The sequence below is a fragment of the Maridesulfovibrio sp. genome (assembly GCF_965230075.1).
Lineage (GTDB): Bacteria > Desulfobacterota > Desulfovibrionia > Desulfovibrionales > Desulfovibrionaceae > Maridesulfovibrio.
Genome location: NZ_OZ245945.1, coordinates 4,527,501 through 4,585,171 on the forward strand (window position 1 = coordinate 4,527,501; position 57,671 = coordinate 4,585,171).

At 49.3% G+C, this 57,671-nt stretch carries 52 protein-coding genes and 2 rRNA genes (2 of these 54 cut by a window edge); 20 read left to right on the top strand and 34 right to left on the bottom strand.

Going from position 1 to position 57,671, the window contains the following annotated elements; all coding sequences use genetic code 11:
* Positions 1-2,303 (top strand): 23S ribosomal RNA (locus tag ACO05Z_RS20450) (it extends 631 nt beyond the left edge of the window).
* Between the two features lie 97 nt (positions 2,304-2,400).
* Positions 2,401-2,515 (top strand): 5S ribosomal RNA (gene rrf / locus ACO05Z_RS20455).
* A 394-nt stretch (positions 2,516-2,909) separates the two neighbouring features.
* Here the strand turns inward: rrf and ACO05Z_RS20460 are convergent.
* Entirely contained in the window at positions 2,910-3,392 is a 483-nt protein-coding gene (locus ACO05Z_RS20460; RefSeq protein WP_421904036.1) for a YchJ family protein, read from the bottom strand.
* Between the two features lie 42 nt (positions 3,393-3,434).
* The gene (locus ACO05Z_RS20465) at positions 3,435-3,794 is read right to left on the bottom strand and encodes a NifB/NifX family molybdenum-iron cluster-binding protein (protein WP_421904037.1); all 360 of its coding nucleotides are present in this window, start codon (positions 3,792-3,794) and stop codon (positions 3,435-3,437) included.
* Positions 3,795-3,905: 111 nt separating this feature from the next.
* On the opposite strand from ACO05Z_RS20465, the gene arfB reads away from it, so the two are divergent.
* The 5 genes from arfB (at position 3,906) to ACO05Z_RS20490 (ending at position 9,782) form a co-directional block, all read left to right on the top strand.
* Positions 3,906-4,322: an alternative ribosome rescue aminoacyl-tRNA hydrolase ArfB gene (gene arfB, locus ACO05Z_RS20470; RefSeq protein ID WP_421904038.1), complete on the top strand. Its 417-nt coding sequence runs from the start codon at positions 3,906-3,908 to the stop codon at positions 4,320-4,322.
* Positions 4,323-4,407: 85 nt separating this feature from the next.
* The gene (locus ACO05Z_RS20475; RefSeq protein WP_421904039.1) at positions 4,408-4,926 is read left to right on the top strand and encodes an OmpA family protein; all 519 of its coding nucleotides are present in this window, start codon (positions 4,408-4,410) and stop codon (positions 4,924-4,926) included.
* A gap of 68 nt (positions 4,927-4,994) precedes the next feature.
* A complete protein-coding gene (locus ACO05Z_RS20480) occupies positions 4,995-5,576 on the top strand; it encodes a TetR family transcriptional regulator (protein WP_421904203.1) in 582 nt (193 codons plus the stop codon).
* Positions 5,577-5,646: 70 nt separating this feature from the next.
* Positions 5,647-6,753, top strand: coding sequence for an efflux RND transporter periplasmic adaptor subunit (locus ACO05Z_RS20485; protein ID WP_421904040.1), 1,107 nt, complete (start codon positions 5,647-5,649; stop codon positions 6,751-6,753).
* Positions 6,750-9,782, top strand: coding sequence for an efflux RND transporter permease subunit (locus tag ACO05Z_RS20490; protein ID WP_421904041.1), 3,033 nt, complete (start codon positions 6,750-6,752; stop codon positions 9,780-9,782). Before ACO05Z_RS20485 ends, ACO05Z_RS20490 begins: the two co-directional genes overlap by 4 nt.
* A 79-nt stretch (positions 9,783-9,861) precedes the next feature.
* Here ACO05Z_RS20490 and ACO05Z_RS20495 read toward each other — a convergent pair whose 3' ends face one another.
* The 6 genes from ACO05Z_RS20495 to ACO05Z_RS20520 form a co-directional block, all read right to left on the bottom strand.
* Positions 9,862-10,473, bottom strand: coding sequence for an FmdE family protein (locus tag ACO05Z_RS20495; protein WP_421904043.1), 612 nt, complete (start codon positions 10,471-10,473; stop codon positions 9,862-9,864).
* 3 nt (positions 10,474-10,476) lie between these two features.
* Positions 10,477-11,295: an ABC transporter ATP-binding protein gene (locus tag ACO05Z_RS20500; protein ID WP_421904044.1), complete on the bottom strand. Its 819-nt coding sequence runs from the start codon at positions 11,293-11,295 to the stop codon at positions 10,477-10,479.
* Positions 11,292-12,359: a FecCD family ABC transporter permease gene (locus ACO05Z_RS20505; RefSeq protein ID WP_421904045.1), complete on the bottom strand. Its 1,068-nt coding sequence runs from the start codon at positions 12,357-12,359 to the stop codon at positions 11,292-11,294. Before ACO05Z_RS20505 ends, ACO05Z_RS20500 begins: the two co-directional genes overlap by 4 nt.
* Before the next feature lie 3 nt (positions 12,360-12,362).
* Positions 12,363-13,472, bottom strand: a complete 1,110-nt coding sequence (locus ACO05Z_RS20510) for an iron ABC transporter substrate-binding protein (RefSeq protein ID WP_421904046.1) — start codon at positions 13,470-13,472, stop codon at positions 12,363-12,365.
* Between the two features lie 160 nt (positions 13,473-13,632).
* Positions 13,633-13,914 (bottom strand): ribbon-helix-helix domain-containing protein, encoded by a 282-nt coding sequence (locus ACO05Z_RS20515; RefSeq protein ID WP_421904047.1) that lies wholly within the window; start codon positions 13,912-13,914, stop codon positions 13,633-13,635.
* Positions 13,915-13,939: 25 nt separating this feature from the next.
* Positions 13,940-14,497 (bottom strand): DJ-1/PfpI family protein, encoded by a 558-nt coding sequence (locus tag ACO05Z_RS20520; RefSeq protein WP_421904048.1) that lies wholly within the window; start codon positions 14,495-14,497, stop codon positions 13,940-13,942.
* A 249-nt stretch (positions 14,498-14,746) separates the two neighbouring features.
* Here ACO05Z_RS20520 and ACO05Z_RS20525 point away from each other — a divergent pair, with 249 nt between their 5' ends.
* The 3 genes from ACO05Z_RS20525 (at position 14,747) to ACO05Z_RS20535 (ending at position 23,858) form a co-directional block, all read left to right on the top strand.
* Positions 14,747-15,526: a hypothetical protein gene (locus tag ACO05Z_RS20525; protein ID WP_421904049.1), complete on the top strand. Its 780-nt coding sequence runs from the start codon at positions 14,747-14,749 to the stop codon at positions 15,524-15,526.
* A 247-nt stretch (positions 15,527-15,773) separates the two neighbouring features.
* On the top strand, positions 15,774-21,659 hold the full coding sequence (locus ACO05Z_RS20530) for a hypothetical protein (RefSeq protein ID WP_421904050.1): 5,886 nt from the start codon (positions 15,774-15,776) through the stop codon (positions 21,657-21,659).
* Positions 21,660-21,929: 270 nt separating this feature from the next.
* On the top strand, positions 21,930-23,858 hold the full coding sequence (locus tag ACO05Z_RS20535) for a hypothetical protein (protein ID WP_421904051.1): 1,929 nt from the start codon (positions 21,930-21,932) through the stop codon (positions 23,856-23,858).
* A gap of 52 nt (positions 23,859-23,910) precedes the next feature.
* On the opposite strand, the gene ACO05Z_RS20540 is transcribed toward ACO05Z_RS20535, so the two are convergent.
* The 12 genes from ACO05Z_RS20540 to ACO05Z_RS20595 form a co-directional block, all read right to left on the bottom strand.
* Positions 23,911-25,473, bottom strand: coding sequence for a 7TM diverse intracellular signaling domain-containing protein (locus ACO05Z_RS20540; protein WP_421904052.1), 1,563 nt, complete (start codon positions 25,471-25,473; stop codon positions 23,911-23,913).
* 71 nt (positions 25,474-25,544) lie between these two features.
* Complete coding sequence (locus ACO05Z_RS20545; protein WP_421904053.1) at positions 25,545-25,682, bottom strand: hypothetical protein; 138 nt, start codon at positions 25,680-25,682, stop codon at positions 25,545-25,547.
* A 328-nt stretch (positions 25,683-26,010) separates the two neighbouring features.
* The gene (locus ACO05Z_RS20550) at positions 26,011-26,517 is read right to left on the bottom strand and encodes a ferritin (RefSeq protein WP_421904054.1); all 507 of its coding nucleotides are present in this window, start codon (positions 26,515-26,517) and stop codon (positions 26,011-26,013) included.
* A gap of 32 nt (positions 26,518-26,549) precedes the next feature.
* Entirely contained in the window at positions 26,550-27,563 is a 1,014-nt protein-coding gene (cydB, locus tag ACO05Z_RS20555) for a cytochrome d ubiquinol oxidase subunit II (RefSeq protein ID WP_421904055.1), read from the bottom strand.
* Between the two features lie 26 nt (positions 27,564-27,589).
* Entirely contained in the window at positions 27,590-28,903 is a 1,314-nt protein-coding gene (locus tag ACO05Z_RS20560) for a cytochrome ubiquinol oxidase subunit I (RefSeq protein ID WP_421904056.1), read from the bottom strand.
* A 28-nt stretch (positions 28,904-28,931) separates the two neighbouring features.
* Positions 28,932-29,627: a DVU0298 family protein gene (locus ACO05Z_RS20565; RefSeq protein ID WP_421904057.1), complete on the bottom strand. Its 696-nt coding sequence runs from the start codon at positions 29,625-29,627 to the stop codon at positions 28,932-28,934.
* 176 nt (positions 29,628-29,803) lie between these two features.
* A complete protein-coding gene (locus tag ACO05Z_RS20570) occupies positions 29,804-31,009 on the bottom strand; it encodes an FprA family A-type flavoprotein (protein ID WP_421904058.1) in 1,206 nt (401 codons plus the stop codon).
* Between the two features lie 126 nt (positions 31,010-31,135).
* Positions 31,136-31,294 (bottom strand): rubredoxin, encoded by a 159-nt coding sequence (rd, locus tag ACO05Z_RS20575; RefSeq protein ID WP_421904059.1) that lies wholly within the window; start codon positions 31,292-31,294, stop codon positions 31,136-31,138.
* A gap of 25 nt (positions 31,295-31,319) precedes the next feature.
* The gene (locus tag ACO05Z_RS20580) at positions 31,320-31,499 is read right to left on the bottom strand and encodes a rubredoxin (RefSeq protein WP_421904060.1); all 180 of its coding nucleotides are present in this window, start codon (positions 31,497-31,499) and stop codon (positions 31,320-31,322) included.
* 14 nt (positions 31,500-31,513) lie between these two features.
* Positions 31,514-31,897: a desulfoferrodoxin gene (locus tag ACO05Z_RS20585; protein WP_421904061.1), complete on the bottom strand. Its 384-nt coding sequence runs from the start codon at positions 31,895-31,897 to the stop codon at positions 31,514-31,516.
* A 30-nt stretch (positions 31,898-31,927) separates the two neighbouring features.
* Positions 31,928-32,503: a rubrerythrin gene (rbr, locus tag ACO05Z_RS20590; protein WP_421904062.1), complete on the bottom strand. Its 576-nt coding sequence runs from the start codon at positions 32,501-32,503 to the stop codon at positions 31,928-31,930.
* A gap of 160 nt (positions 32,504-32,663) precedes the next feature.
* Entirely contained in the window at positions 32,664-33,053 is a 390-nt protein-coding gene (locus ACO05Z_RS20595; protein WP_421904064.1) for a Fur family transcriptional regulator, read from the bottom strand.
* Between the two features lie 192 nt (positions 33,054-33,245).
* On the opposite strand from ACO05Z_RS20595, the gene ACO05Z_RS20600 reads away from it, so the two are divergent.
* The 3 genes from ACO05Z_RS20600 to ACO05Z_RS20610 all read left to right on the top strand — a co-directional run bounded on the left by ACO05Z_RS20600 (position 33,246) and on the right by ACO05Z_RS20610 (position 36,666).
* A complete protein-coding gene (locus ACO05Z_RS20600) occupies positions 33,246-34,112 on the top strand; it encodes a LytR/AlgR family response regulator transcription factor (protein ID WP_421904065.1) in 867 nt (288 codons plus the stop codon).
* Between the two features lie 156 nt (positions 34,113-34,268).
* On the top strand, positions 34,269-36,137 hold the full coding sequence (gene acs, locus ACO05Z_RS20605; RefSeq protein WP_421904066.1) for an acetate--CoA ligase: 1,869 nt from the start codon (positions 34,269-34,271) through the stop codon (positions 36,135-36,137).
* A 196-nt stretch (positions 36,138-36,333) separates the two neighbouring features.
* Positions 36,334-36,666: a DMT family transporter gene (locus tag ACO05Z_RS20610; protein ID WP_421904067.1), complete on the top strand. Its 333-nt coding sequence runs from the start codon at positions 36,334-36,336 to the stop codon at positions 36,664-36,666.
* Positions 36,667-36,723: 57 nt separating this feature from the next.
* Here ACO05Z_RS20610 and ACO05Z_RS20615 read toward each other — a convergent pair whose 3' ends face one another.
* Positions 36,724-37,605 (bottom strand): LysR family transcriptional regulator, encoded by an 882-nt coding sequence (locus ACO05Z_RS20615; protein WP_421904068.1) that lies wholly within the window; start codon positions 37,603-37,605, stop codon positions 36,724-36,726.
* A 97-nt stretch (positions 37,606-37,702) separates the two neighbouring features.
* Here ACO05Z_RS20615 and ACO05Z_RS20620 point away from each other — a divergent pair, with 97 nt between their 5' ends.
* Both ACO05Z_RS20620 and ACO05Z_RS20625 read left to right on the top strand, forming a co-directional pair.
* Positions 37,703-37,969 carry a hypothetical protein gene (locus ACO05Z_RS20620; protein ID WP_421904069.1) on the top strand — a complete coding sequence of 89 codons (267 nt, stop codon included), beginning with the start codon at positions 37,703-37,705 and terminating at the stop codon, positions 37,967-37,969.
* Positions 37,970-37,999: 30 nt separating this feature from the next.
* Positions 38,000-38,332, top strand: coding sequence for a DMT family transporter (locus tag ACO05Z_RS20625; protein ID WP_421904070.1), 333 nt, complete (start codon positions 38,000-38,002; stop codon positions 38,330-38,332).
* A 223-nt stretch (positions 38,333-38,555) separates the two neighbouring features.
* On the opposite strand, the gene ACO05Z_RS20630 is transcribed toward ACO05Z_RS20625, so the two are convergent.
* The 3 genes from ACO05Z_RS20630 to ACO05Z_RS20640 are packed head-to-tail and all read right to left on the bottom strand — an operon-like array spanning position 38,556 to position 42,308.
* Positions 38,556-39,233, bottom strand: coding sequence for a DUF47 domain-containing protein (locus ACO05Z_RS20630; protein ID WP_421904071.1), 678 nt, complete (start codon positions 39,231-39,233; stop codon positions 38,556-38,558).
* Positions 39,234-39,252: 19 nt separating this feature from the next.
* Positions 39,253-40,488, bottom strand: a complete 1,236-nt coding sequence (locus tag ACO05Z_RS20635) for an inorganic phosphate transporter (RefSeq protein WP_421904072.1) — start codon at positions 40,486-40,488, stop codon at positions 39,253-39,255.
* Positions 40,488-42,308 (bottom strand): HAMP domain-containing sensor histidine kinase, encoded by a 1,821-nt coding sequence (locus tag ACO05Z_RS20640; protein ID WP_421904073.1) that lies wholly within the window; start codon positions 42,306-42,308, stop codon positions 40,488-40,490. The genes ACO05Z_RS20635 and ACO05Z_RS20640 overlap by 1 nt, the downstream gene beginning before the upstream one ends.
* A 352-nt stretch (positions 42,309-42,660) precedes the next feature.
* On the opposite strand from ACO05Z_RS20640, the gene ACO05Z_RS20645 reads away from it, so the two are divergent.
* On the top strand, positions 42,661-42,903 hold the full coding sequence (locus ACO05Z_RS20645; protein ID WP_421904074.1) for a phage regulatory CII family protein: 243 nt from the start codon (positions 42,661-42,663) through the stop codon (positions 42,901-42,903).
* Positions 42,904-42,919: 16 nt separating this feature from the next.
* On the opposite strand, the gene ACO05Z_RS20650 is transcribed toward ACO05Z_RS20645, so the two are convergent.
* Positions 42,920-45,595, bottom strand: a complete 2,676-nt coding sequence (locus ACO05Z_RS20650) for a cyclic nucleotide-binding protein (protein ID WP_421904075.1) — start codon at positions 45,593-45,595, stop codon at positions 42,920-42,922.
* Positions 45,596-45,765: 170 nt separating this feature from the next.
* Here ACO05Z_RS20650 and ACO05Z_RS20655 point away from each other — a divergent pair, with 170 nt between their 5' ends.
* Complete coding sequence (locus ACO05Z_RS20655; RefSeq protein ID WP_421904076.1) at positions 45,766-47,700, top strand: ArnT family glycosyltransferase; 1,935 nt, start codon at positions 45,766-45,768, stop codon at positions 47,698-47,700.
* A gap of 17 nt (positions 47,701-47,717) precedes the next feature.
* Positions 47,718-48,752 carry a 23S rRNA (adenine(2503)-C(2))-methyltransferase RlmN gene (rlmN, locus tag ACO05Z_RS20660; RefSeq protein ID WP_421904077.1) on the top strand — a complete coding sequence of 345 codons (1,035 nt, stop codon included), beginning with the start codon at positions 47,718-47,720 and terminating at the stop codon, positions 48,750-48,752.
* Positions 48,753-48,791: 39 nt separating this feature from the next.
* Here the strand turns inward: rlmN and ACO05Z_RS20665 are convergent, their stop codons facing one another.
* The 8 genes from ACO05Z_RS20665 to ACO05Z_RS20700 form a co-directional block, all read right to left on the bottom strand.
* Positions 48,792-49,505, bottom strand: coding sequence for a FeoA domain-containing protein (locus ACO05Z_RS20665; RefSeq protein ID WP_421904078.1), 714 nt, complete (start codon positions 49,503-49,505; stop codon positions 48,792-48,794).
* Between the two features lie 2 nt (positions 49,506-49,507).
* Complete coding sequence (locus ACO05Z_RS20670) at positions 49,508-51,625, bottom strand: heavy metal translocating P-type ATPase (protein WP_421904079.1); 2,118 nt, start codon at positions 51,623-51,625, stop codon at positions 49,508-49,510.
* Entirely contained in the window at positions 51,622-51,888 is a 267-nt protein-coding gene (locus ACO05Z_RS20675) for a hypothetical protein (protein ID WP_421904080.1), read from the bottom strand. The genes ACO05Z_RS20670 and ACO05Z_RS20675 overlap by 4 nt, the downstream gene beginning before the upstream one ends.
* 49 nt (positions 51,889-51,937) lie before the next feature.
* Positions 51,938-52,255, bottom strand: a complete 318-nt coding sequence (locus ACO05Z_RS20680) for a YtxH domain-containing protein (protein ID WP_421904081.1) — start codon at positions 52,253-52,255, stop codon at positions 51,938-51,940.
* Positions 52,256-52,258: 3 nt separating this feature from the next.
* A complete protein-coding gene (locus tag ACO05Z_RS20685) occupies positions 52,259-52,969 on the bottom strand; it encodes a hypothetical protein (RefSeq protein WP_421904082.1) in 711 nt (236 codons plus the stop codon).
* Between the two features lie 28 nt (positions 52,970-52,997).
* Positions 52,998-53,312 carry an HMA2 domain-containing protein gene (locus tag ACO05Z_RS20690; RefSeq protein ID WP_421904083.1) on the bottom strand — a complete coding sequence of 105 codons (315 nt, stop codon included), beginning with the start codon at positions 53,310-53,312 and terminating at the stop codon, positions 52,998-53,000.
* Positions 53,290-55,497, bottom strand: coding sequence for a heavy metal translocating P-type ATPase (locus ACO05Z_RS20695; protein ID WP_421904084.1), 2,208 nt, complete (start codon positions 55,495-55,497; stop codon positions 53,290-53,292). Before ACO05Z_RS20695 ends, ACO05Z_RS20690 begins: the two co-directional genes overlap by 23 nt.
* 208 nt (positions 55,498-55,705) lie before the next feature.
* Positions 55,706-56,053 (bottom strand): hypothetical protein, encoded by a 348-nt coding sequence (locus ACO05Z_RS20700; protein ID WP_421904085.1) that lies wholly within the window; start codon positions 56,051-56,053, stop codon positions 55,706-55,708.
* Positions 56,054-56,262: 209 nt separating this feature from the next.
* Between ACO05Z_RS20700 and ACO05Z_RS20705 the strand changes: the two genes are divergently transcribed.
* Positions 56,263-56,694, top strand: coding sequence for a Fur family transcriptional regulator (locus ACO05Z_RS20705; protein WP_421904086.1), 432 nt, complete (start codon positions 56,263-56,265; stop codon positions 56,692-56,694).
* Between the two features lie 107 nt (positions 56,695-56,801).
* Entirely contained in the window at positions 56,802-57,023 is a 222-nt protein-coding gene (locus ACO05Z_RS20710; RefSeq protein WP_421904087.1) for a hypothetical protein, read from the top strand.
* Between the two features lie 35 nt (positions 57,024-57,058).
* On the opposite strand, the gene ACO05Z_RS20715 is transcribed toward ACO05Z_RS20710, so the two are convergent.
* On the bottom strand, positions 57,059-57,671 hold the 3' portion of the coding sequence (locus ACO05Z_RS20715) for a GGDEF domain-containing protein (protein WP_421904088.1). It continues 245 nt past the right edge of the window; the window shows 613 of its 858 coding nt (coding positions 246-858); its start codon lies beyond the right edge, outside the window — the gene reads right to left on this strand; it ends in the stop codon at positions 57,059-57,061.

Genomic DNA, 57,671 nt, shown 5'->3' on the forward strand with positions numbered 1-57,671 from the left:
CTGTAATGCAAGGTTAAGCAGTGATGTGTAGCCGTAGCGAAAGCGAGTCTGAACAGGGCGACAAGTATTGCGGATTAGACCCGAAACCAGGTGATCTATCCATGGGCAGGCTGAAGCTTGAGTAAAATCAAGTGGAGGGCCGAACCGTTGTAAGTTGAAAATTACTCGGATGACCTGTGGATAGGGGTGAAAGGCCAATCAAACTTGGTGATAGCTGGTTCTCTCCGAAATATATTGAGGTATAGCCTCAGGAGTTTTCTTGCGGAGGTAGAGCACTGACAAGGCTAGGGGTCCCACCAGATTACCAAACCTTATCAAACTCCGAATGCCGTAAGATATATCCTGGGAGTCAGACTGCGGGTGCGAAGGTCCGTAGTCGAAAGGGAAACAGCCCAGACCGTCAGCTAAGGTCCCCAAATCCATACTCAGTGGAAAAGGTGGTGGAGTTGTATAGACAGCCAGGAGGTTGGCTTAGAAGCAGCCATCCTTTAAAGAAAGCGTAATAGCTCACTGGTCTAACGATTCTGCGCCGAAAATGTAACGGGGCTAAGTATGGTACCGAAGCTACGGGATGCGTCTTTGACGCATCGGTAGGAGAGCGTTCTCAGATGGGATGAAGGTGAATCGGAAGGTTTGCTGGACTAATGAGAAGTGATTATGCTGGCATGAGTAACGATAAAACAAGTGAGAAACTTGTTCGCCGTAAGACTAAGGTTTCCTGGGTAAAGCTAATCTTCCCAGGGTTAGTCGGTCCCTAAGGCGAGGCCGAAAGGCGTAGTCGATGGAAAACGGGTTAATATTCCCGTACCAGCAAATGTGTGCGATGGAGGGACGCAGTAGGATAGCTCAGCCGGCTGTTGGATATGCCGGTGTAAGTGCGTAGGCTTGGAAAATAGGCAAATCCGTTTTCCTTTAAGGCCGAGACACGATGCCGTAACTTTACGTTTGAAGTGAGTAATTCCAGACTGCCTAGAAAATCTTCTAAGTTTAGCATTTGTTGACCGTACCGCAAACCAACACAGGTAGTCGGGTCGAGTAGACCAAGGCGCTTGAGAGAACTCTGGTTAAGGAACTCGGCAAAATGATCCCGTAAGTTAGCGAGAAGGGATGCTCCAGACGGTGACTTGATTCACTTAATGAGCTGTTTGGAGCCGCAGAGAATCGGGGGGGGCGACTGTTTACTAAAAACATAGGTCTATGCTAAGTCGTAAGACGATGTATATGGACTGACGCCTGCCCGGTGCTGGAAGGTTAAAAGGAGGTGTTAGCTTCGGCGAAGCTCCGAATTGAAGCCCCAGTAAACGGCGGCCGTAACTATAACGGTCCTAAGGTAGCGAAATTCCTTGTCGGGTAAGTTCCGACCTGCACGAATGGCGTAACGATCTCCCCACTGTCTCAACCAGAGACTCAGTGAAATTGAATTACCGGTGAAAATGCCGGTTACCCGCGGTAAGACGGAAAGACCCTGTGCACCTTTACTATAGCTTGACATTGGGTTTAGGGCTATCATGTGTAGGATAGGTGGGAGGCTTTGAAGTCGGCACGCTAGTGTCGGTGGAGCCAACCTTGAAATACCACCCTTGATAGTCTTGAATTCTAATCTAGTGCCGTTATCCGGCCTAGAGACAGTGTCTGGTGGGTAGTTTGACTGGGGCGGTCGCCTCCCAAAAAGTAACGGAGGCTTGCAAAGGTTCCCTCAGGCTGATTGGAAACCAGCCGTCGAGTGCAAAGGCATAAGGGAGCTTGACTGTAAGACAGACATGTCGAGCAGGAACGAAAGTTGGTCTTAGTGATCCGGTGGTTCCGCATGGAAGGGCCATCGCTCATAGGATAAAAGGTACGCCGGGGATAACAGGCTGATCGCGCCCAAGAGTTCACATCGACGGCGCGGTTTGGCACCTCGATGTCGGCTCATCACATCCTGGGGCTGAAGCAGGTCCCAAGGGTTCGGCTGTTCGCCGATTAAAGTGGTACGCGAGCTGGGTTTAAAACGTCGTGAGACAGTTTGGTCCCTATCTACCGTGGGCGTAGGATAATTGAAGAGGGTCTGCCCCTAGTACGAGAGGACCGGGGTGGACGAACCTATGGTGTTCCTGTTGTCGCGCCAGCGGCATTGCAGGGTAGCTAAGTTCGGAAGGGATAACCGCTGAAAGCATCTAAGCGGGAAGCCTGCCTCAAGATTAGTTATCCCTATGCTTTAGCATCTAAAGATTCCAGGTAGACCACCTGGTTGATAGGCTGGAGGTGTAAGTGCAGCGATGCATTCAGCTGACCAGTACTAATAAATCGTGCGACTTATTTTTCTTCTCTTCCCTTAACTTTAACTTCTACTAGTTAAAGTAAGGGGTAAATTCTTCTCTATTAAACAATATATTTTGCTCAAAAAGAGCAAGCAAATTTGCTTGCGGCCATTGAGGAGAGGTCACACCCGACCCCATTCCGAACTCGGAAGTTAAGCTCTCCATCGCCGATGATACTGCTGGGTAGCCAGTGGGAAAGTAGGTCGCCGCAAGCTTTTTATTTCAAAGCCTCCTTGTTAATTCAAGGGGGCTTTATTGCGTTTGGGGAAGATGAGTTTTTTAGCCCCGGACTCTTGATGAGTGCGGGGTGTGTTTGTGGAGGAGACGTGGGATGACGATCCCAAATAATTTTCGTTGTGAGGGATTTTAAGTCCGTCTTACAGTTAAGACTCGATTTTAGCGATGAAAGCGTGGAGAGATAGTATTCTAGGCTATATTCGGGGGTATGAACCAAAGTGCTTAAGTCTGATTTGTGGTTGGCTGTGTTTAGTCATAAATGTTAGATAACTTTGCTTCGATCAACACGAACAAGTTCCTTAATAGAATAGAAAAACCCCCGCTCGGATGAACGGGGGTTTTTATCATTTTCAGACTTGTGGAAAGTTGCGGTTAGCCGCAGCACTTCTTGTATTTCTTACCGCTGCCGCAGGGACAGGGTTCGTTGCGTCCTACTTTCTTGTCTTTCTTAATCGGCATGGGGGGCACGATATCACCATCAAGGTAGAGCCAGTTGCCGTCTCTTTTTTCAAAGCGACTGGCCTCGTGATGGGTGTGGATCGCTCCTGACTGCCTGAATTTGGCGATGAATTCCACTTCTCCGGTTTCATCGTCGGTAAGGCCTTTGGAGGTAGAAACAATTTCAAGGCCGAGCCATGTGGATGTTTCCGCCCAGTTCTTGACCTGATTCTCATCGTAATCGTGTTTGCTTTCCGGGGCGAGGGTATCGCCGAGGTAGTCGACATTTTTTACAACGAATGCACTGTAGCGGGAACGCATAAGTGCTTCAGCAGTGGGTGCAGGCTCTTTTCCTGTGATGTAGGGTTCGCAGCAGCTTTCGTAAGCATTACCGGAACCGCAGGGACATTCATTCATGTTCTATCTCCAATTATTTATTTGCGGCCTTGGGAATATAACCTAGTGGTTGCCGCAGGAACCGTGGTCGTCGCAGACGGTTGCGGAGTCGGTCAGGCTTCCTGCCGCCCACTGAGCAACCGCTTCTTTGAGTTCACCACCACATCCGCGGATAACCTGAATGCCGCTGTTCTGCAAGAGGTTCACTGCGCCCTGACCCATGTTGCCGGCCAGCAGTACGGTTACACCCATTTCTGCGAGAGTGGGCACGATGTTGGATTTGCATCCGCAGCCCGGGGGAGGGGTGAGTTTTTCTTCTTCGATGATATTTTTGGACTCATCCAGAGTGTAGATGGTGAAAGCTTCACAATGTCCGAAGTGACCGTCAACCATTCCATCTCTGGAGGGAAGTGCGATTTTCATAATAAATTCTCCTTGAAAAAAAGTAAGAACGATGCAAGACCCGAAGCACCGTACTTAAAGACTGCGTACGCCACATACGCATACAAAAGACAGAATATCCAGCCGATAGCTATGATAAGTATCACTCCAGCATTGTCCATACCTGACAATGAAATTAGTTTTCTGACCAGCCGTAGTTCCGGCCCTGGCGGCCAGCACGTGAATAAAACATCTTCAAAGGTTACGTTGGTGTTCAACGTTCTGGATTCGCCCAGCCTGAGTGACAATCAGAAGAGGATAATCATGACCCGGTTGTCCGGGCGTATTAATTCCAAGGGGGAGTTCCTGCTTTCTTGTGAGGAACACCGCAGTCAGTTTCGTAATAAGGAAGAAGTTGTCTTCCGTTTTGCCAAGTTGCTTGCTGAAGCTTTGAAGCCCGTACGCAAACGACGCAAAACCAAAGTGCCCTATTCCGCAAAGCGTAAGCGGCTTGATAATAAGAAGAAAAGGTCTGAAGTAAAAAAAGGACGTTCTAAGCCCAGCTATTAGCTTTGTTCTGTTCGGGAAATCCTTGCTCCAAAGCTTGGGAGAGGGTAATTTAAAGCTATCCTGTAAATTCTGACCGGAGGTCTCCATGAAAAAAGTAATTTTCCTGATCATATTTGTTTTCAGCTGCCTACCTTGCGCTCAAGCCGGACAGGATGGTTTTGCAGCCAATTCTGATGATATTTTGCGGATGATCACCGATCCCGGTGGGCGGGCATTTTTGAAGATTGAATTCAAGGTAAATTCATCCAAGATCAGCAAGAAGGCTTATCCGGTGGTTGATTCTCTCGGTGCAGCGTTAACCTCTGGTCCGGGGGCAGCCATGCAGGTCAGGTTGGTCGGGCATACCGATTCTGCGGGTAAAAGCGAATACAATCGTTCTTTGAGCTTAAAACGTGCAGAATCGGTTAGAAATTATCTTGCTGTTCATTTTAATATTGATCCCGCTCGTATTGAAATTCAGGGAATGGGTGAGGATCAGCCCATAGCTTCCAATGAAAGCGCGCAGGGTAGGGCCCAGAACCGTCGTGTGGAAGTTATTAATATTAGCAAAAAATCCGAGACACCCAAGGTTTACCAAGAGCTGGATACGAAGACTCTTTGGTAGAATGTTTGTTCGCTAAAAAAATTAATCAATCGATTGACATTTGTTAATCGGATGATTAATTGGGTCTCATGACAAAACGCGAGAAAATACTTCATGCCGGGGCCAAGCTCTTTGCTGAACGCTCTTACAACTCAGTTGGAATCAGGGATATCGCCCGCGAAGCTGACGTGAACAGCGCCATGATATCTTATTATTTCGGTGGTAAGTCTGGATTATTGCGTGAGATTTTTACCAGCTTTATGGAGCGGATGACTGATGTGATAAAAGAGTCCATGTCCGAGGCTTCAAATCATTATGAGCTTGTAGAATTAAATGTTGCTGCACTCCTTGCTGATGCGCGGCAGAATCGTAATGTTTATCTTGTCGGGCTACGGGAACTTAATCATGACAGTCCTGAACTGGAAGATTTAAGGAAGAGCTTGTACAACTCAGGATGGAATTTGTTCAGTGAATTTCTGGCTCGTACCGGAGTCAGCCCTAATCATTCCGAAGATATCAAGGATATTACCTTCACAGCGGTATTGGGGACTATTTTCTCAGACTACCTGCTGGGCGGTGGGCATTACATTGATGATGATTCGAAAATTGATGCCTACAGGGAAGTTGTGACAAGCCTGTTGAAGTCAGGAAGTCCTGCTATCTGGTCATAATTTTTTTTAACCTGCAATTAATCAACTGATTGATTAAAGAGATTTAAACTAACCGCAGGGGGGGAGAACCATGCGCAACAAATTGTTTTTTTTGATAATGGCAATGATGCTTTTACCCGGATGCAAGGAAGAAGTTCACGTGGAACAGCCTGTGCGTCCGGTTAGGGTAATGAAAATTATGGACGGCAGTGCGCCGGAGCTGAGAAAATTTCCCGGTAAGGTCAAAGCCACCCGTGAAGCAACTTTGGCCTTCCGTGTTTCCGGACAGATTGAGCATTTCAGCGTTAAGGAAGGTGATTACGTTAAAAAAGGGCAGGTTATTGCCGTTCTGGACCAACGTGATTTTCAGGCCGCAGTGGCTGACCTTGAAGCCAAGCTCATCGGTGCCCGTTCAGTCATGAAAGAGGCCAAACTGAACTATGAACGAAATGCCAAGCTGCTAGAGTCTGATACTGTTGCCCAGTCTGCTTTTGACTCAGCCCAAAGTACTTTTGAGAGCAGTCGGGCCACGGTAAATTCCCTGATTCAGGAATTGCGTCGTTCTAAGCTCAATCTGCAGTATACTCGGTTGGTGGCTCCATTTAGCGGGACTATTGCCGTAAAATCAGTAGACAATCATGAATTCGTGCAGGCCAAGGAACCTATTGTCCAGCTTGAAGATACTTCAGCCCTTGATGTGGTTGTGGACGTGCCGGAAAACATCTGGGTTCGTGGATTCATCAGCAAGGACAGCCATGACTTTAAAGGGATAGCCAAATTTGAGACCTATCCCGGCCGTGATTTTAAACTGGCTATCAAAGAATTCCAGACCAAGGCCAATGCGGAGACCCAGACTTATGAAGTGACTCTGAAAATGGAGAATCCGCAAGGTTTGTCCATTCATCCGGGTATGACAGCCGAAGTTGTGGCCAGTATGCCTGAAAATAAAGATGCAAGATCTGTTTCAGTACCTATCTCAGCTGTCGTCGGCTATCCGGATCAGGATAAATATGTCTGGGTATATGAAAAAGGTGCAGTGAAAAAACGTACTGTTCAGGTTGGTCGGATTGTAAACGACAACTTTGAAATTCATGAGGGCATTAATCCCGGTGAACAGGTTGTGGTGTCCGGGGCGCATTATCTGCGTGACGGACAGGAAGTGAAAATTCTCAAAGGTAGAATCGGGGGCCGCGGATGAGTCTTGCTAGGCTGACCATTGAAAAGAAAACCGTTTCATTGGTCCTGACAATTGTATTTTTCCTCGGCGGGGTTAAGGCCTTTCTGGATATGCCCCGTCTTGAGGACCCTGAATTTACCATTAAGGAAGCGTTGGTTGTTACCAACTATCCAGGGGCAACTCCTGCGGAAGTGGCGGACGAAGTTACGGACGTAATTGAAGGGGCAGCCCAGCAACTTAAACAGCTTGATAAAGTAACCTCCATTTCCAACCGGGGGCAATCCATTGTCACCGTGGAAGTGCAGGACCAATATGACAAGGACACCCTGCCCCAAGTCTGGGACGAACTCCGCCGTAAAGTAGGCGACGCCCAGTCCTCCCTCCCCCCCGGGGCAGGGCCTTCCCTTGTAATCGATGACTTCAGTGATGTTTACGGCATCCTGCTTTCGGTAACCGGGGACGGCTATTCACAGCAGGATTTGCAGGATTACGTGACCTTCCTGCGTAAGCAGCTTCTGCTGGTGGAAAATGTTGCCAAGATTACCGTCTGGGGGGAACAGCAGGAGACGGTCTTTGTTGAAATATCACGGGCCAGAATGGCTCAGCTGGGTGTATCACTGGACTCAGTTTATGACACCCTCTCCAACCGTAACCTTGTAGTTCAGTCCGGTAACGTTAAAGTCGGCCGGGAATACATTGAGATAGCGCCTTCAGGCGGGGTGGAGTCTGTTGAGGATCTTGGAGACCTGTTTATCCGTGACGGTTCCGGCAGGCTTGTTCCCCTGCGCGATGTTGCTGAAATCCATCGTGGTTACCAGAGTCCTCCTACCCAGATCATGGGCTTTAACGGTCATAATGCCGTAGCCATCGGTATCTCCATGAACCCTGCAGCCAACGTTGTTGAACTGGGGCAGGCCATTAATGCAAAATTACAGCAATTGCAGGCCCAGACTCCGGTGGGCATTAACGTGGAGGAAGTATACTTCCAGCCCAGCAGGGTCGATAACGCGGTTAACTCATTTGTCATCAACCTCGCCGAGGCTGTGGCAATCGTAATCATTGTCCTGTTGCTTTTCATGGGTATGCAGTCCGGCCTGCTCATCGGGGCCATCCTGCTGATTACCATTTGCGGATCATTTATATTCATTCAGATGGCCGGTGTCGCATTGGAGCGTATCTCGCTGGGGGCGTTGATTATTGCCCTTGGTATGCTGGTGGATAATGCCATTGTGGTCATCGAAGGGGTACTGATCCGTTACCAAAAGGGCATGGATCGCATTCAGGCTGCAATTGATGTTGTGGAACAAAGTAAATGGCCCCTTTTGGGCGGTACTATCATTGCTATTATGGCTTTTGCCGGAATCGGCTTAAGTCCGGACAGTGTTGGTGAATTCTGTCGTTCCCTGTTTATTGTCCTGTTTATTTCGCTGATGATGAGCTGGATTACCGCTGTTACTGTGACCCCGTTGCTGTGTGAAATGTTCTTGCACCCCAAGATCAGCGAAGATGGTGATCCTTACGGAGGATTAATCTTCCGCGTCTACCGGGGGATTCTTGAATTCTGTTTGCGTCGCAGGGTGCTTACCATGGCAACTCTGGCGGTCATGTTGGCCGGAGCTATTTACGGTTTCGGGTTTGTTAAGCAGAGCTTCTTCCCGGATTCCACCCAGCCCCGCTTCTATATCCATTACTGGCTGCCGCAGGGAACCGACATCCGGGCCACAGCAGAAGATGTGCAGGAACTGGCCGAGGTCATCCTCAAGGATGAACAGATTAAGAATGTATCTACATTTACCGGACAGGGCGCGCCACGTTTTATCCTGACCTATTCACCTGAGAAGACAGCTGAATCCTACGGACTGTTGTTGGTGGAAGTGAAGGATTACGAAAAAACCGGCGAAGTCATGGCCCGCTACAAAAAGTATTTATACGAAAATTATCCTCAGGCCGAAGCCAAGGTTAAGAAATTCAAGCTCGGTCCCGGACGGGCGGCATCTATTGAGGTGCGTTTCAGCGGACCTGATACCAAGGTCTTGCGTCAGCTCTCTCAGGAAGCGCAGGACATTATGATTGCTACCGGACGAGCTGAATCTGTCCGTGATGACTGGCGACAGGATGTGAAAGTCTTGAGTCCGGTAATCATGGAGGCTCAGGCAAAGAGAGCGGGTATTACCCGTCCTGATCTTGCCAAGGCCATGCAGATGTTCTTCAGCGGAACCAATATCGGTGTTTACCGTGAAGGTGATAAGCTGTTGCCCATCGTAGCCCGCCCCCCGGATAAGGAAAGGCTGGACGTAAACCAGATCGGTGACGTGCAGATATTCAGCCCGGTTGCCGGACGCATGATCCCGGTAGAAGAGGTCGTCTCAGGTTTTGAAACCAATATCGAACCGGGCAAGCTGCGTACCCGTAACCGTATGTTGACCATCACAGCTTCCTGTGAACCCATTGAGGGTCTTCCTTCCGTGCTTCTTAATGAACTGCGTCCGCAGATTGAAAACATTAAAATTCCCGCAGGCTACACCATGGAGTGGGGCGGTGAGTTTGAAGATGCTTCTGATGCGCAAGGCAGTCTGGCTGCCAGTCTTGGCGGACCGTTCCTGATTATGATCCTTGCGACTGTAATGCTCTTCAACAACCTGCGAATCCCGACCATCATCTGGTTGACTGTACCCCTGTCCATTATCGGGGTGACCTGTGGGCTGCTCCTGACTGGGGAACCCTTTGGTTTCATGGCTCTGCTGGGATTCCTTTCCCTTTCCGGGATGTTGATCAAGAACGCTATTGTCTTGTTGGACCAGATCAACCTTGAACTTGCAGAAGGTAAGGAACCGTACCGCGCAGTAGTGGATTCGGCCCTGAGTCGTATCCGTCCTGTTGCCATGGCTGCCGGAACCACCATTCTCGGTATGCTGCCGCTGGTGACTGATGCCTTCTTCTCGGCTATGGCAGTAACCATCATGGCAGGGCTGGCCTTTGCCACTGTGCTGACCCTACTTGTAGTTCCGGTGCTTTACACTATGTTCTACAAGGTTAAGAATCCTGCTTAACGGTCGATCATAACACTGCAAATAAAAATGGGCCTCTGTCATCCTGACGGAGGCCCGTTTTCTTGTTGAAAATGTTTGTTTACATCTTCTGCTCGACCTTATCAAAGCAGGTCAGACATAGCGTGCGCCCTGCAAAGCGCCGTGACCGTGATTCCATGTGCGCTTCGCCGCAATCCTCACAGACAAGTGATTGCAGTATGGATGCCGGACGGGGCATTTTGATTTGCGGCTTCTGTTTTATGAACATGTCCGTAAGGTCTGCTGCGTAGTATTGTTTTTCGCACTCAGCACGGACCTCTGTGCATTTTTCTTCCTCTTCAGGAGTCGGGGTGCCTTCGTAGACAACTTCCATTAGACGGCTCATTTCAGAACGCAGTTCTCCGATGAATTCAGGATTGAGCATGGCCCGGAATCCTTTACCATCTTCACGGCGGTAGAAGGTAAAAGCCATTTTACCGTGATCTTTGAGGATCAGGTTGCCTTTACCCACTGAACATCCGGTCAGGAATTGGATGGCATCCACCCCGCACATGTCGGTTTCACAGATAGCCACGATGGGGGAGTCGTCATGGTGTCCCAGTTCGCGCAGGCAGAGTTCCGCCGCACGGATGCCGATAGCAAGGCCGGGACACTGGTGCCCGTGAAATTCAATTGTTTGTTTAATCTGGTCTTGGGAAAAATATGTATTCATGATTTATTGCCTCATTTCATGCATATGTTTGTGAGATTGCTCATGTTCGTAATCAAGAGCTTCAAGGTTCTCCACGGGATGGATCACCGGACAGCCCTTGCGCATTTCGATTTCCACTTCCACCCCGTATACCTGCTCGATTATTTCCGGGCAGACCGAGTCCTTGCCTCCACATCCGCAGACTGTGCCGTTCTTGAGGAAGATGAATTTATCCGCATAACGCAGGGCTGTGTTCAAATCATGCATGGTCATGATCGCCGAGACCTTGTGTCCTTTTACAACCGCCCGCACCGTTCGCAGGATTTCCAGTTGGTTCTTGAGGTCAAGGGAACTGGTCGGTTCGTCGAGCAGGAGCACGTCCGGCTCTTGAACCAGGGCGCGGGCAATGCTGACTTTTTGCAGTTCCCCGCCACTCAGCAGATCGATGTAGCGTAGTGAAAGGTGGTTCAAGGAAAGACGTTTCAGGGCTGCATCCACAATGCGGATATCGTGGTCCCGGACCCGCCATTTGATATGCGGCTTGCGGCCCATGAGTACGGCGTCAAAGACGGTCAGCCGGGCAGGCTCCACCCGTTGCGGCACGTAGCCGATCAAGCGGGCAATGTCGTCTGAAGCAAGCTTGAATACATCCTTTTCCTTAACCAGAACCGAACCTTTCCCCGGTCTGTGGATGGCATTCATACACTTGAGCAGGGTGGTCTTGCCCGCTCCATTAGGGCCGAGGATTGCCAGCAGCTCTCCTTGATCTACTGTGAAATCCACACCTTCTAAAATCGGGGTCCCGCTATAGCTGAAATTTATGTTGTTGACTTTGATGTTCATTTGTTCCCCCTGATGATCAGCCAGATAAAGACCGGAGCTCCGAGGAATGCGGTCAGTACTGAAACAGGCAGTACGTTGGGGGCCAGCATAAGTCTTGCAGCAGTGTCCGCTGCAAGCAGCAGTACCGCACCTACAATGCATGAGGCCGGGAGCAGGAAACGGTAATCATCACCGATCAAGCGCCGGACCATGTGCGGACAGACCAGCCCTACGAAGCCGATTATACCGAGGAAGGAGACAATGACCGCCGTGACCAGCGAGGCCAGCAGCATTCCGGTCAAACGGACCCGTTCAACCTTTACGCCCAGTCCCTTGGCTGTTTCGTCTCCGGCTTCGATGGCATTAAAGTTCCAGCGGTTGGCCGTGAACCAGATGTAGGCGATGACAGTCACTGCGCTGATTATTCCCAGCTCAGTCCAAGTGGCTCTTGCCACGTCTCCGAAGGTCCAGAAGACCATGGCCGCCAATTGCACGTCGTCGGCGAAATATTGCAGGAACATGGTCCCGGCAGTGAATAGGGCACCGAGGGCAACCCCGGTCAGGACCATTACTTCCGGAGTGGCCCTGCGGGTGCGCGAAATAGCAATAATGGCAAAGGTGGCGATGAGGCTGAACCCGAAAGCGACCATAGTAGTCAGGTAGGGGGAGTCGATGCTCACCGCGCCTACATTGGAGCTGGTCATGGTTCCGAGGTCCAAAAGCATGACCGAGACAGCAGCCCCGAAGGCTGCAGCATGGGAGATACCCAAGGTGAATGGGGAACCCAGCGGGTTGCGCAGAATGGCTTGCATTACCGCACCCGATACGGAAAGACCGGCCCCGGCAGCTAAAGCGGTCAGGGCCTGCGGAAGCCGGATATTCCAGATGATCAGGTCAAACCGCTTGGAAACCGTATCTCCAATTAGGGTCAGTAGGGTTTCCGGGGCCGAAATGGAGACCGGTCCCATGCCGATGGAGGTTATCAGCATGGCTCCGGCCAGCAGCAGTCCCGCTGCTATGAAGAATGTTTTCTGCCTGATATGCCGCGAGTACTCTGCAGGTATCTGTCCGTCATCAAAATGCATAGATTAATTCAGCTCCAGTTTTTCAAAACCTTTTACGCTGAAAGCCTTGGTCATGGTTGCAAGGACAGGAGCGCCGACCATGAAAGAATATATGGCATCTGCCTCTGCTGCGGGGTCAATATCCTTGAACTTTTCAGGATAGAGAACCTTACCTACATAATAGGCATCGGCGATGATGGAACCGTAGTTCCGGGAGTACCAGTTGTAGGGCAGCACAGTGTAGACCTTGCCGGAAGCTACTGCATCAAGGGATTGATAGGCCGGGTCGGTCTTGATTTCATGAATGGCCCCGGCGTTTTCGCCTAACTGGGAGGTGGAAATGTCTACAAAGAGGATTTCCGGGTTCCAGGCTATGATCTGTTCCTTGGAAACATTGGCATGCTGCAAGGGTTTGCCTTTTCCTTTGGGCGGGCAGGCCACGTTCAGAGCATTTACAAAGCGGAAAGGCGGGTAGGCCGGTTCAGTTGACTGGAAACCGTGCGGTCCTTTCTTGGCAATTCCGCCAACGTAGCAGGACTTGCGTTTTTCTTTGGGGATGTCTGCGGTTCTTTTTTTAAGGTCAGTGATGTGGCTTTCCATGAAATCACATACTTCCTTGGCTCGTTCCTGTTTGCCGATGACTTCACCCATGAGTTGCAGTGATTTGTAGATGACATCTCTTTTGGCTGCGAGGCTGGCGTAGGAAAGACAGATCACCGGGATTCCGGTCTTGGCCTGAAGTTCGTCCGGGTCGTAACCCATGTCTTTGTATGTCTTAAAGATAACCTGCGGCTGCGGTTCAAGTCCGAGGATCAGTTCCGGGTTATCATGGCCCCGGAATTCACCGATAAGGGGCATTTTTTTAAACTGCGGGTTGGCAATGGCATAAGGACGGGCATCAAATCTTGTTTTGCGGTGCTCAATGGAGTCTACTCCCACAATCATATTCTGTCCTTGAAGATAGGTCAGGTAACGCAGGCAACCCGGACCGGAACAGACCACCCGTTCCACGTTCTCCGGTATTTCCACCGTACGTCCGGCCATATCGGTGATGGTTCTGGTTCCGCCGAAGGCCGGTAAGGCGACGCATAGGGTGATGAGCAGGGACAGGACTGCGGTAAAGAACTTATTCATGGGCACCTCAGAATTATGATTTTGGCGGCAGTTGCTAGGATGTTATCAAAAATCAATATGCATTTGATGTATACGTATTGTAAAAACGTGTCAACGAGGGCTAAGTAAAAAGCCCGCCGTAAAAGAGGCGGGCTTTCTTGTTGTTCAAGATTGCGCTGTATCAGGCTGACTTATTCACCAGATAGGTGGTGCAGACTACTCGTAGCAGTGAGGCGAAGTTGGAGATCTCTCCATTGAGGCTGTATGCCTCGTTATGGAGGGTTGAGATGAACTTGCCTGTGCTTGTTTGCTCTTCTTCTGCCAGTTCATCAAGGATATTCCAGAATCTTCGTTCAATGCGGATACTGGTTACAGCTCCGTTGATCCTGATGGAGCGGGTTACTTGTTCATACTCAGGCGGCGGGGTGGAAGCGTATATTTCACACATGGGATTCCCTCGCATGCTTTCTCCCGCCTTTCGGGGATGGTTAACCGATGCGGTCAACCAGCAGGCGCAGCCATTTGGGATGGGCGGGCCATGCGGGAGCAGTTATGAGATTGCCGTCGCAAAAGGCATCATCAAGGTCGATTTCAACATATTCCCCTCCGGCAAGTTTCACCTCAGGAGCACAGGCAGGGTAGGCGGATACTTTCTTTCCTTCAAGCGCGCCTGCAGCTGCAAGGAGCTGGGGGCCGTGGCAGATGGCTGCAACGGGGCGGCCGGAAAAATCGCGGACCATGTCGAGTACCTGTTCATTCAACCGCAGATATTCAGGAGCCCTGCCGCCGGGAACTACAAGGGCAGCATAATCCCCGGTATTCACGGTGTCAAAGTCGGCATTAAGGGTGAAGTTGTGCCCGGGACGTTCAAGGTAGGTTTGCTGGGATTCGAAATCATGAACCGCAGTGGCTACCTGTTCCCCGGCTTTCTTGTCCGGGCAGATTGCATCCACTTCAAAACCCATGGCCTGCAATGCCTGAAAGGGAACCATTACTTCATAATCTTCCACAAAATCACCGACGATCATCAGAATTTTCTTTGCCATTGTCTGTCTCCTTTTTGAAAGCTTGATTAGAGCAGATTAGCAAAAGACGGAGTTGCGGTGGTAACAGCTCAGTACTACAGATTCCCAATTTGTTGAGGTGGCAATACTAATGTTCGACCACGATAACTGCCGGATTAATGGACTTTTCTGCATCCGGGTATTGGAATGATAATTGCTTTATACTTCTTAATGTTTTTTATCAGGCAATTATTACCCTCCGTTTGGTGCGGATAACCCAGGAGTATTAAGATGAGTATTTCAGGAATTGAAAGCCCTGAAAATTCGAAGGTGAGTGCGGATTATGCTCCCGATGAATCAAGAATTTCAGAACAACGGCAGCAAGCTGATTTTCTTGAATCATTAATGATATCGAAAGATAAGGATAGCAATGGTATCCTTACTCTCGATGAATCTGGTTTAAGAAAGGAAGAGTTCTCCAAGCTTGATGCTGATGGGAACGGCAGTGTCACCCCTACGGAAGTGCAGGCTGTTCTCGAGAAGATGCAGAAGGAAAAAGGTGAACTGGGTAAGCTTGATGTCCAGATACAGCAGGCGGAAGAATCTGCCGTCAAGAGGCCAAATGCAGCCCCCCCGAAGATGGTCACCCTTGAAGACAGCGGGTTGGATGAAAGAACATTCAACATGCTTGATTCAGACGGGGATGGCAAAGTCTCGCAGTCTGAAATCGACTCCTTGAGAGATGCCGAGGAGCGGGTTCAGGAGGGAAGTTTATTTTCTGAAGCACTGTCGGAGTTTCAGAAGAATTTTTTCCGTAAGGAAGAAGATGAAGAAGACAAAGATTTAAATGGCGACGGTGTCGTCTCCGTAGAAGAAGAGGAGTTGGCCGAGCAGCAGGCAGCTAAGGTTACCGGCGTCAATGCTAAAGAAAGTGAAGAGCCGACTGCCGACACTGAACCTCAGGGCAGAAGATTTTCAGCAAGGCAGATGGCCGGGGTTCGGGCTTATCAGAATCAGGCTTCTGAGTTTTTTGCAGCAGCCTCACAGTCGTCAGTAAATTTTGAATATTAAGTCTGCTAATTAATCCTTATATAGTTAAATTAATGCGGCCTCCTGAAGAATATCTTCAGGGGGCTTTTGTTTTGGATAAAGTACGAAAAATAAGTAGCTTACAGTCTTTTTCACGGGAATTCACGTGCAAATCTTTTGACAAATCAGAAGCCTGAATGAATTGGTAAAATTGTAGTTTTAAGCTCGCTGGCTGCTTTATGCCCTGCATGGTTTTCCAATTAAAAATTTCTCTGTCAGGAGTCCCGCTGTGAAAAAGTTGATCCTTTCCCTGATCGTTTTGGGGGTGATTTTAAGTCCCGCCTTTTCTGTTGCTTCCCCATCTGTGGAGTTGCTGAAAAAGATTACCGCTGCCGATGCCGGGGCTGGCGTGCTGAAGAGTGGTGCCCATTATGGGAATGGTGTGGTTATCAGTGGTAACACGCTTGTGATAAGTGCTACGGATGAGCCTATCACCGGGGTTACTGCTTATGGTGCACTATATATTTATTACAAGGATACCGGGGCCGATGGTGGCTGGAGCTTCGTCAAAAGGATAACAGCGGCTAGTATCGGATTATTGAGGAATGTGACTGAATTCGGTCGAAATATGGCTTTATCCGGGGATTATCTGGTTGTTTCTGCGGAGGAGGAAGCTCATGTTTCAGCTTGTCTTCCCGGCAAGGTGTGTATTCTCGGCAGGAACGAGGGAGGTAACGATAATTGGGGGTTAATGCAGAGTATTTATCCCGAAGATCCAGATACTACTCAACGGTTCGGGAGCGGTGTTGATATTTGTGGAAATACAATAGTTATCGGGTGTACAAAGCCGGATTTTTTAGGAGCCGTAGTAGTTGGAAGAGCGTATATTTTTGAACCTGATCCGGACAATCCCGGAAAATGGAAGCTTGATAAGGCTCTTGTCCCCCAGAATGAAAATGGAGTTGAAGAGAGTGAATCAGAGTTAGAGTTTGGATGTTCAGTGGCTATTTCAGGGGATGTGGTTGCTGTTGGCGGTCGCGGGAAAGAGGTTGACGGAAAGGCCAAGGCTGGTGCGGTTTATGTTTTTAACAGGAATGTGGGGCCGGGAGGTTGGGGTATTGTTAAAAAGCTTACAGCCCAAAAAGACGATGGCAGTTCAGATGTTCAAGCAGGAATGAAGTTTGGCACAGCAGTGGATCTATCCGGCGACCTTCTTCTTGCGGGGGCCGGAAATTATCCTGTGGGCAGTATAGACAATGTCGGATCTGCTTATGTCTTCTCCAAAGATAAAAATGGTGCAGACCAATGGGGGATTGTCAAGAATCTTAGAGCAGTCCGTAACAACGGGGCATTTTTTACTTTTGCAGATAGTGAGTTCGGTAAGAGGGTTTCAATTTCCGGAGATCTTGCACTTGTGGCATCAAATAACGGCGCATTTCTTTACTCCAAAAGCCAATCCGATATCGGCACCTGGGGCATAGTCAGCAGGATCGGAGAAGGTGAAACAGGGCCCGGTGCCAGTCTGGCTACAGATGTTTCCATTTACGGAGATTACAGTGTCGTCAGCGCAAAATCCAAAACAGAAGAAACTCTCAATAACGCTGGGGCGGCGTACATTTTAAAGACTTCCAACATAGTCAGCCCTGATAGCTGTGCAGATAAAACAGTCAGCCCTGTTGCAACACAGCCCACAGGCACCAGCGCGATCGTGACTTCAGTCACCAAAAAGGTGAAGACCACAGCGCAGCTAAAAGAAGAGCACCAGACTCCGGGCATGGACTCTATGCTCGGTGCAAATGTTTATGAATTCAACGCCACAGTTACTGCCGGGAAAGTGGCTTATTTCTGTTTCAACAGCTCTAGTCTGGGTGAACGTGCAGCAGAGGATGTGGCACTGTTCAAGCTTTTCCCCAATAAAGAATCAAAGAGTTTCACCTACAGTTCCGGTAAGAATCCCTCTGAAGAAGGCTATTTCTGGATAACCGATGAAGGAAACAGCGGGCAATATATTGATCCGAAGACAATTCTCGTGGGTGCGCGGACTTACACGGTCAACTATTCCGTAAAAGATAACGGCGACTACGATCTGGATGATACTGCCGGTGTAATTCATGACCCAGTTGTTCCGGGTACTTCCGGCGGCTCGGGCGGTACTGGATGTGTGCTGAATCCGCATGCAGGCTTTTCTGTGGAGCTTTGCGCATTGTTTGTGGTTGGTTTGCTGGGGATTATCGTCCGTGGAATAGGTCGAAACCGTGGCTTGAAAAAAACAATCCTTTCCCTGATCGTATTGGGGGTGATTTTAAGTCCTGTCGTTTCTGTTGCTTCCCCCTCTGTGGAGTATCTTAAAAAGTTCACCGGTACAGTAATGGCTCAAGCAAGATTCGGTGTAGACTGCGATCTCACTGACGATACTATCGTAATTAGTGCCATGTGCGAAACAGTTGCTTCTAAAGTAGAGGCCGGCGCGGTCTATATATACTCAAAAGATAAAGGTGGCTCGGGGAAGTGGGGGCTGGAGAAGCGGATCACTGTGGATGATGTGGGGACAGCTCAGACTGGAGGAAATTTCGGAATGGCACTTGCCATCAGTAATGATATTGTTGTGGTGTCACATCCATACGCTGACATTGGTTTGGAAAATAATGCCGGGGAGGTGTATATTTTCGGTAGAAACGAAGGGGGGGATGATAATTGGGGTCTCATGCAGGTGCTTCGTACTGATCCTCTCGTGGCTGGTTTAGTCTTTGGATATGATGTTGATATTTGTGGACAGACCATTGTTGTGAGCTCTATCGAATTTGGCATTGATGGCTTTTCAGATATCGGGTGTGTAAATGTTTATGATCCGGATCCGGCTAATCCGGGTAAGTGGAAATTAGTTAAGCAGTTGACTCCTCAAAATGAAAGCGGTGTTCCTGAAAGGGTTGGCGGAATGCATTTTGGCGTTTCTGTGGCTCTTTCCGGCGATACTCTGGCGGTTGGAAGTGATGGGAATAGAGTAGGTGGACTTGACGAGGCCGGTTCCGTTTACCTTTTTGAAAGGAATGCCGGAGGTGATGATAACTGGGGGATCGTTAAAAGGGTAGTTGCGCAAAATGATGTAGGTGCTTCTGATATTCAGGCCCATTCAAGTTTTGGAGGATCAGTTGCTCTTTGCAGTGATTTGCTTATTGTGGGAGCAGAAGACATGGATGCAGGGGCAGAATATGTAGGTGCGGCTTATATATATTCAAAGGATAAGGGCGGAGCCGACCAGTGGGGTATAGCCAAGAAACTAGTCCCGGTACGCGAGAGTGGAAAACCGTATGTGCTTAAGGGTACTATGTTCGGAAGGTCTGTTTCTATCTCTGGTGACCTTGCCCTTGTATCCGCAAGTGGCGGGGCATCTCTATTTTCCAAAAGTCAGTCAGATATCGGTACTTGGGGAATAATCAAGACAATTGGCAATATGGACACGGAGCCGAGTTCCGGTCTGGCTAGCAAGGCGGTTATTAATGGTGACTACAGTATTCTCGGTGCTATAGGGAAGAAAGAGAATAATAAGGCAAATGCCGGAGCTGCATACTATTTTAAAACCCCCAACATAGTCAGCCCTGACAGGTGCACCGATAAAACCGTCAGCCCCACAGCAATACAGCCCACAGGCACCAGCGCGATCGTGACTTCAGTCACCAAAAGAGTGAAGACCACAGCGCAGCTAAAAGAAGAGCACCAGACTCCGGGTATGGACTCTATGCTCGGTGCAAATGTTTATGAATTCAACGCCACAGTTACTGCCGGTAAAGTCGCCTACTTCTGTTTCAACAGCTCCAGTCTCGGTGAACGTGCAGCTGAGGATGTAGCACTCTTCAAGCTATTCCCGGACAAAGAGTCCAAGAGTTTTACTTACAGCCCCGGTAAGAATCCTGAAAATGAGGGCTACTTCTGGATTACCGACGAAGGAAACAGCGGGCAGTATATTGATCCGAAGACAATTCTCGTGGGCGCGCGGACTTACACGGTCAACTATTCCGTAAAAGATAACGGCGACTACGATCTGGATGATACTGCCGGAGTAATTCATGACCCGGTTGTTCCGGGTACTTCCGGCGGCTCGGGCGGTACCGGATGTGTGCTGAATCCGCAAGCGGGTTTTTCTGTTGAGCTTTGCGGACTGTTTGTGGTTGGTTTGCTGGGGATTGTAGCACGTGGAATAGGTAGAAACCGTGGCTTGAAAAAAACAATCCTTTCCCTGATCGTTTTGGGGGTGATTTTGTGTCCTGCCGTCAGTTTCGCTTCCCCTCCGGTAGAACTGATTAAAAAAATTAATTCAAGTTCAGCTAGAGAGGCTGCAGCAGAATATGGGGTTACTACTGCTATGAATAAGGATACGTTAGCAGTAAGTGCTCCTAGTGAGGTTTCTGGAGCTATATATATTTTTATGAAGGACAGAGGTGGAGCAGGAAAATGGGGATCTCTGAAGAAAATAACTCATGCGGATGTTGGAGAACCCATAGCTAATATGAAATTGGGCTATGCAGTGGCTTTGTCAAATAATTATCTTGTAATTACAGCTCCAGATATTGATCATGCTGGGAATCCTAACGCCGGGTCAGCATATGTTTTTGGAAGAAATACAGGAGGGATTAATAATTGGGGCTTTGTTCAGAAGATTTTTCCGCGCTCCCTAGAGAATTATGGAAGATTCGGTACAAGTGTTGCCGTTTGTGATGATGTTATGGTTATCGGCCATCCAAATAGTATTTATTCCGGGACGTTATATATAGGACGTGCTGAGGTCTATTTGCCTGATCCCGATCATCCGGGACAATGGAAACATCATCAGACGTTGACCGCCCAAAATGAACATGGAGCTTTGGATCGTCAGTATAATTTAAATTTTTCGACTTCGTTAGCTATAGCTGATGGAAAAATTTTCGCAGGCACTCCATATAAACATTCAGATGGCAAGAACTACTCGGGATGTGTCTATATTTATTCTAAAAAAGTAGACGAGTATTGGAGAATAGAAAAGAGAATCTTTGCACAAAAGGATGACGGTAGCTCTGATATAATGAAAGATTCACAATTTGGTTATAGTCTCGCAGCTTCAGGGGATATATTCTTGGTTGGGGCACATAAAGCCCGCGTCGGGGTCAACCAGAATGCAGGAGCAGCCTATGTATATTCCAAAGACAAGAATGGTGAGGATCAATGGGGAATTGTGAAGAAACTTGAACCTGTCACCAATGATGGATTCCCATATAATTATGCGGAAATTAATTTTGGTGAGAGGGTTTCTTTGTCAGGAGATCTTGCTCTTGTTGGATCAAAGAGCGGAGCTTATCTATTTTCAAAAAGTCAATCTGACATAGGATCATGGGGCATAGTCAGAACTATTTCTGGTAGTGAAACCGAGTCGGGAGCTCAGCTTGATGGTGGGCTTGCCATTCATGGAAATTATTGTGTGGTTGGTGCTAGTAATAAAGATATTGTGAATAAAGATGCGTCTGGGGATTTTGTTGGGTTTCTAATAAGTAGAGCAGCTTACATTTTAAAAACTTCCAACATCGTCAGCCCTGATAGCTGCGCAGACAAAACGGTCAGCCCAACAGCAGTACAGCCCACAGGAACCCGTGCAATCGTGACTTCAGTCAGCAAAAAGGTGAAGACCGCAGCGGAAATCAAGGAAGAGCACCAGACCCCCAACATGGACTCTATGCTCGGGGCTAATGTTTATGAATTCAACGCCACAGTTACTGCCGGGAAAGTAGCCTATTTTTGCTTCAACAGCTCCAGTCTCGGTGAACGTGCAGCTGAGGATGTAGCACTCTTCAAGCTATTCCCGGACAAAGAGTCCAAGAGTTTCACCTACAGTTCCGGTAAGAACCCCTCTGAAGAAGGCTATTTCTGGATTACCGATGAAGGAAACAGCGGGCAGTATATTGATCCGAAGACAATTCTCGTAGGCGCGCGGACTTATACGGTTAACTATTCTGTTAAAGATAACGGCGATTATGATCAGGATGATACCGCCGGTGTGATTCATGATCCAGTTGTTCCGGGCACTTCCGGTGGTTCCGGGGACGGCACAGGGTGTGTGCTGAATCCGCAGGCAGGTTTTTCTATGGAGCTTTGCGGGTTCTTTCTCGTGGCTTTGCTTGGGATTTGTGTGCGTAGGATAAGCGGATGATTTGTGGTGATTTAAAGTGATTTGAACAGGTGTCGTGACCGATCTTTTGGTTATGACACCTTTTTTATGCCCATGGTGATCGTTAAGTGTTGTTTCGATAATTCTTGATAAGATAGCTTGTTGCGTGTTTTTTTAACGGGATTTCACGTGTAAATATTTTGACAAGTTACGATTCTGAAGGGTTTGGTAAAATCAATAATCTTAGTGCGCTGGATGTTTCGTGATTGCATGGTTTTCCAATTAATCAATTTTCATGTCAGGAGTCCCGTTGTGAAAAAGCTGATTCTGTCCCTGATATTTCTGGGGTTGGTTTTGTGCCCTGTTTTTTGTTTTGCATCTTCAACACCATTGGAATTGATTAAAAAGGTCATACCTGAGTCCGCATTAGGTGCTGAAGCCGGGTACGGGACTTGCGTTGCTATGAATAATGATGCCTTGGCTGTAGGTGCTCCCTATGAGGCCAATGGTGCGACTTCTGATGCTGGAGCAGTGTATATTTATTTGAAGGATAAGGGCGGAACAGGGAAGTGGGAATTACTGAAGAAGATAACTCATTCTGATGTTGGGGAACCCCTATCTTCTATGAAACTGGGACTAGCAATAGCTTTGTCAAAAGACCATCTGGTTATCTCGGCTCCAAATATAGATGGTTCTGGAAAGAGCATGATCGGGAGGGCATATGTTTTTGGAAGGAATCAGGGAGGAACTGACAACTGGGGCTTTGTCCAGAAAATTTACGCGCGCTCCGTCGAGGATGGCGGCAGGTTTGGTCTTTCGTTAGCCGTTTGTGATGAGGTCATGATTGTTGGTCATCAACAGAGTACTTATTCCGGGGAAACTTTAATAGGACGTGCTGAGGTTTATCTACCTGATCCTGATAATCCGGGACAATGGAAGTATCATCAGACATTGACTGCTCAAACCGAGCAGGGAGCTTTGGACCGTCAGTGGCGTTTAGAGTTTTCGTCTTCCTTAGCTGTATGCGAGGGAAAGATTTTCGCCGGAGCTCCCAAGAGGAATTTGGATGGGATATATCGCTCGGGATGTGTCTATATGTACTCGAGAAAAGTGGACGAGTTCTGGAGAATAGAAAAGAGAATAGGTGCACAAAATGTTGATGGCAGCTCAGATGTTACGCGAGAGTCATACTTTGGTAATAGTCTCTCAGCATCAGGGGATATGCTTCTGGTTGGGGCGCATAAAAACAGTGTCGGAGGAAAGGATGAAGTAGGATCAGCCTATATCTATTCCAAAGACAAGAATGGTAAAGATCAATGGGGAATGGTGAAGAAGCTTGAGCCTGTTTTAAGTGATGGTTCTCCGTATACTTATGCGGAGAGTTTTTTCGGCAAAGGGGTTTCTTTGTCAGGAGACCTTGCCCTTATTGGTTCAGATCGAGGAGCTTTTCTGTTTGACAAAGGCACATCAGATATATCCCCATGGCACATGGTTTCCAGAATTTCTGAGAGCGAAGCAGAGTCCGGGGCTTTGCTTGATGGCGACGTTGTCATACATGGTAGTTCTTGTGCGGTAGGGGGTGGTACAGAAAAGAATAAACCCATAGCCGCATATATTTTCAAAATTCTCGCCATCAGTTGCGCTGACAAAACCGTCCGTCCAGTAGCAACACAGCCCGCAGGCACCAGCGTAACCGTGACTTCGGTTTCTAAGAAGGTGAAGACTACAGCGGAAATTAAAGAAGAACACCAGACTCCGGAAATGGAGAGCATGCTCGGGGCAAACATCTATGAATTCAACGCTTCTGTTACAGCCGGTAAAGTAGCATATTTCTGCTTCAACAGCTCCAGCCTCGGTGAGCGCAAGGCTGAGGACGTGGCCCTTTTCAAGCTTTTCCCGGACAAGGAGTCAAAGACCTTCACTTACAGCCCCGGTAAGACCCCGGAAGAAGAAGGCTATTTCTGGATTACCGATGAAGGAAACAGCGGGCAGTATATTGATCCTAAGGCAATCCTTGTGGGCGCGCAGACTTACACGGTCAATTATTCCGTAAAAGATAACGGCGATTATGATCTGGATGATACCGCCGGTGTGATTCATGACCCGGTTGTTCCGGGCACATCTGGTGGTTCCGGTGGTACCGGATGTGTAATGAAACCGCAGGCGGGTATGTCTTTAGAGCTTTGCGGATTGTTTGTGGTTGCTCTATTAGGAATTTGTGCGCGTAGGATGGGGCGTTGATTTGTAGTGATTCAAAGCAGGGTAGAACATGTGTCGTGATCGGTTGTTTCGGTCACGACATTTTTTTTAGTTGATTAAGATTTACTTCAAGTTTGCTAGTTGAATCTGGCGTCTGAGCACAATTGCTGAGTACGAATTCTGCTGTGGCATAGATGTTTTTCCAGCGCGGACGTTCAGGAAGGGTTTCAATACTCAGGTAGCGGTCAAGGGTCTGGGTCCGGGCATAGCCGTCCTTTTCAATGTATATGTTCCATATGCCGGATTCTGAAGCCAGATCAGCCTTGCTGCGGCCTGTGGACTTTTCCCAGTGTTCCAAAGAAGAGTTCATTATTACTACTGCCAGTTCGCGCTTATCAGGCTGTGTTTGCGCAGGCCGGATGTTCATGACGTAGATCGGCTCATTCTCTATGTCTATGGTTCGGATGGCGATCAGAACGCCGATGGTTTTACCTCCGGCAACAGGCAGACTAATTTCTTCACCCGTAGTATTGTTGTCCGTTGCGGCTTGCTTATTGATCAGTTCAAAAAAAGCGGCCTGATGAATGCTTGATTCAAGCAGTTCGTTAAGTTTCAACCCTTGTATATCCTTACAATTAAACCCGCTAAGCTTTTCAAAACCGCTGTTACAGAAATCAATAACCAAGTCGTTGTTGACTGCAAGGATGGCTTCTTCCACTGAGTCGAGCATCTTGGATAAGCGCAGGTGGATGATTTTGTGGTCGTGTTCTTTTTTTTTACGGTTTTCAAGCTCTCCGGTCATTCTCTCATAGCTGGATAAGGTCTCGGTAAATCGGGCCGACATGAGCAGTGAGTATGAAAGGATGAAGATGAAAGTCCCGTAAGGTGTGAAATCGGCTGACCCGAATATGTTCAGGTCAAAAAGTATTTCATCAAATTCCGCACAGGCCAGCACCAGATAGCCGGGAGCAAGATAAACGGCCCCTTTTCGCTTCTTGCGCAGGTCGTTTATGAATGAAGCGAAGAGATAAATATATGCTGTTCTGGTAATCAGGAAGTAGGCGAAAGCTACAGCGGAATATGCTCCGGGAGGAGTTGCAAGAGTATAAACGCAGTATGTCCCGCCGATAATGGAGAATATCCAACTGACTTGCTTTCCATATTTCTGGGGAAAAATTGAGTTGTAAAATATCAGAAGCAGGGGGATAGCCAGCCCGGTGGGGAGCAGGCATATTTTTATGTACCAGCTCCAGTCTATGGAGAAAAATTTGCTGGCCAGAAAAGCTGAGGGCGGGTTGAAAACTGTGGCAACGCACCAGACAAGGCAAAAGGCACCAAAGTAAAGGTTTTCCCGGCTGGACCTGCGCATGATGAAAATTACGAGGTGGAAAACTCCCATGATCAGCAGTGCCCCACCGATGATGGCACCGGAAATACGCCGGTAATTTATCAGGTTTTCAATTTGTTCCTGACTGCCGAGGAGTATACTGGAATTTATCCCGCCTTCCTTGTTGTGGAAGTTTGAGATTTCAATAGCAATATCGGCATAACCGTCGTTGGCTGCTAGTTTCGGGGTAATGAGATGCTTTACAGGAGCTTCAGATTGTAGATCAGTCCCTACCATTCCGGAAGAACCTACTTGCTTTCCGTTTACCATTACTTTGCATACTGAGAGTACTCCAGAAATATAGAGCCTTTCTGGTGTGGGACTGGGGGGAAGTTTTATTTTCAGGCGGTAGACTGCTGTTCCCTGCTTATGAACGGGGTGTCCCTGCTTTGTTGAGCCTTTCCATATTGCAGGGAGTGGGAAATAGTCTTTTTGAGCAGGGGGCTTTGCTGAGAGTCTGGAGTAGCTTGTGTCTGCATAAAATTCCCACTCTCCGTCGAGAGCGGCAGGCCCTTGTTTTTTTAAATTCCAATGGCTGAGGTCCAGATATCCGTAGGTTGCTTTGGACTGCTTATCGTCTGTTGTTTGGACGCACGAGCTTATAATCAGCAGCAGAGCGATAAGTATTAGCTTTGTATATGTGGACTTGTGTTTGGGCATTCTGCATTAGGATTGTATGTTTATATGCGTGTGTATATTGTCTGATTTTTCAAACAAAATAAATGAGAATGATTAAAGGCATAAAAAAACGGCCCAACCCTCAAGAATTGAGAATTGGGCCGTTTGCATATTTAAGTGCAGTCGGAACTATTCGGCGGGTGCGTTGAATACGCGGGTGGATAGTTCCTTGTCGAGGATGAACATGCCGTTGCCTTCGCCGTTGAGGAGGCGGAGCTTGTTCAATACTGCGTTCACGCTGTCTTCCTCTTCTACCTGCTCGGTTACGAACCACTGCAGGAAGATGTTGGTGGCGTGGTCTCTTTCATCGATTGCGAGGTTCACGAGATTGTTGACCAGTGAAGTCACATGCTTCTCGTGCTCAAGAACCGCTTCGATACAAGCCAGCGGGGATTCCCACTCGGTCTTGGGTGCTTCAATGGCGGAGAGGAGTACGCGGCCGCCGCGTTCGTTGATGTAATCGTAGAACTTCATGGCGTGGAACTGCTCTTCCTTGGCCTGTACACGCATCCAGTTGGCAAAGCCGTCCAGTCCGATGTCGCTGAAGTAAGCGGACATGGAAAGGTAAAGGTAAGCAGAGTACATTTCAGCGTTGAGCTGTTCGTTAAGAGCTTTTTCAAGAACCTTGTTAGACATTTTAAATGTTCTCCATAATTGGATTCAGTTTACTAGTAGCCCAGATCTTCATCAGTAATCTTGGTTGCAAATACTTTATGCATCCAGAACTGGTAACCGATAACGATGGGGACCATGATCAATGCGACAGTCAGCATGATTTTCAGGGTCAGCTGGCTTGAAGCAGCATTGTGGATGGTGATGGAGTATGCCGGATTGATGCTGGAGGGCAGCAGGGCCGGGAACAGTCCGATCACGCCGAACATAGTAGTGGATACGATGAGTGTTGCAGAGCAGGCCCATGCTTTCCACCATTTACGTGCTGCGATAAGTGTGCGAACCTTGACGATTGCAAAGATCGGAATCAACAGGATCAGCATCAGGGCCGGGTAGGCCAGGAAGTTGCTGAGTAGCTGAGTGTATACCCCGGTAAGGGCAAGAAAGGCAATATAAACCGCTGCGAGAATAGGCCAGATGGTAGCAGCGAGGTTACCGGCGCGTTCGTTAAGTTCGCCGTCTGTGCGTGCTGCCAGCCAGAGGCAGCCGTGTTGGGCAAAAAGAAGAACAAAAAGGATGCCGCCGCCGAGACCGTAGGGGTTGAGCAGGGTGAACAGGTTACCCTGAAATACGCCGTTTTCGTCAATGGGGATACCCATGAAGATGTTGGCAAAGGCAACGCCGAGCAGCAGTCCGGGCAGGAAGCTGCCTAAAACCATTGCTTTATCCCAGAGCTTACGGGCCCAATCGCTATCAACCAATCCTCTGAATTCATAAGCCACGCCGCGAATGATCAGGGCGATGAGTAGCAGCATGAGCGCGGTGTAAAGACCACTGAACATTACTGCGTATGCCTTGGGAAATGCGGCAAATGTTACACCACCGGCGGTGATGAGCCATACTTCGTTACCGTCCCAGAAAGGGCCGATGGATTTATAGATTTTTTTCCTATCTTTTTCGTCCTTGGCCAGAAAGGGCATCACGGACCCCAGACCCAGATCATACCCATCGAGCATGAAGTAAATGGCCCAGAGTAAGCCCCATAACAAGAACCATATGGATTCTAACATAATTATCTCCTTGTCTTACAGCTTTCTTAAGCCTTTATAGGTTCCGGGCCTTTACGGGCGAATTTAGCCAGAAGATAGATTTCGCAGGCTCCAAGCAGGGTGTAAAGGGTCGTCAGGGCGATAAATGAGAACGCAACCTGACTTGTGGCAATGGGTGAAACAGCATCGGATGTCTTCATCATGCCGTAAACAATCCATGGCTGACGCCCGACTTCTGCAACAGCCCAGCCAGCCCAGGTAGCAATGTAAGGCAGCGGGATAGCGTAGAGCATAATGCGCAGGTACAGCTTATTCTCGGTAAGTTTTTCTCTGTTTCTCCAGCCCCAGATAGCGAGCAGGGGGAAGAGGGTGCCAAGACCTACCATGATGCGGAATGCTACGAAGGTAATAGTTACCGGAGGACGGTCTTCCTTAGACCATGATTTAAGCCCTTTTACCGGAGCGTTAAAGTCGTTGAAAGCAAGGAAGCTGAGTGCGCCGGGAAGTCCGAGGAATTCAATGGAGTTCTTCTCGTTTTTTTCGTCAGGCATTGCCAGCAGGTACATGGGAGCGCCGTCAGGGGCATCATCCCAGAGAGCTTCCATTGCTGCCAGTTTCTCAGGCTGCATTTTAGCAACAGTCTGGGCATGGTGGTGACCCTGTGCTGCAACGAGGATAGAGAAGATGAATGCAACGATCAGACCCATCTTGAAAGATTTGCTGAAGAATTCAACCTCATTTTTGCGCAGCAGGTGGTAAGCACTAACACCCATAACAAAGAAGCTTGCAACCATGAATGCAGCAAAGCCGTTATGGAAGAATTGTCCCCATGCAAAGGGGTTGGTGATTACTTCAGTGAAACTTTCCAGTTCCGCACGGCCGTTACGCATTACGTAACCAACGGGATTCTGCATCCAGCCGTTAGCAAGGATAATCCAGACAGCGGAAATGTTGGAGGCGATAGCAACGATCCAGATACAGGCTGCGTGCATTTTGGGGGAAAGTTTTTTCCAACCGAAAATCCATGCTGCGAGAAAAGTTGATTCCATGAAAAAGGCTACTGTGGCTTCGATGGCCAGCAGTGAGCCGAAAATATCACCCACGTATTCGGAATAGCGGGACCAGTTGGTACCGAACTGGAATTCAAGTGTGATTCCGGTCACGATTCCGAGAACAAAGTTAATGACGAACAGCTTTCCCCAGAATTTGGTCATGCGCAGGTAAATGTCTTTTTTAGTGCGCACGTACATGGTTTCCATAATGGCAACCATGATGGAAAGTCCCAGTGTGAGCGGTACGAAAATGAAGTGGAACATTGTTGCCATGGCAAATTGCAGCCTTGACAGCATCAGAACATCCATCATCCCTCTCCTTGTTCAAGTTGTTGATTTAAGAGGAAATTCTTTCCAGAGCTTCCTGAGCCAGCCTTCCCACCGTTACAGACTGCAGAGAAGAGTCCTTATAAATATCTATAACAGTATCATTATCCGTCAAAGCTTCAAGCTTTTTAACTGATTCCGGTGATTTCAAACCTCCCAGAGCCCAGCATGCAGTCCCCTGAATAACCGGGTCGGGGTAGGAAAGAAAACGGATAAGGTCGTCAGTAGCTTGAGCCGCGATTTTTTGACGAGTCTGCGCCATGCGGGCAACTCCCCATACCGCCCCGCGGAGCAGGGTAGGAAATTCAAGGTAGTTCTCCGGGCCTTCTTCATCTTCGTGGCTGTAGCTCAAGAGGATTTTACCGTATTCAGCGGCCATTTGATCATTAACCGCAGCGATTTCACCCATGGCTTCCGGAACGCCCCATGCACAGCCCCCGGATTCCTCATTGAGCATCCACATGATTCTGCGCATGACAATGCGGGCTTTAGGTGCGTCTTCTTCTACCATGCGGGAGATTACCTTGCCGAAGCAGGTTACGCCGTGCCAGCGGACAATTATCGTGGTTGCACATAAGGAGGCGAAAAGCGGGGAGACAAGGTCCTGCATGGAATACTTATCCATCAATTGCTCGAACCTGTTTTCCCAGTTCTCGTCTGCCAAAACTCCCATGACTTCTTTTTTAATTCTGCGTCCAACTGCCATATGCGATCCTCCTTAGTAAGGTTGTCGCTAAAAAAAACTATTATCGATAGTGTTGTAACGGCTTCCTATTTTTACATTTTCAACTATTTGATAACATAAAAATTAAGGCTTTGTGAATTAGTTTTTAAAACAATGTATAATCCCGGACGGAGCCGGCTCCGTCCGGGAAAAGGCAATTACTTGCCGGTTTTTTCTTTAATAGCAGCGGCAATGCTGACGCCGAGCTGGAAGCACTCTTTGAGAGTGTCGTGGTCGGGGCGGTTTTTGGCTTTGATCTGAGGCTCGATAATATCGCAGCTCATTTTTTCAAGCCATTCATTGAGGATCTTTACGCACTCACCGGACCAGCCGAAGGAACCTACGGCTGCACCGATTTTGTTCTGGGGACGCAGACCCTTAACGTAGGTCAGGGCGTCGGCCATACCGGGCAGGATTCCGTTGTTGTGGGTCGGGGAGCCGATGACAATGGCGGCGGAGTCGAAAACTTCGCTCATGATGTCACTGTGATGGTTGGCCTTAACAGACATGACTTTAACGGAAATGCCTTCGGATACGAGGCCGGAAGCAACAGCATTGATCATGCTCTCGGTGGAGCTCCACATGGTGTCGTAGAACAGTGTCGCCTTGTTCTTGGGCTCCTGCTTCGCGAATTCCATGTATTTTTCAAGAGCAAATGCGCAGTCTTCACCGCGGAACATGAGGCCGTGGTCCGGGCAGATCATGTCTACATCAAGGTTGAGACCCGCGAAAGTTTCGAGAGTCTTGATAACCTTGGAGGAGTAGGGGGTGATGATGTTTGCGTAGTACTGCTGCATGTGGTCTGCGACCATTTCCTTGCTCATTTCATCAACCCAGCGTTCACTGGCAGCGATGTTCTGGCCGAATGCGTCACTGGTGAAGAGCAGTTTGTCTTCGGGACAAAAGGTGAACATGTTGTCAGGCCAGTGCAGCATGCGGGTTTCGTAGAAGCGCAGGGTGCGTTTACCGATAGAAACTTCTTCACCGGGCTTGACCACATGTACGGGCCAGTCCTTGCTGTCAAAAAAAGTTGCAATGTTTTTCCCGCCCATGACGGAAACAAAAATCTTTTCGGGCTTGCAGAGCTCGACCATTTTTTCAAGGCAGCCGGCGTGGTCGGGTTCAAGGTGGTTGACCACGATGTAATCGATTTCTTCAGGCTTGGTCAGGTGGGAAAGGGAGCAGATGAACTGGCTCTCAGATCCTTTGGAAACAGTATCCACCAGAACTTTCTTCTCATCTTCAATGTAGAAAGCGTTGTAGGTGGTTCCGTTTGCGGAGCGGGCATAGCCGTGAAAGTTACGGCAGTTCCAGTCCACGACTCCGATCCAATGTACGCCTTCTTTAATTTCAACAGGTCTCACTTGAATATTCCTACTATAATTTTAGTGGTTTATTTATGCGTAGAAAGCCGGGGCATGCCCGGCTTTCCATTGTCATTTTCATACTATCCACATCCGTATGAAGCGGATGCTGTAAATACTGCGAGCTTATTCTTCAGGCTCGAAATCATCCTTGCCTGCGCCGCATACCGGGCATTCCCAATCATCAGGGATGTCTTCAAATTTGGTGCCGGGAGCGATGCCGCCATCCGGATCGCCTTCAGCAGGATCGTAAACCCATCCACAAATAGTACATACGTATTTCATTTTCCTATCTCCGTGATAAATTTAGTTAACCCAGCGGCTTGAACGATTTTTTGCTTGCACCGCATACCGGGCATTTCCAGTCTTCAGGAAGGTCGGCAAAGGCCGTTCCCTTGGCGATTTTACCTTTGCGGTCCCCTTTGTCCGGGTTGTAGATGTAACCGCAATTGGTAATCTGACACTGATACATGTCTTTAGGTTCAGCCATAGCAGTTTCCTCTCTTATGCTTTCCAGAGGCCGTGCAGGTTACAGTATGCACGGGCAGTAACCGGAGCGTCGTCAAATTTACAGCCGCAAAATTCTGCTTCAGGTGCTTCACCGGGATCAAGCTGCTTGAAGTAACGGTTGTTGCCGGATACCAGTTCGATCCACTCGATCCAGTGTTTTTCCACCATGGGGTGGTCAACTTCACCGACTTTAACTTTGTAGCCGCCTTCAATCTTCTCGATGACAGGAACGTGCTTTTCTTTTGCAGCGTCAACGGTGTTTTCAGTCATGAGAACCATATCTGATCCACAGCAAGCGAGGTTGCCGGGGCCGGCATGAAGAACCATAGTGATGTTACCGCAAGCTTCGCATTTATAAACTTCGTATAATTCAGCCATTTTAATACTCCACAGGGTTAGGGTTATCGACTACCAGTTCTCACAGACTACCTGAAAATGTGCCTGAGGATGGTCACATGCAGGGCATTTGTGCGGTGCGGAGTCACCTTCGTGGGTGTATCCACAGTTCTGACACTGCCAGATAATAGCGTTGTCCTTTTTGAATACCTTGTCATCTTCAATGTTTTTAGCCAGGGCAAGGTATCTTTTTTCGTGAAATTCTTCGGCTACTGCGATTGCACGGAAAACAGTGGCAATTGCGTTGAAACCTTCTTCTTCTGCAATTTTGGCGAATTCGGGATACATTTCTTCCCATTCGTGTCTTTCGCCACCGGCAGCTTCTTTAAGGTTTTCAATGGTGGAACCGATTACACCTGCAGGGAAGGATGCGGTGACTTCCACTTCGCCACCCTCAAGAAGTTTGAACAATCTTTTTGCGTGTTCTTTTTCCTGATTGGCAGTTTCTTCGAAGACTTTGGAAATCTGCACATAACCTTCTTTCTTAGCCTTGGAGGCAAAGTAGGTGTAACGGTTACGGGCCTGAGATTCTCCTGCAAAAGCGGTCAGGATATTCTTTTCTGTTCTGGAACCTTTGAGTTGGGACATGAGCTTCTCCTTATCACGCTGCCGTGAGCAGCAGATTGTATAGACGAATTGCTATTGCAATATTTAGCAGTTAATAGCGCCGCTGTCAGGTTTTTAGGCAAAAAAATAACATCTCCATATTTAAGTACGGGTATTAAATGAAGATGTTATTTAAAAAAGATTATTGAATCTTGTTTTGGCATTCCGGGCATAATCCGAAATACTCTATTGAGCATCCTTTTACATCGTACCCCCTGGCTTCAACTTCGTTGATTTCAGGGGCAATGACTTCGTTCATGACATCATCCACCTTTCCGCACTGTATACATCTAATATGTGGATGCGGTTCTGCGTGGCCGTCAAATCTGTTTTTACCGCCAGTCTCAAGTTTGAGGATGATTCCGTTCTCCGCAAGCAGTTCAAGGTTGCGGTAAACGGTCCCAAGGCTGATGTTAGGCAGTCTCTTTCGTACCCTTTCATACAGCTCATCCGCTGTGGGATGACAGGTCAGTCCTTTGAGTTCCTCAAGAATGAGTTCTCTCTGTTTTGATCGTCTTTGTCCTATTTTCATGTGCACCTCTTGCACACAAAGTAGTAATAGTTCTTGTTTGTGTCAACTCTTTTTGGATTATTGATTGTGAAGGTATCACACTTGTAGGGTATGATAAAGCCGGGTTCGCTTGGAAAGAATAGATACTTGCAGTCTGCCTGAATTAAAGCTATCCCTTGAATAATTGAATTAATTGTAATCGTCGGAGTTCTCTTGCCCAGTCTGAAGACCCTGATCCTACACCCGGATGCCGAGATCCGCACTGCTATCCGCGAAGCCCTTAGCGGGGGCAAGCTGGTACGTGTGCTGGGTGAAACCGTCAGCGCTGATGAAGCATTGGAGCTGCATAAAGCCGTGGGCTACGGGATCATTTTTTTGGGGTTCGATTATGGTGAGGGCATAAGCGGTGCTGAATTGGCCCAAGCTTTGGGGGCCAGCAAACACAAGCCCGGTCTGATATTTATTGCCGGGGATGAGACCAAGGCTTACGAGGCTTTTGAGTTGGGAGCTGTTGATTATCTTATCTGGCCTCCTGACGAAGAGCGCATGCAGAAGACCTTGGAGCGTATCGCCAGATTCAAGAGCCATTTCCGGGAAATTCCCGAACCTTCGGATTGGAAGGAATCAGGGACCGGCGTAGAGACCGGGGAAGAAACGCTGCAGCTTTCCCTTGGCGAAGATGAGCAGGACAAATTTCTTTCCGCACTCAAGAATGCATGGGATTTCTCCCAGACCCGTCAGCCTGAGATCGAAAAGCTTCCGGTAAATCAGGACGGGCGTATGATGCTTATCCCCTACACCCAAATCATCTTTGTAGAAGCCTACGAAGATTACTCCTACGTACACACTGCCAATCAGAAATTTCTCACCTCACACAGGTTGAAAAACCTTGAGGAGCGCCTCGGGCCGCACCGTTTTTTCAGGGTGCATCGCAAGTATTTGGTAAACTTGGAAATGGTTACTGAAATTGCATCCCTTCCGGGCAGTAACTTCATGCTCCGCACAGCAGGTCGCACAAGGATCGAGCTGCCTATCAGCCGTAGGCGGATCAGCAAACTCAAGCAGATTCTGGGGATGTGACCATGCCGCTTACCGATACACTCATGCCGTTTGCCGAATATGGGCTGCATTGCCCGCACCGGGTGCGTACATATAAACTCGGAAAACCCGTTTTTGGGGTTAAGCAAGTTTCAAATTTCGAGGTGTCTTTGGCTGGATTAACTAATGGAGGGCGTAGTGGATCATAAGGAAACACTGGACAGCCTGTTGCATGAAGAGAGGGTCTTCCGTCCCCTGCCACAGATGCTTATTGAGGCCGGGGTCAATCCGCAGGACCTGCGCGCGGCGCGGGAACTGGCGGAGGTGGACCTCTGTTCCTATTGGGAAGAAGCCGCCGAAGAACTGGACTGGTTCAAAAAGTGGGAACAGGTCTGCGATATTTCCGATGCTCCCAATTACCGCTGGTTCAGCGGTGCCCGCTGTAACATCGTCTATAATGCCCTGGATCGCCACATTGAGACTGTGAACAAGAATCGTTTGGCCTTAATCTGGGAAGGTGAGCCGGGCGACTCCCGCCAATACACATATTATGAACTTTACCGGGCCGTGAACCGTTTTGCTAACGGTCTTAGAGGTCTTGGCGTTGGCAAAGGGGACCGGGTAGTCCTTTACATGCCCCAGCTTCCTGAAACGGTCATCGCCATGCTGGCCTGCGCCCGTATCGGGGCAGTGCATTCCATGGTCTTTTCCGGATTCTCTGCGCGGCTGCTGCGTGAGCGGGTCCGGGAAGTCAATCCCCGGGTGGTTGTTACCGTAGACGGCTTTTACCGCAATGGTCAGGTTATCCGCCTAAAAGAAGAAGTCGACCGCGCCCTACTGGATGATCCTGCGCAGGCTTTGGAGTCTGTTGTTGTTGTCCACCGCGCCAACGTGGATGTGAACATGGATTCCGCCCGTGACTGCTGGTACGAGGACCTCGTGCGCCACGAACGTCCCCATGCCCCGGCGGAGATCATGGCTGCTGAAGATCCCCTGTTCATTCTGCATACTTCCGGTACCACCGGAAAGCCCAAGGGCTTGGTCCATTCCCATGGCGGTTACATGGTCGGGGTGCACCGGACCTTCAAATGGGTTTTCGATCTCAAGCCCACTGATATTTTCTGGTGTTCCGCTGATCCAGGTTGGATCACCGGGCACAGCTACCTTGTCTACGGACCACTTCTGGCCGGGACCACCACAGTTATGTATGAGGGGCATTCCCTCTATCCGCAGGCTGACCGACTCTGGAATATTGTTTCCAAGTACGGGGTTACTATTTTTTATACCTCGCCCACCCAGATCAGGACCCTCATGCGTTTCGGGCACCGTTACCCGGAACAGCATGACCTCTCTTCACTGCGTATTCTCGGTGCTGTGGGTGAGCCGTTCAACACCGAAGCATGGCTCTGGATGTATGAGAATATTGGTAAAGGCCAGTGTCCGGTATTGGATACATGGTGGCAGACCGAGACCGGAATGATCATGATCAGCCCCTTGCCGGTATCCGTACTCAAGCCCGGTTCCGTAACCCGCCCTTTGCCCGGTATTGAGGCAGATGTAGTTGATGCTGAGGGTAATCCCGTGCCGGATGGAAAAGGCGGGTTGTTGGTCATCAAGAAGCCTTGGCCGGCCATGTTCAGTGGTGTGCTCGGTGACCGCAAAGAGGTCATGGATCACTATTGGAAGCGCATTCCGGGCATGTTTTATGCCGGTGATGTTGCCCGCAAGGATGAGGATGGCTATTTCTGGATTCAGGGCCGCGCTGATGATGTACTCAATATCTCAGGGCACCGTATCGGAACGGCCGAGGTGGAATGCGCGCTGACCAAGCATCCGCAGGTTGCGGAAGCTGTTGTGGTCGGAGTTGTGGACAAGATCAAGGGGCAGGTCGCCAAGGCCTACGTAACCCTGAACCATGGGTTTGTTGAGTCCGATGACCTGCACCGGGAACTGAAAGAGCAGGTCCGCCGTGAGCTTGGCCCCATCGTGATCGTGCGTTCTATCGAATTCAGGGACGAGCTGCCCAAGACTTCCAGCGGGAAGATCAAGCGCACTGAGTTGTGTTGATGAGTTCGCGTTGCTTCACGGTTTTGTATGAAAATTTGAATTGAAAAATCCATTGCGGTTCATATCGCAATGGATTTTCGCATAAATAACACAATCCTTCCCCCTTACGGGATGGTATTGACAAAACAACGCCTTCATAAGCATTAACCCTCTCATAGCAATCTTGTTTAAACCAGATTTATAAGAGAGGATAACAATGCCCGCTTACATATATCTCGCCTTTGCAATTGTATTTGAAGTTGTGGCTACTAGCGCCATGAAAGCTTGTGACGGTTTTACTAAGCTTATACCCACTATGATTGTAGTTGTTGGGTATGTTGTTTCTTTTTACTTTTTTTCTATTGTTCTCAGAACCATGCCTGTAGGGGTTGCCTATGCAATTTGGGGCGGACTGGGCGTTGTTCTGGTTACCCTTGTGGGGGTTTTCCTTTACGGTCAAACCCCGGATTTGCCGGCTATTCTGGGCATGGGACTTATTATGAGCGGCGTTTGTGTGATCAACTATTTTTCCAAGACTATTGTCCATTAAGCTGTTTCTGGCTTTGTAAATAAGACGCCCCGTAAACTGATGTTTGCGGGGCGTCTTTTATGGCTTGGTTGTTTTTCTTTTCAAGCCCATTTCAGAGCTTATAAAATCAGCAAAGGAAGACACCACCTTGGAGCTGCGTCCGGGGGGAAAGCGTAAGGCCAGATGAACCGGAGCTATTTCCGGCAAGCCGTCCATGGGGGTAGCGTGGCGGCATCCTTCCATCTGTGTATCTCTGGTTACCGGGGCAATGGCAATCCCGGCTTTGACTGCGGCCATGACTCCGGCAAGGCTTGGACTACGGTAGACTATCCTGTGTTTACGTGAGTTCCCTTCAAGAGCCTGCAGGGCATTATGGCAGTAACAGCAATCCTGATGATAGAGGGCCAGCGGTAAGACATCATGGTCAGCAGGGCTTATTTGTTCAGCCATGATCCAGACCAGTTCAAGGGGGATTGAGTTTGCTGAACTTTGACTCTCATTTGTGATCATTAAATCAAGCTTCCGCTCATTAAGCAGGGGATCTAATTTATAAGCGTCGTCACAGAGCACTTCCACCTGCACCATTGGGTGTGACATGGAAAATCGTTTAAGTGCTTCCGGCAGATGCTGGGTCGCATAATCATCCGGAGCACCGATGCGTACCTGCCCACTCAGTTCCGGTTGAACTATGGCCGCGACAGCCTCATCGTACAAATCCAGAATTTTCCGCGCATACTCGTACAGAATCTCACCTTTCGGGGTTAAGCTTGCCTTTCTCCCTTCACGTATAAAGAGATCATATCCCAGCTCTTCCTCCAGCCGCTTGATTTGCAGGCTGACAGCTGCCTGAGTCCTGAAAACCAGCTTGGCAGCTTGAGTGAAACTTCCGGTGTCTGTTACAAGTATAAATGACCGCAATACATCCGGCGGTAATTGTCCCAATAAATTTTGATTAGCCATTTTTATGGGCTACATAAAAACGATTAATTTGTCTAATTGAACTAAATAGCGCATATCTGCGTTGGATTGAGAGTGTTTACAGATTCAGGGAGTCAAATTGAAACAACCAGTTAAAATCAGATTACTTCAACTTGTTAAGGAAAAAGAAGGAATTACTTCTGATGTACTTTTTGAGCTTATCGCTCGGGAGTATGAAGGGGAGAGTTTTGTGACCCCGGAAAACCTTGATGAGTACCTGCGTGCATTTTCGCTGCGTGGGTTGCTGGAGACGATTCAGACAAATGAACCTGTATCTGATGGTGTAGCGTGTAAGGCATGTCGGGTGACAGATTTGGGAAAGCGAAGCTTAAAAGCTTTGTTGTAATTAATAGTTTGAAAAACAGGCAGGATTATAATGAACGTTTATATATACCTTACAATAGCGATTGTATTTGAAGTTGTGGCAACAAGCGCCTTGAAAGCATGCGAAGGTTTTACCAAGCTGGTTCCCAGTCTGATCGTCATCGCAGGATATGTTGCTACATTCTATTTCTTTTCACTTGTACTCAAAACCATGCCTGTGGGCGTTGCCTATGCCATCTGGTGTGGACTGGGTATCATACTGGTTACGCTCATGGGTGTTTTCCTCTACGGCCAAAAGCCTGATTTAGCCGCAGTTGTGGGGATGGCCTTTATTATGGTCGGAGTCGGTGTCATAAATTATTTTTCCAAGACTATTGTTCACTAGAAAATAGTCTTTCCTCCCTTATGACAAAGGCCCTGCCGCGAACATCTGTTTGCGACAGGGCCTTTGTTTTTTTACTGAATGGCAGCCAAGCTAAAAGCGAAGCTTATTGAAAGGCTTTGGGATTCTTGCACTAGCCCTTAGTCGAGAAGCTTTGCTTCGAGTCTTAGGGATAGCGACAGTGGAACAAACCCTTTTTCAAAAGGGTTTAAGCCGCCGGAGGCTCTTAGCGTGCGATCATAGCCCGGAGCATGTCGGCGCAGATCTCAGCCTGGTGTGCCATTTCGTTGAGGCAATCAACGAAGTGGGTCAGCTGGTAGATATCTTTGAAGTCCATATCGGAATTGTAGATCTTTTTGCTCAGTTCCTTGCGCAGTTCCATGGAGCGAGCGTAGTGCTTGCGGACTTTGCGGAACTTATTCTTGGCACCTTCACGGTCAATGGACTTTCCTTCATTGAGAGAGATGGTGGCTTTCAGCGCGGGGCCGAGGCTGGTGGTGGTGTCGTTAACCTCGGAGAGCAGCAGGATTAGGTCCTTCTGGTATTCAGAGGGAATTGTTACCTTGCGCATAGCCAGCCAGTGCAGGGCTTCCTGCGCGCTGTCCAGAATATTGTCCTGGTTGCGGGTGTAGTTGAAGAACAGAACCTTATCCACGGACATGAACATGGAGTGCGGCAGGTGGTTGCGGATGGAACGCTTGATTTTATCCGCCTGACTTTCAACGGTATCGATCTGTTCGATCAGTTCGCTGAATTCACGGCAGGTGTCGTTACCGGCTACGTAGCACTCAACGGAATCGTTGATAATGTGGATACACTCAGCGATTTTGTCGTAATGCTTAACCAGCCCGTCCATGGGGTTCTTGTTTACGATAAGGCCTAAGAAAGGAAGACGAAAGTGCATAATGTTCTCCTTGTGTTATCTAAATGCAAGCCCATTTGAGCAGGCTGAAAATTGTTATACTAGTGATCGCGGCAATGGGAACGGTGAGCACCCAGTAGAGCACGATTCTTCCGAGAATTTTAAAGTTTACCGCTGAGAAACCTCTTGCGAGTCCAACACCTACAACCGCACCTACTGCGGCGTGGGTGGAGGATACAGGCAATCCAAGATTGGATGCTGTCAGTACGGTTGAAGCAGCACCGAAGTCAACAGCGAACCCGCGGGTGTTGGTCAGTACGGTGATCTTTTCACCCACTGTGCCCATAACCTTGTGTCCCATGAGTGAGATACCGATGGCAATACCAAGTCCGCCCATAACCAGCAGGCCCATGGGAACATCAGCTTTAGCCATCAGCACGTGTTCCTTGGAGATCAGGTAGATGGCTGCAACAGGGCCGATGGCGTTGGCAACATCGTTTGCACCCTGGGAGAGGGCAACGTAACAGGATGTCCCCACCTGCAGTTTACGGAAGGTTGCTTCCACAGCCTCAGCGCCATCTTCAGGATCGCCAACAAGCTTGTTGATAGCCAGTCTTCCGGCAAACCAGACCAGAGCGGCAATACCAAAGCCAAGGGCGAGTGATCCCATGAAGGGGAGCTTCAGGTTTTTACCCATGGGGGTTTTATATAAGAATGAAAGGGAAATTAGCAGAACTGTCAAGCCCATCCAGATAGGAGCCCACTTTTTGGCTTGATGGATGAAGTCCTTTTTGAAGAGAATTGTTTTCCGTATGTGGGTGAAGATGGCAAAGGCAATGGTTGCGGCAAAGAATGGTGAAATGATCCATGACATTACAATACCGACCATTTTCAGCCAGTTAACCACGTCCGGTCCGCCTGCAACAAGGCCGAAGCCGAGGATGGCACCCACAATTGAGTGTGTTGAGGATACCGGCAAGGCCGTAAATGTTGATATGAGTACCCAGAGTCCCGCTGCGAGCAGGGCCGAAAACATACCGATCATGATGATTTTCGGATCGGCAATTGCCGCCGGGTTAATGATCCCTTTACTGACCGTTGCGGTCACATGGGAGCCGAGGAAAACCGCTCCCGCAAAGTTCAGGGTCCCTGCGATCAGTACTGCCTGCCGGATGGTGATGGCTTTTGCGCCAACTGCTGAAGCCATGGAGTTGGCTACGTCGTTAGCTCCTAGGTTAAAAGCCATCATGAACCCTGCAAACAGGGACATGTAAAAAAACAGATCGTAAATATCCATTAGAGATAATCCCCTTGTTGTGAATTCTGTTCGAATTCAGAAGCTTGTTCAGCTGCTACCGGGAGTTTCACACAAAATGAAGAACCGGTACCTGTTGTCGCGTCAACCGGGCTTTCCACCCAGATGTCACCGTTAAAGTTACGTGCAAGACTGCGGCACAAAGCCAGCCCCAATCCGGAGCTGCCGTGTCCCACAGCGTTTTCATCCAATTTGAAAAATCTTTCGAAAATACGTTCCTTGTCAGCGGGCGCAATTCCCGGACCTTCATCAACAACCCTGACTATTGCGAATTCGTGGTCGGTTTCTGCCTGAACCTCGACACCTGTGTTTTCCGGTGCGTACTTTATGGCATTTTCAATAAGGTTGTCGAAAATCTGGACCAAACCTTCGCTTGTTCCGGTGATCTTGATTTGCGGTATTTCGCTTTTGCTGAGACTGATGTTTTTGTTCTCGGCGAGGGATTGCAGGTTGGCCATGCTCAGTGCAACACATTTTTGCAGATCAGTAGGTTTGGTGCGTAGTTTATTCCCCGAATATTCACTGCGGGCCAGAGCGAACATGCTGGTAATGACCTTGGACATATGGTTGGCGTTATCAAGTATGGTTCCAAGGAAGCTGGTCAGGATTTTTTGATCCTGCGGCGGGTTGTCAATCAGGGTTTCGGAATATCCCTTGATGCTGGTCAGCGGGGTGCGCAACTGGTGGGAAGCGTTGGAAACAAAGTCACGGAGTATTTTTTCCATCCTTCTCATTTCACTGATGTCGTGGAAAACGAGGATCAGTTTGCGGCGGCCTTTGTAATCTTCGTAGGAGCAGATGGTTACGTTCATGGACCTGCCGTCAGCAAGGTCGACGATCAGGGAGTCGGAATTGTTTTCGCTGCCGTGCTTGAGGATTTTATCAACTGCATCCTGAATTTCATGGCGGGTCAGCACTTCAAGAGGAACCCGGCCCAGGAATTCCTGTGTGTCAGGGACAAGTTCCGTCATGGACTTGTTAACAGATTCTATCTTTCCCTTCGGGTCGAGGACCATGATGCCTTCAGTCATGTTCTCGAACATGGCGTCCAGCTGGTTGCGTTGGTCTTCAATGATGCGGATATGCCCCTGAATCTTTTTAGCCATGGTGTTGATGGAATTTGCCATCAACTTATATTCACCGCCGGGAATCACCCTGATGCGTTTACTATAGTCGCCTTCCCCGATAGCTTGAGCGGTAGCCGAGACTTCCTGCACTGCTGAGGTGGTGCGTTTGCCGATAAATATGAGGAGAATTGCGGAGCCGACAGCCAGCATGGCGAGGAGTATGGAAAAGTGGAGCATGACCCGGTCCAGTCTTTCTCCTATTATGGAGTAGGGCAGAGCTAATCTGATGAACTCACCGTTATTGCCCATTGATTTGGCGACATAGAGCATTCGGGTTTGCAGGGTTTTGCTGTAGCGGATGTTCTTTCCGGTTCCGCTGGCCTCTGCGGCGATGACCTCAGGGCGGTTGGAGTGGTCATCCAGTTCTGGAAGCCTGCTCGCTTCCACACTGGAGTCGGCCAGGACCTTGCCCTTCTTTATATATGTAATGCGGACATCAAGATGGGAACCCAGTTCCGTTATTTCATTTTGAAATTCAGGAGTACCGGGACTGACCGGGCTGTGGCTGATTTTCCAGCGAACGTAATTCAGGAGTCTGGAAGTATTCTGCCTGCTGGAAGATGTAAGCTCTTCTGACACTGTTCCATAATAGAACCAGAAGGTCAGCAGCAGGGCGCATAGTAGTACTGCCCAGCCCCAAAGCATGATCTTCATATGTAGTGATGTTTTAGGCAAAAAACTTCTCCCTGAGGATTGTCCATAACAGAAATGTAACTTCGCTGATCGTCACAGGGGAGTAACAAGCATGTTAATATGGTTAGGTCAAGTTTTGTTACAAAAGTGTGTTGTTAGTTTATCTTTTTGAAATAGTAGGAAAAATGTTCTCGACCCCAGTTTGGCTCGCCAAATATGATTGTTACAATACAGTGACAATTGCCTTTTGTCAGCAGAGTATGCATGTGATGGATTGAATCAATGTGATATCTGCGAGAGACGCAGATGGTATGTTGAATGGAGTTGAGTTTTGGTTTATTAGTGCTCAGGCAGGTTAGCTAACTGATACTGATAATGAATAAGGCTGAAAACAATGTCGGAAAAAGTTGAAAAAGCAATTCAAGATTTGGTTATGAATGGTCCGGTGTCCTTGGAAGAGTTGGCCGAACGGCTGGGAAAGACTCCTAAAACTCTGGCTCGTGAAGTTAATCCGGATGATAAAAAAGCCAAGCTGGGTGCCGAGACCCTTGTAGAAATCATGCGTATTACCGGTGGTGTTGAGCCTTTGCGGCTTATGGCTGAGGAGTTGGATCTTACGATCGAGTCGCTTGATTAGCGTGGATGTTTGCTGATTAAAATGTCGGCAAAAGCCAGATATTAGTGTTGTACTTGAAATCGATCGATAAACCGGAATAGTTGTCATATCCGGTAGTAATTGTCCTCTTCTCGTCAAGATAGACTCCCTTCATTCCCACAAAAGAATTTTCTTCCGGGGCAGCAGTGCTGTTTGTGATGCCGTCTAAGCTAAGGGCGGCATCCATGAGTCTCGGTGACATTTCTGCTGCTGTGAATGCTTGCAATGCACGTTTTCGTTCTTCCCCGGTCAGCGAAGAAACTATCTTGCCCAATTCTACAATTTTTCCTGCTTCTGGGCTGCTGTCCAGAGCCTCATCATAGAGATCATCTGCCTCTTCAATCATGCCTAAGGCTAGATTCATGCATGCCAAGTTGTTGAGCAGTCTTCCTTTTCCCCCTTCATCCAAATCCACAGCCAGAGTATATAAAGACTCCGCCCGTTCCAGTATTGCTGTAGAGTTTGTATATAAGCCGACAACTGCAAGAGCATCCGCTTTCAGGGTTACAGCTTCTTCCCGGCTTGTCGTGTCAGAAAAACTGGATCTTCCTGCCTGCTCCAAAGCTTTGGCCAGCTCTGCGGAAGGGGCAAGGGCCATCTCCCTGATCAACAGGTTCAGTTGCAGAAATCTAGGTTTCAAGCCTGCCCTGACGGACATGGGGCGGGAAATGAGCTCTCTGGCCTCTGTCCGGTCAGTTGAGTTAGTGGAGAAGTAGAGGCTTGCTGACAGGATTTCAGGTTGCTCACCCATCTCAGCATCAAGCTCCATGGTCTGGCGGAACATATTTTCAAATGCTTCAGCATTGCTCATGGCAGGGTAGGCCAGCCACTCTTCCAGCACGTTGATTCCGGCCTTGATCAACTTAGCTTGTGGAAGATTGAACTTCTCATATCCGTCAGCATATTCCAGAGCCTTTGGCAGGATAAACCTTGTGGCGGAAGCTTCTTCAGAATTGCGTCCGTCAATCCTGATAGTGGGCAGGGCTTCTGCTGTTATGCGTTCCAGCTTGTAAGCCAGGGCCAGCTCATAAAAATAACGGTCTTTGTTCTTCATGCGCTCTGCTCGCTCAAGATAGGGCCTTACCGAAAGCAGGCTGTCTGTCCGCTGGAAGGCTAGGCGGGCAAGTCCGGTAAAGGGGCGGGCGTCATCAGGTCTTATGCCGTTGAGCCTATGGAAAAGCGGTTCTGCAAGATCGGGTCTGTCCAGCAGGATAAGCGCATTGCCTTTTTTGAGTTGCAGCTCAAATGAGTCCTGATCGGTTATGGAGAGTGCTGCCTCACAAAGATTTGCCCTGCGGGGCAGGGAGCTTATCTGGCGACGGAGATCGTCATCAAGGTCCGGGTTGGCTAGCAGCGGCTTAAGTTGTGTGGAGGCTGCTCCTCCGGATTCAATATCAAGATTGCTGTATTGCGCCTTGGCTGTGGTCAGCAGCATTTCCGGGGCTACCGGGAGTGATGAAACCGCTATGGCACCACTCAGCAGGGGAGCTGCGCGGGTAATGTCTTCCGCTTTCAGGGCCTGTTCTCCTAGTGAATACAGAACCCAAGGGACTACCGGAGAATGAATGCGGTCATGGAAAATGCGGGAAGAGAGTATCAGTTGTGCTTCCTGAGCTGTTTCGTATGCCTGAGTGAGAAATTCAATGCGTTCAAGATTCTTTTCCAATGTGTGCGGGCCGCTGTTCTTCTGATCAAAATTTTGCTGCAGTTTTTCGGAGATAGTGCGGACTGTGTGTAAATCAAGCATGGAGCAGAGTTTCATCAGGATAATACACATATCGCGGCATGAGGCGTCATATACAGATATGTTGTTCCTGATTGCTGCGGCCACAGCGACCAGCTCTTCCACATCATCCATATTGAAACGATGTTCATTATTACGCAGGCGGGTCAGGATGTTCTCGGCACGGTAGGCTAGGTATCCACCGCAGGTAGCATTGCACAGTCCGGGGAACCTATTTTGGGAAATTACCGGAAATTCAGGAAGGTCTGAGTCTGCAGGGCCGAGAATGTTGTCCAGTAAGGCTTTGCCGGGACCGGGCATGTTGGCAGGAATGATGGAGTCCCGTTCTTTGACAGATATTTTTACCTTGCGTCCGTTCGGTCCGGGGGTCAGATAGATGCGGACCTTTTCAAACAAGCCGCAATTCTCAAGGATGATCCGGGCGGCAATAATTTTTTGCGGGGTGGCTTTTTCTCCGGGCAGTATCTGGGCCAGAGCCATTACTGCGTTGGGGGTAAGGCGGGAGTCTCCGCTGACATCAATTGAAGCAACAGACTGGTTTGAGATCAGTCTTGCTGCTGAGTCTGCCAATCGGTTGGCTGCAGGTTCGGAACTGCTGCCGCCGATTTGTTTGCCCTTAATGAACACATCCGGTTCGAGGTGAAAATTATCGGCCAGCAAAGCCGAGAAAGAAGTTCCCTTCCCATCCCGGACCATCAGCCCGGAGAGAGTGTATCTTGATTCCGGGGGCTGTTCTGTGCAGTTCTCACAAACCAGTCCTGCGGCTGTTAAGCGTTGCTGGATAAAGCTCTTGAATTCAGGCGAGGGTTGCCCGGAAGGAGTAAGGAAATCTCCAATGGATATGTGTGTAGGCGAGGCTTCGACTGCTGCGGGCAGCAGGGAAATAAAAAAAGCTAGAAAAAGAAGTTTTACTGAAATTGGAAAACGCATCTAAGCCTCTTGGTAAATATAAGTAAGATATGGCTTAATAAGTAACCTATCACGGCCATTTAATCCAGCCCTGCATGTTTCGACTTGGCGGGAGAACTCTGGTACAGGTAGCCCACATACCGAATATGAACTTTTTTATGAAAATATAGATCAGGAACCGGGATCAGCGAATGGATAAAACATATGAGTCTGGCCTTAATGAATTCTGCCGTAAAAACTGGGTGTTGCTGCTAGGCCTGCTGCTTCTTTTCTCAGCCGCAGTTTCTTTTTACGGAACATGGCTGAATTATTTTTATGATATTGACGAACCCAAGTATGCGCGAGCTGTTTATGAAATGATCCACAGCGGAAACTTTCTGGCTCCCATGTTTGATGGCATGCCTCGTATGGAGAAACCGCCGCTTGCTTACTGGGTAATGTCTCCCTTTGCATGGCTGGCTTCACTTGACGGTTTCAGCGGCAACATCCTGCCCTTGCTGCGTTTACCCACGGTGATCAGTTCCGTACTTATGGTGCTGGGAACTGCTTTGACCGGGCGTAAGCTTTTCGGTCCAGCCACCGGGTTGCTGGCCGGGATGATCCTGCAAAGTTCCGTGCTTTTTAAATTCATGGCCGTGATGATGAAAGTAGACGTGGTTTTCGCTTGCTGCGTTACTTGGGCCACATATTCTTACCTGCTGCGTTACCTCGGAGACAAAAGTACTAAGACAGCAATCGGCGGTGCGCTGCTGACCGCTTTGGGAGTGCTGGCTAAAGGCCCCTTCGCTTTCCTGCCCATGGCCGGTTATGCGCTGGCGGTGGGGATTCGTCACAATGTAAATAAGAAGCATGAGTCCGGTGAATCCACATCTTTCATGTCTGCCATAAACATAAAGGGGCTGGTGGCAGCTAAGTGGGCTGACCGCAATATCCTGCTGCTCTGGTTTATTGCCGGGTGTGCTCCGTTCTTTCTCTGGCTTTACGGGGCATGGCTTAGTTCCGGGTTCGATTATACTCAGGGGCTGCTTGGGCAATTTTTCCATAATACTGCTTCCACAAGTTCCAAGGTTACAAATAAACTAAGTCACCTTGATCCTTATTTCGATACCCTGACCGTCATATTTTTCCCATGGGGCGGTTATGTGTTTGGAACTGTTTACGGTATCTGGCGCAGTATCAGGGAAAAGTTTAATGAAAAGTATGTCTTCATGGCCTGCGTTTTTCTGGTCTACCTGATAGTCTTCACCCTGCTTTTCAAGCTCAAGTCCAACCGTTATATGCTGCCGATACTGCCGTTGCTGTCCATTCTGGTTTGTGACTGGCTGGTCAATGCCAAGCGGGATAAAGCGTACCGCACTCTTTTTGAGATGGGGTTTGTCTGGATTCTGTCCATGGCGGCCATGCTCGGTTACCGCTCATTCAAATCCATGAGCGTTTCGGTGAACCTTGCGGATCGCGTACCCGTGGGCCAGTATATGGAATTGATGTTTCCTTTTTTTATTGCTCTGGGGGCATTTTTTCTGGTGTTGCTTATTGTAAGTGTCAGGCAGTCCCAGCGTCCGGCCCTGCATATTGTGGTCGGTTCATTGGCTATCACGGCGGTAATGCCTTTTTATTACAAGGCCCTGCCGTCCTATACGTCCCTGACTGAGAATCGCCCCCTGCCTATTCTGGCGCAGGCTGTTACCGACAGGATTGCCGAATTATCCGATGGCGATACTCTGGTCATCCATCGTCCGTTCTTCATCAAGTCCTTTCCCGACGTGGCCTACTACCTTAAAAAGCTTGATAAGGATGGAAACTGCATGTACTCGCTCGGTTCCGGGGGTCATCCCGGGGAGCTGCTGCAGGCTCTGGCCACGCCCCAAATTGCAGCAGAATTGTTTAAAAAAGAACATCCGGATGCGGAAAAATATCCGGTTTACCAATACCTGAAAAATAATCAATTCAAGAATGCAGTGTTGCTGCTTTCTTCAATTGATTATTATAAAATGAAACCTTTCATTAATTCCCTTCCTCCCATAGTTAAAAAAATTATTGAAATTGAGGAGAGGGAGTTGCTGACCATTAAGTGGCTTAAAGATAAGGTTTATATTGTCCGTTTTAATCACGGTAAAATGAAATAATGTCAGATAAAAACAGAATGATAGATATACTTGATTTGGAATACAGCGAGCTTGAAACTTTTGTCTCGCAGGAGCTTAAGGCTCCCCGTTTTCGTACCGACCAGATTTGGCAGTGGCTCTGGCAGAAGGGTGTCGAAGATTTCGATTCCATGACCAACCTGGCCAAGAATCTGCGTGAGGAATTGAAAGCCAAGGCTGTCATCAACCATCCACAGGTAGATGTGGTCCAGACCAGTAAGGACGGGACCATCAAGCTGCTCCTGCGTCTTAAGGACGGTGCGCTGGTGGAGACTGTGCTCATCCCCATGGAAGGGCGTTACACCCAGTGTTTGTCTACTCAGGTGGGCTGCGCCATGGCTTGCACCTTCTGCAACACCGGGTTGATGGGCTTCGAGCGGAACATGTCCATGTCCGAGATGCTCGGTCAGGTGTTGGCGGGACGTAAATATCTGCGGGAGAACAATCTTGATCCGCTCAAGAATCTTGTTTTCATGGGCATGGGTGAGCCCTTGCTCAATCTTGATAATTTGATCCGCACCCTGCGTAATTTAAACAACCCGGATGGCCTTTCCTTTGTGCCCCGGCGCATCACTGTTTCTTCCGTCGGCTTCGTCAAGCAGCTGGAAGAGCTGGGCAAGACCGGGCTGACCCTCCCTGCAATTTCCCTGCACGCTCCCACTCAGGAGTTGCGTGAAAAGATTATGCCCAAGGCCGCTAAGACCCACATTGAAGACCTGCTGGCAGCCATGGACCGTTTCCCGCTCAAGCCGAGGGAAAAGGTTACTTATGAATATCTGCTGCTGGGCGGAGTTAACGATTCCATTGAGCACGCCAAGCAGTTGGTCAAGTTGCTTGGGCACCGCCGTTGCAAGGTCAATCTCATTGCCTACAACCCCGGTGACGAGCCGCTCTACAAGGCCCCCACAAGGGAAAAGGTCTTAGCCTTTGAAAAATATCTCTGGGATAAGAAGATAACCGCAACCATCCGCAGGTCCATGGGACAGGATATCAAAGCGGCTTGCGGGCAGTTGAAAGCTGACCAGATGAAATAAATAAAAAAAGGGGTAGCTTTTAACTACCCCTTTTCTTTTTTAAAGTTCAGTAACCAACATGGTTTCGGCTTGGTCCGGCCGCAGATGCAGGCGTAAACCTTCCTTGGTCATGATGATTATGCGGGCGGCGGGAGTCATGCCTAATGCTCGTGCTGGTTCCACCGTTTCGAGAGTCACTGTGGCACCGGGCTTGATGCCAACGGCAGATATTGCTTTAGCCGCTCTTGGTCCGCCCAGCACGTTTTTGACGGCAAAAGGGCGTCCCTTGCCGCAGGTTGCCAGCTGGCAGGCTACTCCGTCGCATTCCCCCCAGACTTTGGCAGCCATGCCCTCGGTTAGGGAAGCCTGTTTGCCGTCTACCACCGTCTTGTAGGTCATGGGAGGCAGGCAGCGGACCAGCTCAATATTATCCCCTTCGGATATACCAAGTATCTTGAGACTCTTTTCCAATTGTGATCCGGCGGTCAGTCCTTCAATGTGGCCCTGTTCACCGGGATTCATTTCAAATACCGGAGTCTTGTGCCCGTCATCGTGGTGGACAATGACCTTGGAGGCCATCCCCGCTGCAAGGAGTACCTCTCCCTGCGGTCCTTTGATCCTTACCGGGTGCTGGACTGAATCTTCGGACATGATTTCCAGCTCCGAACCGATATGTAGGCCCATGCGTTCAAGGCGGTTTTTCAGGCTCTCGCTGCTTACGGCCTTGAGCATCAGGTTTTTTTCTACAGGCGCATTTCTTAATGTCAGGGACATTATTAGTTCTCCTTTGCGGACTCTTGCGGTTTGTTCGCAGCTGAAGTTTTCATGGCCGCGTATCCGAGTATACCCACGGTACTGAGGTTGTGGGTCATGGCCGCAGCAAGAGTGGATATTTTGCCCATACCGGCCAGCAGCAGTGTGGCTGAGTTGATGCCGACAGCAGACCAGAGGCAATTGCTCAGGGTTTCGCGGTTGGTCAGGGCAATGCGGTGAGCTTCCACAAGGGTGAGCATATCTTCGTTGAGCATGACCACCTGTGCAGATTCACGGGCAAGATCGGCTCCGGAAGGCATGCAGATACCTACGTCAGCGCAGACAAGGGCCGGGGTATCGTTGACCCCGTCTCCGGCAAAGGCAACTTTGGCCCCGCCGTCCTTGAGCTCTTTGACGATGTTGGCTTTGTCTTCGGGCTTGAGTTCCCAATGTACTGCATCAACCGGGGGCAGCTGGGCTGCAAGAGCCAGTGCTGTGGAGCGGTGGTCCCCGGTGAGAATTTCAATGCGCTTGATTCCGGCTGCCTTGAAAGCTTCGAGGGCTTCAAGTGCTTCCGGGCGAAGTTCATCGCGCATGGCAATGACACCGATAAGCTCTTCGTCCATGGCTACGAAAAGCAGGTTCTTTCCTGCATTACGCAGCTGGCGGGCTTTTTTCTCCATATAGGAGCAGTCCACGTGCTCATCTTCTTCAACAAAATGCTGGCTGCCTACAAGTACGCGTTTACCGTCAACATAGGCGGAAACCCCATGGGCCACGATAAAATCGACACCGCTGACTTCCGGGAGTTCGATACCTTGCGCTTTGGCTTCGTTTACTACTGCCTTGGCTACCGGGTGGGCGTAGTGCTCCTCAGCGCCGGCGGCAATGGAAAGCAGCTCTTCCTCTTCATAAAGAGGCATGGGTACGATGTCGGTGACTTTCAGTTCCCCTTTGGTCAGGGTTCCGGTCTTGTCAAAGACGATGGTGTCCACCGCGGCGAGGTTGTCGAGGGCCTGCCCGCCTTTGAGCAGTACCCCGGCCTTACTGGCGGTGTACATGGAAGTACGGGTGGCAACAGGAGTGGAAAGCTTGATGGCGCAGGAGTAGTCCACAGTCAGCACTGATGCTGCGCGGGCCAAGTCTCCGGTTAGGGCATAAACCCCGAGCCCGGCCCCGAAGGTCAGGGGAACCAGCTTATCGGCAAGTTCTGCGGACTGGATCTGGCTCTTGGACTGCGAACGCAGGGAGCTTTCCAGGTAGCGGTTGATGCGGGCCATACCCGTTTCAGCGCCAACCTTGTCAGCCCTGATTTTAAGTGTGCCCTCTTCTACAACTGCACCGGAAAGGGTTGCGTCTCCGGGTTGCAGGTGCACGGGTACGGATTCTCCGGTGATGGAGCTCTGGTTCACTGAGCCGTCGCCTTCAACGATTGTTCCTTCAATGGGAATGAGTTCTCCGGGACCGCAGACCACAATGTCGCCTACTTGCAGATCATTGAAGTCGATCTCAAGTTCTCGCCCGTCCTTTTCGATCCAGATTTTCTCAACCTGCGGCTTGAGCAGGGTCTTGAGCAGGTCTGTGGATTTTTGTTCGGACTGGTCTTCAAGGTATTCACCAAGGCTGAGCAGTGCGCCTACAGAGTTGGAGGTGAAGTAGTCACCGCGTAACAGGGAAAGAGCTTTGACAGTACCGTCCAACACCTCGATCTTAACCCCGCGGGTGAACAGGGTCTCAAGCCCGTCCACAATTCCGGGAATGCCCAGCATCCAGCTTGTTGCAGCCTGTACGGGCAGGGGCAGAAAAGGGGTAGCTGCAGCGGCAGCAGTGCGTGCTCCAACTTCAATCAGGTCCACATTGTGTTCCCGTTCATTGTCCTTAAGGAAAGCTTCCTTTGGAATATCGTCCAGTGTTTCAAGGATGGCTGAGCGGACTTCAGGAGTCCCGTCATATGCTACGGCAATGGAAAAGGCAGGGCCGTTAATCCTGACCGATTCAACCCCGCTCAGGGATTCAACACTGGCTTGAAGATAGCTGTGATCCAAATCTGGCGCGAGCAGAATCAGGGATTTAAGCCTGATCCGTTTCGGCAGTTCATGGACTATCTTAAAACGTTTTCTTGTATTCGGAATTCCGATCATCTGGTTGTCCTCTGCGGTCTTCTGGAAACCGCCCAGTGCAAAGCTGTAAAACCGACAAAAGCAACAGAGGCCCAAAGATGCAACGGCTTTGCACCCCTGAACTTGAGTACGCCGGAAGCCGCTGAGGCCCCAAGCGTGGCAACCATGCCCACCTTGGCTGCTGTCTTGGTCTTACTCGGGGTAAGCGGACAGTCCTTGCATTGGCGGAACTGCTTTTTGTCTTTAGTTTTAATTAGGTCAGTATTTTCAGGTAAAGCGTTCATTTTAGTATCCCTCCGGGGACTCTCCCCTTCCCCAGCCGCCGGAGGCTTCTTAATCAGACTGCGCTTCGGCTTTGATGTCGTGAATTTTTTCCTTGGCTTCTTCAATGCCGCCTTGAACAGCGGACCATGTTTTGACCACGCCGGAAACAACCGCTTTCTGGACCTTGGGATTGGAGGCAACAAGTGCCACGCCAGCACCCACGAGAAACCCTTTCAAATAGCGGGAATCAGTGAAGTTTACCCAGCTTTTTACGGAAGTATCCTGCTGAACAGGTTCAACCTGCTGCAGGGAATCAATGCGCTGCTGTTCGGTGAGCTGCGGGTCCTGATAATTGTATACGTAGTCGTTATTGTAATCCTGACTCATTTTTTACTCCTTTTCCGCTGCTTCTTTGGCAGCCTGTGCGGCCATGTATTCCTGTTCGGCCTTGAGATCTTCCATCCTTTCCATTTCTTCTGCGGACATTTCTTCCTTGCCGCCGCCGGAAGTGAAGATGGAACGTACAGTCTTGCTGGTGCAGACAAAGGTGATACCTGCGCCAACAAGCAACCCTTTCCAGAAACCATCATCAATGCCATTGAAAAAGCTGAGGAAACTTGCCGGATCAGCTTTGCCTTCCGCAGTGTCCTTGACGAGATCTACGAATTGCTTGACCTGTTCTTCTGATGTGTTGGGATTGACTGTGGGAGCCTGCTGGACAGGTTGTTGTACAGGCTGCTGGATGGGCTGTTGCAGCGGCTGCTGCACCGGTTGCTGCATGGGCTGCTGGTAGACCTGACCGTAAACGGGCTGGCCGTATAAAGGCTGACCATACACGGGCTGACCGTAGTATACAGGCTGTCCGTAAACAGGTTGGCTCGGCTGCTGTACCGGCTGCTGATATACTGGCTGTTGCATGGGCTGCTGGGCAGTCATGTCAGGCTGTACATTCCCGGCAACAGGGGCTCCCTGATAAGGATCACCGGGAGTGGTATAGGAAAAATGGGGCTGCCCCTGATCCGGACCCATCACCGGCTGGGAGGTGTTGGGCTGCTGCGGTGCGGTCTGCTGTGCGTCGGGGGCGGTTGTTTCAGTGGACATCTTTATCACTCCTCTAAGTAAGTGTCTTTTAACAATTATTCATGAGCCTGCCATAGAGATCGCAGACTATTTGTGCTTTCTTGTCTTGGTCTGTTCCCTGAATCAGTTCTTCAACCAGTTCCGGATGAATCTGTTCGGGGTCGTATTCAATAACCACTGAGCGGGCGGACATGTTGACCCGGGCATCCTTGATAGCGTCAGGCATTTCGGAATGTTCCCTCATTGCGGCCAGTGCTACGGGCTTGGTTAAGATGAGCGGGCTGAATTTTACCCTGATTCGGCCCGGGATGTGGTGGGCCACATCAAGGTACTTTTCCAGTTCAACTATTTTGCGGAAGTTCATAAATTTTACCTTGTTTGGATTCGATTGCTTCAGGTGAATGCAGGAGCAGCCTTGATGAGTTGGCTATGACTCCTATGGTATGCAGAATGTGCAGGAACCCGGCCATGACCGGGGAAAGAACCCCCGTGGCACCCATGATGACTCCCGCTATATTTGAACCTGTTGCCAGCCAGAAGTTCTGGTAGGCGATTTTTACAGTGTCCTGACTCAGTTGCTGGACGTACATAAGTCCCTTGAGGTCGTCGTCGACCAGCGCAATATCTGCCGCTTCAACGGCTACTTCAGCGCCCCCGGTACCCATGGCTACACCTACGTCGGCCTGTGCAAGGGCGAGGGCATCGTTGATGCCGTCACCGACCATCATGACCTTGCCGCCCTCGCTTTGCAGGGTCCGCACAAGGGTCGCTTTTTCTTCAGGCATGGCCGAGGCGTGGATTTCCGGAATGGATAAGGTCTTGGCAAGGTCGTTGGCAGTAGCTGGTTCGTCTCCGGTAACCAGTACAGTACGTTCAACCCCGCCAGTTCCAAGAGCATTAAGGACCATTGCGGACTCTTCGCGGATGGTATTGGCAAAAGCCAGCAAGCCGATGGGCTCCTTGTCTTTGACCACGTAAAGTACGGTCAGTCCTTTGCGTTTGAGGTTGGAAACCTGTCTGCTCAGGCTGCCGATGCGCACATCAAACTGCTCGGTGAGCTTTTTATTACCCACCAGAATTTCCATAGAATGGTTTTCATTTTCAACGAGTTCTGCGCGCATCCCTTTGCCTAAGAAATATTCGCAGACAGTGTGGGGCAGGGGAGCAAGCTTTCGTTGTTCAGCTTCACATTTGATGGCTTGGGCCAGCGGGTGGTGGTTGTGGGTTTCCACGGAAAAAGCATAACTCAACAGCTCACTTTCACTTACACCATCAACGGTGTGAACGTGTTCAAGGTTGGGCTCGCTTCCGGTCAGGGTTCCGGTCTTATCAAAGCAGGCGATGTCGCATTTTCCAACTTCCTCAAGATACCTGCCGCCCTTGATGAGAATATTGTTTTTGGCAGCAGTGCTTATGGAAGCGCTGATGGGTGTGGAAGCGGAAAGTACGGTTGCGCAGGGGCAGGCCATGACCAGCAGTACGGTAAAAGCGCGCCACGGATCAGCGGTGAGCAGCAGGGTGCCCACGGTGCAGGCAAAGCCGATTTTGACCAGCCGTACGGAAAGTTTGTCCGCAGTGGATTCAATGTCGGTCTTGTTTTCAAGGGAATCTTCAACTTTGTGGAGGATACGAGCCAGATAGGTTTTATCGCCAACTTCTTCGGCCTTGACGTAAATAACGCCTTCGCGCACGAATGTTCCGGCGAAAACCTGATCATCCTGCTGTTTGTGAATGAAGTCGGCCCGTCCTGTGATGGGGGCTTCGTTAATCAGTCCCTGACCGTCCACTATGGTTCCGTCCACGCAGATTTTTTCCCCGGTATGCAGGACTACAACATCACCTTTCTGGAGATTGTTGATCTCCATTTCAACTTCAACCCCGTCTTTAAGTACAAAGGTGTGGTGGGTGGTGTTATCCAGAATGCCGGAAATGGCTCGGCGAGAACGTTCGGTAATCCATGCGGTGAGCAGTTCCGCCCCTGCGTTGATCCAGAGGATTTCAAAGGCGGTCATTGCTTCACCGGCCACAACTGCCGCTATGATGCCTCCGGCAAGAATACCTTCAAGTCCGAATTTTTTCTCGCGCAGCTTGGTTACCGCTTCCTTAACTAGCGGAACTGCCGCCAGCACAGTCAGGAAGCCGAGTGGGCTGAAAAGTGTCTGGGCCACGGTGATTCCCAGCAGGGTTTCACTCGCCAGCACAGCTCCGCCCACGGTGGATACAAAGGAAAAATAACGCAGGGCGTCTTTGACCTGCGGACAGCCGCACTCTTTCTTGTCCTTGATGGGACAGATTTTGGTGGTGTGAACGGCTACGATCTCCCGAAGTGCTTCAAAAACATGTTCAGGCGTTATGAATTCAGGGTTGTAGCGAATAACCAGTGTCGCACACTTGTTGTTCGTGCGAGTGCGGGTGACTCCGGCAACCCTTTCCAGATTCCGCTCAACAGTGCTGCAAAGGATTTTATCCTTGCGTAGATCCGGCACTTTGAATCTGATTCTGCCCGGTATTGAATGCTTTATGATTGCATATGACTTTTCTGTTTTCACGAGACGGTCCTGTTTTGTTACAGACTTATCAGATGAACATCCGCTTGACATTGAGAGTGAATTTCAATGCCGCATGTGTGGAATACAAACGCTGATAACGTTTGTCAATTAAAACTTGGATGTTCGGTGAGTCCAAAAGCATAGGTATGTGGGCGGAAGTTAACTGCCCTGAATCTCGGTAGAAGCATCAGGGCAGTCGAATATCGATTTATTCCGCTACAGGCTTGAGATCTTTTTGGGAGTCGTTGTCCAGTGCTGTGGGTACAGCTTTGTCCCAAAGCATTTTGGCGCCTGTCGCAACTACGGTGAAGCCGAGCAGTCCAGCCAGCCCGCCAAGTCCGAGTACACCGGTGGCAGCTACACCGGCAGCAGTAGCAAGACCGGTTCCGGCAGATTCGGTGGCTACGGTCTTAGCTGCTTCGCAGCTGGTAATTCTGCCTTCTTTAACAGCAATAGTGGAGCGAACAGCTGCTACTGTTCCGCCCACAAGGGCGCCGGTTGCTGCGGCTGAAGCAGTGATCACGGGAAGAATTCTTGTTGTAGTAGGTGTAGTCATTTCATACTCCTGTATTTTTAGACGGTTGACCGTCAGTGTTTTCATGGTGGGTTAATAATTAGCGCACTTAATTTTTTTATAAAGCAGCACTATTGAGTTTCAATTGCAGAAAATTATCTCGCGTGAGTGAGTACTTAGGGCTTGACAACGATTCTCACTTGAGAATAGTCATCAGTGTCATTTTCACAAAATCCACAATGGAGGAAAGGATGTCAAGCCCGCAAACTCAGTTCTTGGAATATCTTACCAAGAACAAAATGGCTGCAACTGAACAGCGACGTATTGTTTTAGAGGTCTTTCTGGGTACTCAAGGTCATCATTCATGCGAGGAGCTTTATGCGCATGTCAGCAAGCGCGATGCTTCCATCAGTCCGGCAACAGTTTACCGGACTATTAAGCTTCTGGCAGAGAGCGGTATTGCCGAATCATTGGATTTCGGTGATGGAATAACCCGTTTCGAGTGCCGCCATAACAGGGATCATCACGACCATCTGGTCTGCATCCGCTGTAATCGTAGAATTGAAGTTATTGAAGACCGGATTGAAGAATTACAGGAAAAGCTGGCCAGTAAACACGATTTCGTTGTGAACAGGCACAAGATGATTCTTTATGGTATTTGCCCTGACTGTAGAAAACAGTAGCTGGCTATTGCAAATAATTCTCATTCGCATGGCTTTCCCTTTGATGTGCGCTTAGCATATTCAGCTTATAAATCAATTTGCCTTAGGGCTCTTTAAGGAGAATAAAAATGAGTTTCAATCTCGGAAGATTGTTGCTGGTTTCAACAGCCGCGACCGCAGTTGGAGTGGCCGCTTATGCTGTATACAAGGCCGGGGGTGTGAAGCCTGCGGTGAGCAAAGTCGTAAAGGGTGGGGTGAAGGCTGGTAACTGGGCTTCACAGCAGTATGGCTCAGCCAAGGACGAAGTTGCCCGTCTGGTCGATGAAGCAAAGGCAGACATGGCCGGATAGGCTCTTTCTTAACATTCTTTAATGTATGATAAGAGCTACAGGTTCTGTGATATTTCCTTGTACCGGGCGGGGCTGATTACTTTATCCCGCCCGGTATTCTTGGCAAAATACAGAGCTTTGTCAGCAGAAGAGACCAGTTTCTCCGCTTCGGTTTCAGCGTCAATTGCCTGATAGCAGAGCTTGGAGAGACCGATGCTCAAACTGGCCCGGCCAAGCTTGACTCCGGCAAAGCGGCTTCGGATACGTTCAGCGATCTGTTCGCAGCGGGTTGAATCCACGCCGACAAGAATCGCTCCGAATTCGTCTCCGCCGAAACGGAAAGGAAAATCAGTTCCACCGCGTACGGACGAGTTGATGATTTGGCCCAGCTCAGCAAGGATTCTGTCTCCCTCTTGATGTCCATACTTATCGTTGACCTCTTTGAAGTGGTCGCAGTCGATCAGCATGAGGTGAAGAGGTGTTTTGCAGGAAATGCATTTTGAGCATGTTTCAACCAGTTTCAGCTCGAAAAAGCGTTTGTTAAACAATCCGGTAAGATGGTCAGTATAGGAAAGCAGATTCAGTCTTTCCTTGTCCCGGCGTGTTTTGGCCAATGATTCAGTGAGTCTGGATTCTCGTTTGGCAACGGAATGGGCCAACCAGTTCAGG

Excerpts from the sequence above, each read along its gene's own strand:
- ACO05Z_RS20460 (WP_421904036.1), bottom strand. The coding sequence starts at position 3,392 with ATGAATGAATGTCCCTGCGGTTCCGGTAATGCTTACGAAAGCTGCTGC.
- ACO05Z_RS20465 (WP_421904037.1), bottom strand. The coding sequence starts at position 3,794 with ATGAAAATCGCACTTCCCTCCAGAGATGGAATGGTTGACGGTCACTTC.
- arfB (WP_421904038.1), top strand. The coding sequence starts at position 3,906 with ATGATAAGTATCACTCCAGCATTGTCCATACCTGACAATGAAATTAGT.
- ACO05Z_RS20475 (WP_421904039.1), top strand. The coding sequence starts at position 4,408 with ATGAAAAAAGTAATTTTCCTGATCATATTTGTTTTCAGCTGCCTACCT.
- ACO05Z_RS20480 (WP_421904203.1), top strand. The coding sequence starts at position 4,995 with ATGACAAAACGCGAGAAAATACTTCATGCCGGGGCCAAGCTCTTTGCT.
- ACO05Z_RS20485 (WP_421904040.1), top strand. The coding sequence starts at position 5,647 with ATGCGCAACAAATTGTTTTTTTTGATAATGGCAATGATGCTTTTACCC.
- ACO05Z_RS20490 (WP_421904041.1), top strand. The coding sequence starts at position 6,750 with ATGAGTCTTGCTAGGCTGACCATTGAAAAGAAAACCGTTTCATTGGTC.
- ACO05Z_RS20495 (WP_421904043.1), bottom strand. The coding sequence starts at position 10,473 with ATGAATACATATTTTTCCCAAGACCAGATTAAACAAACAATTGAATTT.
- ACO05Z_RS20500 (WP_421904044.1), bottom strand. The coding sequence starts at position 11,295 with ATGAACATCAAAGTCAACAACATAAATTTCAGCTATAGCGGGACCCCG.
- ACO05Z_RS20505 (WP_421904045.1), bottom strand. The coding sequence starts at position 12,359 with ATGCATTTTGATGACGGACAGATACCTGCAGAGTACTCGCGGCATATC.
- ACO05Z_RS20510 (WP_421904046.1), bottom strand. The coding sequence starts at position 13,472 with ATGAATAAGTTCTTTACCGCAGTCCTGTCCCTGCTCATCACCCTATGC.
- ACO05Z_RS20515 (WP_421904047.1), bottom strand. The coding sequence starts at position 13,914 with ATGCGAGGGAATCCCATGTGTGAAATATACGCTTCCACCCCGCCGCCT.
- ACO05Z_RS20520 (WP_421904048.1), bottom strand. The coding sequence starts at position 14,497 with ATGGCAAAGAAAATTCTGATGATCGTCGGTGATTTTGTGGAAGATTAT.
- ACO05Z_RS20525 (WP_421904049.1), top strand. The coding sequence starts at position 14,747 with ATGAGTATTTCAGGAATTGAAAGCCCTGAAAATTCGAAGGTGAGTGCG.
- ACO05Z_RS20540 (WP_421904052.1), bottom strand. The coding sequence starts at position 25,473 with ATGGTAAACGGAAAGCAAGTAGGTTCTTCCGGAATGGTAGGGACTGAT.
- ACO05Z_RS20545 (WP_421904053.1), bottom strand. The coding sequence starts at position 25,682 with ATGCAGACACAAGCTACTCCAGACTCTCAGCAAAGCCCCCTGCTCAAA.
- ACO05Z_RS20550 (WP_421904054.1), bottom strand. The coding sequence starts at position 26,517 with ATGTCTAACAAGGTTCTTGAAAAAGCTCTTAACGAACAGCTCAACGCT.
- cydB (WP_421904055.1), bottom strand. The coding sequence starts at position 27,563 with ATGTTAGAATCCATATGGTTCTTGTTATGGGGCTTACTCTGGGCCATT.
- ACO05Z_RS20560 (WP_421904056.1), bottom strand. The coding sequence starts at position 28,903 with ATGGATGTTCTGATGCTGTCAAGGCTGCAATTTGCCATGGCAACAATG.
- ACO05Z_RS20565 (WP_421904057.1), bottom strand. The coding sequence starts at position 29,627 with ATGGCAGTTGGACGCAGAATTAAAAAAGAAGTCATGGGAGTTTTGGCA.
- rd (WP_421904059.1), bottom strand. The coding sequence starts at position 31,294 with ATGAAATACGTATGTACTATTTGTGGATGGGTTTACGATCCTGCTGAA.
- ACO05Z_RS20580 (WP_421904060.1), bottom strand. The coding sequence starts at position 31,499 with ATGGCTGAACCTAAAGACATGTATCAGTGTCAGATTACCAATTGCGGT.
- ACO05Z_RS20585 (WP_421904061.1), bottom strand. The coding sequence starts at position 31,897 with ATGGCTGAATTATACGAAGTTTATAAATGCGAAGCTTGCGGTAACATC.
- rbr (WP_421904062.1), bottom strand. The coding sequence starts at position 32,503 with ATGTCCCAACTCAAAGGTTCCAGAACAGAAAAGAATATCCTGACCGCT.
- ACO05Z_RS20595 (WP_421904064.1), bottom strand. The coding sequence starts at position 33,053 with ATGAAAATAGGACAAAGACGATCAAAACAGAGAGAACTCATTCTTGAG.
- ACO05Z_RS20610 (WP_421904067.1), top strand. The coding sequence starts at position 36,334 with ATGCCCGCTTACATATATCTCGCCTTTGCAATTGTATTTGAAGTTGTG.
- ACO05Z_RS20615 (WP_421904068.1), bottom strand. The coding sequence starts at position 37,605 with ATGGCTAATCAAAATTTATTGGGACAATTACCGCCGGATGTATTGCGG.
- ACO05Z_RS20625 (WP_421904070.1), top strand. The coding sequence starts at position 38,000 with ATGAACGTTTATATATACCTTACAATAGCGATTGTATTTGAAGTTGTG.
- ACO05Z_RS20630 (WP_421904071.1), bottom strand. The coding sequence starts at position 39,233 with ATGCACTTTCGTCTTCCTTTCTTAGGCCTTATCGTAAACAAGAACCCC.
- ACO05Z_RS20635 (WP_421904072.1), bottom strand. The coding sequence starts at position 40,488 with ATGGATATTTACGATCTGTTTTTTTACATGTCCCTGTTTGCAGGGTTC.
- ACO05Z_RS20645 (WP_421904074.1), top strand. The coding sequence starts at position 42,661 with ATGTCGGAAAAAGTTGAAAAAGCAATTCAAGATTTGGTTATGAATGGT.
- ACO05Z_RS20650 (WP_421904075.1), bottom strand. The coding sequence starts at position 45,595 with ATGCGTTTTCCAATTTCAGTAAAACTTCTTTTTCTAGCTTTTTTTATT.
- ACO05Z_RS20655 (WP_421904076.1), top strand. The coding sequence starts at position 45,766 with ATGGATAAAACATATGAGTCTGGCCTTAATGAATTCTGCCGTAAAAAC.
- rlmN (WP_421904077.1), top strand. The coding sequence starts at position 47,718 with ATGATAGATATACTTGATTTGGAATACAGCGAGCTTGAAACTTTTGTC.
- ACO05Z_RS20665 (WP_421904078.1), bottom strand. The coding sequence starts at position 49,505 with ATGTCCCTGACATTAAGAAATGCGCCTGTAGAAAAAAACCTGATGCTC.
- ACO05Z_RS20670 (WP_421904079.1), bottom strand. The coding sequence starts at position 51,625 with ATGATCGGAATTCCGAATACAAGAAAACGTTTTAAGATAGTCCATGAA.
- ACO05Z_RS20675 (WP_421904080.1), bottom strand. The coding sequence starts at position 51,888 with ATGAACGCTTTACCTGAAAATACTGACCTAATTAAAACTAAAGACAAA.
- ACO05Z_RS20680 (WP_421904081.1), bottom strand. The coding sequence starts at position 52,255 with ATGAGTCAGGATTACAATAACGACTACGTATACAATTATCAGGACCCG.
- ACO05Z_RS20685 (WP_421904082.1), bottom strand. The coding sequence starts at position 52,969 with ATGTCCACTGAAACAACCGCCCCCGACGCACAGCAGACCGCACCGCAG.
- ACO05Z_RS20690 (WP_421904083.1), bottom strand. The coding sequence starts at position 53,312 with ATGAACTTCCGCAAAATAGTTGAACTGGAAAAGTACCTTGATGTGGCC.
- ACO05Z_RS20700 (WP_421904085.1), bottom strand. The coding sequence starts at position 56,053 with ATGACTACACCTACTACAACAAGAATTCTTCCCGTGATCACTGCTTCA.
- ACO05Z_RS20705 (WP_421904086.1), top strand. The coding sequence starts at position 56,263 with ATGTCAAGCCCGCAAACTCAGTTCTTGGAATATCTTACCAAGAACAAA.
- ACO05Z_RS20710 (WP_421904087.1), top strand. The coding sequence starts at position 56,802 with ATGAGTTTCAATCTCGGAAGATTGTTGCTGGTTTCAACAGCCGCGACC.